This window comes from Photorhabdus sp. RM71S, assembly GCF_042879355.1.
Classification (GTDB): Bacteria; Pseudomonadota; Gammaproteobacteria; order Enterobacterales; family Enterobacteriaceae; genus Photorhabdus; species Photorhabdus kayaii.
In genome coordinates this window covers 1-57,671 of the sequence record NZ_JBHFKV010000024.1, presented here as the reverse complement: position 1 = coordinate 57,671, position 57,671 = coordinate 1, and the positions used below count along the sequence as shown (strand labels likewise).

General features: G+C 43.3%; 37 protein-coding genes and 3 pseudogenes (1 of these 40 running past the window's edge). 34 read left to right on the top strand and 6 right to left on the bottom strand.

What is annotated here, in order from left to right; translation table 11 throughout:
• The 13 genes and pseudogenes from ACGF5R_RS13820 to ACGF5R_RS13760 all read left to right on the top strand — a co-directional run.
• Positions 1 to 23 carry the final stretch of a hypothetical protein gene (locus ACGF5R_RS13820; protein WP_387691315.1) on the top strand. 622 nt of this gene lie to the left of the window's left edge, so the window shows 23 of its 645 coding nt (coding positions 623-645); the start codon falls outside the window, past its left edge; the stop codon is at positions 21 to 23.
• 10 nt (positions 24 to 33) lie between these two features.
• Complete coding sequence (locus tag ACGF5R_RS13815) at positions 34 to 459, top strand: hypothetical protein (protein ID WP_387691313.1); 426 nt, start codon at positions 34 to 36, stop codon at positions 457 to 459.
• A 49-nt stretch (positions 460 to 508) separates the two neighbouring features.
• A pseudogene (locus ACGF5R_RS13810) lies at positions 509 to 1,194 on the top strand (IS5 family transposase); the annotation flags it as partial.
• A gap of 1,112 nt (positions 1,195 to 2,306) precedes the next feature.
• A complete protein-coding gene (locus ACGF5R_RS13805) occupies positions 2,307 to 3,083 on the top strand; it encodes an SDR family oxidoreductase (RefSeq protein ID WP_262981229.1) in 777 nt (258 codons plus the stop codon).
• A gap of 2 nt (positions 3,084 to 3,085) precedes the next feature.
• Positions 3,086 to 3,799 carry a 4'-phosphopantetheinyl transferase superfamily protein gene (locus ACGF5R_RS13800; RefSeq protein WP_112878041.1) on the top strand — a complete coding sequence of 238 codons (714 nt, stop codon included), beginning with the start codon at positions 3,086 to 3,088 and terminating at the stop codon, positions 3,797 to 3,799.
• On the top strand, positions 3,792 to 4,607 hold the full coding sequence (locus tag ACGF5R_RS13795; protein ID WP_112878040.1) for a cyclase family protein: 816 nt from the start codon (positions 3,792 to 3,794) through the stop codon (positions 4,605 to 4,607). The genes ACGF5R_RS13800 and ACGF5R_RS13795 overlap by 8 nt, the downstream gene beginning before the upstream one ends.
• Before the next feature lie 738 nt (positions 4,608 to 5,345).
• On the top strand, positions 5,346 to 6,632 hold the full coding sequence (locus ACGF5R_RS13790; RefSeq protein WP_112878039.1) for a beta-ketoacyl-[acyl-carrier-protein] synthase family protein: 1,287 nt from the start codon (positions 5,346 to 5,348) through the stop codon (positions 6,630 to 6,632).
• On the top strand, positions 6,625 to 7,740 hold the full coding sequence (locus tag ACGF5R_RS13785; protein WP_112878038.1) for a beta-ketoacyl synthase N-terminal-like domain-containing protein: 1,116 nt from the start codon (positions 6,625 to 6,627) through the stop codon (positions 7,738 to 7,740). Before ACGF5R_RS13790 ends, ACGF5R_RS13785 begins: the two co-directional genes overlap by 8 nt.
• Positions 7,741 to 7,774: 34 nt before the next feature.
• A complete protein-coding gene (locus ACGF5R_RS13780; protein ID WP_112878037.1) occupies positions 7,775 to 8,023 on the top strand; it encodes an acyl carrier protein in 249 nt (82 codons plus the stop codon).
• A gap of 23 nt (positions 8,024 to 8,046) precedes the next feature.
• Entirely contained in the window at positions 8,047 to 9,594 is a 1,548-nt protein-coding gene (locus ACGF5R_RS13775) for a class I adenylate-forming enzyme family protein (RefSeq protein WP_387691311.1), read from the top strand.
• A complete protein-coding gene (locus tag ACGF5R_RS13770) occupies positions 9,594 to 11,036 on the top strand; it encodes an SRPBCC family protein (protein WP_262981226.1) in 1,443 nt (480 codons plus the stop codon). The genes ACGF5R_RS13775 and ACGF5R_RS13770 overlap by 1 nt, the downstream gene beginning before the upstream one ends.
• 19 nt (positions 11,037 to 11,055) lie before the next feature.
• Positions 11,056 to 12,210 (top strand): alpha/beta hydrolase family protein, encoded by a 1,155-nt coding sequence (locus ACGF5R_RS13765; RefSeq protein WP_387691308.1) that lies wholly within the window; start codon positions 11,056 to 11,058, stop codon positions 12,208 to 12,210.
• A gap of 1,280 nt (positions 12,211 to 13,490) precedes the next feature.
• Positions 13,491 to 14,192 carry a helix-turn-helix transcriptional regulator gene (locus ACGF5R_RS13760; RefSeq protein WP_387691306.1) on the top strand — a complete coding sequence of 234 codons (702 nt, stop codon included), beginning with the start codon at positions 13,491 to 13,493 and terminating at the stop codon, positions 14,190 to 14,192.
• Positions 14,193 to 14,699: 507 nt separating this feature from the next.
• On the opposite strand, the gene ACGF5R_RS13755 is transcribed toward ACGF5R_RS13760, so the two are convergent.
• The gene (locus ACGF5R_RS13755; protein ID WP_387691304.1) at positions 14,700 to 15,038 is read right to left on the bottom strand and encodes a hypothetical protein; all 339 of its coding nucleotides are present in this window, start codon (positions 15,036 to 15,038) and stop codon (positions 14,700 to 14,702) included.
• A gap of 742 nt (positions 15,039 to 15,780) precedes the next feature.
• Positions 15,781 to 18,684: an RHS repeat-associated core domain-containing protein gene (locus tag ACGF5R_RS13750; protein WP_387691302.1), complete on the bottom strand. Its 2,904-nt coding sequence runs from the start codon at positions 18,682 to 18,684 to the stop codon at positions 15,781 to 15,783.
• 2,294 nt (positions 18,685 to 20,978) lie between these two features.
• Here ACGF5R_RS13750 and ACGF5R_RS13745 point away from each other — a divergent pair.
• From ACGF5R_RS13745 to tccC, 13 genes and pseudogenes are all read left to right on the top strand, one after another.
• Positions 20,979 to 22,109, top strand: a complete 1,131-nt coding sequence (locus ACGF5R_RS13745) for an acyl-protein synthase (protein WP_387691300.1) — start codon at positions 20,979 to 20,981, stop codon at positions 22,107 to 22,109.
• Position 22,110: 1 nt separating this feature from the next.
• Entirely contained in the window at positions 22,111 to 24,516 is a 2,406-nt protein-coding gene (locus ACGF5R_RS13740) for an acyl-CoA reductase (protein ID WP_387691298.1), read from the top strand.
• A gap of 29 nt (positions 24,517 to 24,545) precedes the next feature.
• Positions 24,546 to 25,817, top strand: coding sequence for a phenylacetate--CoA ligase family protein (locus tag ACGF5R_RS13735; RefSeq protein ID WP_387691296.1), 1,272 nt, complete (start codon positions 24,546 to 24,548; stop codon positions 25,815 to 25,817).
• Positions 25,818 to 25,819: 2 nt separating this feature from the next.
• Complete coding sequence (locus ACGF5R_RS13730; protein WP_387691294.1) at positions 25,820 to 26,737, top strand: GNAT family N-acetyltransferase; 918 nt, start codon at positions 25,820 to 25,822, stop codon at positions 26,735 to 26,737.
• A 343-nt stretch (positions 26,738 to 27,080) separates the two neighbouring features.
• Positions 27,081 to 28,539: pseudogene (locus ACGF5R_RS13725) on the top strand (S-type pyocin domain-containing protein).
• Positions 28,539 to 29,006 (top strand): DUF6392 family protein, encoded by a 468-nt coding sequence (locus tag ACGF5R_RS13720; protein WP_387691292.1) that lies wholly within the window; start codon positions 28,539 to 28,541, stop codon positions 29,004 to 29,006. The pseudogene ACGF5R_RS13725 and the gene ACGF5R_RS13720 overlap by 1 nt, the downstream one beginning before the upstream one ends.
• Before the next feature lie 108 nt (positions 29,007 to 29,114).
• Positions 29,115 to 29,582: a DUF6392 family protein gene (locus tag ACGF5R_RS13715; protein WP_387691291.1), complete on the top strand. Its 468-nt coding sequence runs from the start codon at positions 29,115 to 29,117 to the stop codon at positions 29,580 to 29,582.
• Between the two features lie 108 nt (positions 29,583 to 29,690).
• Positions 29,691 to 29,783, top strand: a pseudogene (locus tag ACGF5R_RS13710) (DUF6392 family protein); the annotation flags it as partial.
• A 131-nt stretch (positions 29,784 to 29,914) separates the two neighbouring features.
• A complete protein-coding gene (abiEi, locus tag ACGF5R_RS13705; protein WP_112878024.1) occupies positions 29,915 to 30,448 on the top strand; it encodes a type IV toxin-antitoxin system AbiEi family antitoxin in 534 nt (177 codons plus the stop codon).
• A complete protein-coding gene (locus tag ACGF5R_RS13700; protein ID WP_112878023.1) occupies positions 30,441 to 31,361 on the top strand; it encodes a nucleotidyl transferase AbiEii/AbiGii toxin family protein in 921 nt (306 codons plus the stop codon). Before abiEi ends, ACGF5R_RS13700 begins: the two co-directional genes overlap by 8 nt.
• A 527-nt stretch (positions 31,362 to 31,888) precedes the next feature.
• Entirely contained in the window at positions 31,889 to 34,786 is a 2,898-nt protein-coding gene (gene tccA, locus ACGF5R_RS13695; RefSeq protein WP_387691289.1) for an insecticidal toxin complex protein TccA, read from the top strand.
• Between the two features lie 88 nt (positions 34,787 to 34,874).
• Positions 34,875 to 39,566 (top strand): insecticidal toxin complex protein TccB, encoded by a 4,692-nt coding sequence (tccB, locus tag ACGF5R_RS13690; protein ID WP_387691288.1) that lies wholly within the window; start codon positions 34,875 to 34,877, stop codon positions 39,564 to 39,566.
• 133 nt (positions 39,567 to 39,699) lie between these two features.
• Positions 39,700 to 42,831 carry an insecticidal toxin complex protein TccC gene (tccC, locus tag ACGF5R_RS13685; protein WP_387691286.1) on the top strand — a complete coding sequence of 1,044 codons (3,132 nt, stop codon included), beginning with the start codon at positions 39,700 to 39,702 and terminating at the stop codon, positions 42,829 to 42,831.
• Positions 42,832 to 42,965: 134 nt separating this feature from the next.
• Here the strand turns inward: tccC and ACGF5R_RS13680 are convergent, their stop codons facing one another.
• The 4 genes from ACGF5R_RS13680 to ACGF5R_RS13665 all read right to left on the bottom strand — a co-directional run bounded on the left by ACGF5R_RS13680 (position 42,966) and on the right by ACGF5R_RS13665 (position 44,335).
• On the bottom strand, positions 42,966 to 43,292 hold the full coding sequence (locus ACGF5R_RS13680; protein ID WP_112878019.1) for a type II toxin-antitoxin system RelE/ParE family toxin: 327 nt from the start codon (positions 43,290 to 43,292) through the stop codon (positions 42,966 to 42,968).
• A gap of 1 nt (position 43,293) precedes the next feature.
• On the bottom strand, positions 43,294 to 43,560 hold the full coding sequence (locus ACGF5R_RS13675; RefSeq protein WP_112878018.1) for a type II toxin-antitoxin system ParD family antitoxin: 267 nt from the start codon (positions 43,558 to 43,560) through the stop codon (positions 43,294 to 43,296).
• Positions 43,561 to 43,654: 94 nt separating this feature from the next.
• Positions 43,655 to 43,786 carry a hypothetical protein gene (locus ACGF5R_RS13670; RefSeq protein WP_255566983.1) on the bottom strand — a complete coding sequence of 44 codons (132 nt, stop codon included), beginning with the start codon at positions 43,784 to 43,786 and terminating at the stop codon, positions 43,655 to 43,657.
• A gap of 147 nt (positions 43,787 to 43,933) precedes the next feature.
• Positions 43,934 to 44,335, bottom strand: coding sequence for a hypothetical protein (locus ACGF5R_RS13665; RefSeq protein WP_262980457.1), 402 nt, complete (start codon positions 44,333 to 44,335; stop codon positions 43,934 to 43,936).
• Between the two features lie 242 nt (positions 44,336 to 44,577).
• On the opposite strand from ACGF5R_RS13665, the gene ACGF5R_RS13660 reads away from it, so the two are divergent.
• From ACGF5R_RS13660 to tssH, 8 genes are read left to right on the top strand one after another with little or no spacing between them, the layout of a single operon-like run.
• Complete coding sequence (locus ACGF5R_RS13660; RefSeq protein ID WP_387691284.1) at positions 44,578 to 47,082, top strand: type VI secretion system Vgr family protein; 2,505 nt, start codon at positions 44,578 to 44,580, stop codon at positions 47,080 to 47,082.
• A 21-nt stretch (positions 47,083 to 47,103) separates the two neighbouring features.
• Positions 47,104 to 49,653, top strand: coding sequence for a DUF2169 domain-containing protein (locus ACGF5R_RS13655; RefSeq protein ID WP_387691283.1), 2,550 nt, complete (start codon positions 47,104 to 47,106; stop codon positions 49,651 to 49,653).
• A complete protein-coding gene (locus ACGF5R_RS13650; RefSeq protein WP_158537772.1) occupies positions 49,650 to 50,708 on the top strand; it encodes a pentapeptide repeat-containing protein in 1,059 nt (352 codons plus the stop codon). The genes ACGF5R_RS13655 and ACGF5R_RS13650 overlap by 4 nt, the downstream gene beginning before the upstream one ends.
• A gap of 29 nt (positions 50,709 to 50,737) precedes the next feature.
• Positions 50,738 to 51,373: a DUF3540 domain-containing protein gene (locus ACGF5R_RS13645; protein ID WP_112878014.1), complete on the top strand. Its 636-nt coding sequence runs from the start codon at positions 50,738 to 50,740 to the stop codon at positions 51,371 to 51,373.
• A 3-nt stretch (positions 51,374 to 51,376) separates the two neighbouring features.
• Positions 51,377 to 51,898, top strand: a complete 522-nt coding sequence (tssE, locus tag ACGF5R_RS13640) for a type VI secretion system baseplate subunit TssE (protein ID WP_387691282.1) — start codon at positions 51,377 to 51,379, stop codon at positions 51,896 to 51,898.
• A 3-nt stretch (positions 51,899 to 51,901) separates the two neighbouring features.
• The gene (gene tssF, locus ACGF5R_RS13635; RefSeq protein WP_387691280.1) at positions 51,902 to 53,770 is read left to right on the top strand and encodes a type VI secretion system baseplate subunit TssF; all 1,869 of its coding nucleotides are present in this window, start codon (positions 51,902 to 51,904) and stop codon (positions 53,768 to 53,770) included.
• Positions 53,767 to 54,852 carry a type VI secretion system baseplate subunit TssG gene (gene tssG, locus ACGF5R_RS13630; protein ID WP_112878011.1) on the top strand — a complete coding sequence of 362 codons (1,086 nt, stop codon included), beginning with the start codon at positions 53,767 to 53,769 and terminating at the stop codon, positions 54,850 to 54,852. Before tssF ends, tssG begins: the two co-directional genes overlap by 4 nt.
• Before the next feature lie 46 nt (positions 54,853 to 54,898).
• The gene (tssH, locus tag ACGF5R_RS13625) at positions 54,899 to 57,532 is read left to right on the top strand and encodes a type VI secretion system ATPase TssH (protein ID WP_112878010.1); all 2,634 of its coding nucleotides are present in this window, start codon (positions 54,899 to 54,901) and stop codon (positions 57,530 to 57,532) included.
• The last annotated feature ends 139 nt before the right edge of the window (positions 57,533 to 57,671 follow it).

The window sequence follows — 57,671 nt, the reverse complement described above, 5'->3', positions numbered from 1 at the left end:
GAGCCGCTGAGGGGGGATATTGATCGCGGCTTTATGCGCGACGGTGAGGGGCGCGAGATCGATTTTCGTCATACCGTAATCTTAATGATCTCTAATTTGGGCAGTGATCAACTGATGGCGTTATTGGCACAACAGCCTGATGCTCCGAACGCCGCATTGCATGAGCTGTTACATCCGATGTTTCGCGCCCGTCAGCTTCAGGCGAGTAAAACCGTGCTGCCGGGCCATGCCCATTACCGGCTTGAAGTCCGGCGCTGCACTCCCTTGCAGGCTATGGGAGTTTTTGTTCGCCACCCGAAGGTGATCCTTGCAGGCGATAGGAGCATCAAGATAACAAGAAAGGTATTAACAATTACGTCAGAAGCGGTCAAACTTTTGCCTTATGCGACCCTTCATTTTTCACTGAGTACATCCAACCAATTCGAACACCTATCATACCTATTACACTTAATATGTTAACTCAGCAATTCATCTTTAGTTTCTGTGAAACGTGATTTTATTTTCATAAGATTTACCCGAACGTTATGGTTCCTGGAAGACCGTCTATAACCGCTTTAATCGGTGGTCAAAATCAGGAATAATTAATCTCATTTTCAATAAGTTATTGTCAATACTGGATGAGCAAGATTTAGTTGATTGGTCAGCCATATCACTGGATGGCAGTAACATTCGTGCGGCACATTGTGCGGCTGGCGCCCAAAAAAACATCCCGATATCACCGGAGACCATGGCCTAGGTCGCTCTCAGGGGGGTTATGGTTCCAAAATCCATCTGGCGGTCGATGGAAAAGGACACCCACTGAATGTGGTACTCAGTGCCGGTCAATGTCACGAAAGTCAATATGCAATACGCCTGCTGGATGGTCTGGGTATTCAGCGTAAAAACGGTTTTATGAAACGGCGTTCAAAAGCGGTGATTGCTGATAAAGGTTACGCCAGCCACTCATTACGCAACCGGTTAAAACGTCAGGGAATAAAAGTGATAATTCCCTATAAATCAAACGAAAAAGCCCGAACAGATGGACGGGTTAAATTCGACCATGAAACCTATCGAAGAAGAAATGTTGTAGAAAGAGGTTTAGGTCGACTCAAAGAGTATCGTCGCATTGGCACACGTTATGAAAAAACCGCAAGAAACTGTATAGCTATGGTGAAATTAGGCTGTATCCGTTTATTTCTTAAGACGATTATTTAATTGAGGGACACTGCCTAGTATATTTTCTGTTTTTTTCACTGTCATTCATCGCCTTAGCAGCTTCCATAATACTGTAATTTTGGTCAAGGAGTGACTGGGCAGATTCCCGTTTGAATTCAGGGATAAAACTTCTTTTCATCATGTCACCTGTTTGATTGTTGAAGTGAAAATATCACCTTTATTACGGTGACCAAAATTACTGTGCCACATCAGTATGGTGACTGTCTTTGTAGATAAAATAATAAAATCCGCGTGAATATAATAAATATCCGGTAAGGATTTTTATTAATAAGCGAATTATTTGTTATAAAATTAAGATCTAAGCTATGCTTATAAAGAATGTTGGTAAATTATGATCTATATATTTGATTCCTTTTAATAACGTTGTTGGAATATATTTCTTGATTATATTCAATATAACCAAAAGTTATATTCTATAGAGGAATCAGACATACATTAAACTGTCACATAAGCCAGCTGGTGATTAACTTTGGCATATCACTGGTTTTAAACGGTTTGACATACTGATGGTAAGAGCACGTGCTTGGAATATGTCTCGTCGCCAACAATCGGGTTAATTAGGCGTATAAGTTTGTTTGGGTAATGGGTGATGAAAGCTTTCAGGTTTCTCTATGTTGTACTTTGCCCCTCCTATTCTATTGTCATTCTATGAAAATATAACCTAACGGTTAATCCATAACATCATGGTTTTCAACCTTTTTTAAATACGGTGATTATTGCTGAACATTTATTTTATTCTCTGATTAGCCAGAAAATATGAATTTGTATAGTGAAATTATAAAGTAATCTGGTATTATAATTTTTTGCAAATGTAACACCGGTATATTATTGATTTTTACGTGAAGCGGTTAATATTTTTCGTAAATGCTGACAAAAACTGTCACTAGTTTATGAATAATGCTTGTTAGGGGTAATCGTGTTTTTCCGTGAATAGCAATAATATATACCCTATGGATTTCAAGATGCATTGCGACGGCAAGGGAGTGAATCCCCGGGAGCATAGGTAACTATGTGACTGGGGTGAGCGAGTGCAGCCAACAAAGAGGCAACTTGGAAGATAACGGGTATAAATAACGATAGGAATAGTTCAGATGAAATATGCCTTTATTACCGGCGCGACAGGAGATATTGGTTTCGCAATTACAGAAAGATTATCTGAGGATGGTTTTGAACCAATATTATTATCGCGTACTCCTGAGCGTCTTGATAGTGCAATTGGCAAGTTACGCAATAAATATGGTAGTCAATTTGCAAAGAAAATAGTTTGTGATGTCTCTAATCATGAAGATGTTAAAAAAGCGTTTGACCAACTGGAGCTTGAAGATAATAAGCTGACAGTACTTGTGAATTGCGCTGGAATTTCTGGTGGAGGTATTACTGCTGAAATAAGCCCACAAACTTGGCAAAATGTCATAAATGTTAATTTAAATGGCACTTATTTTGTTATACATGAAGTTTTGACAAGAAAATTAATGTTATCTGGCGGCAGAATTATCAATATTGCCTCAACCGGTGGGAAACAAGGTGTTATTCATGGTGCGCCTTATTCTGCTTCTAAGCATGGTGTTGTCGGCCTGACTAAATCCCTGGGGCTTGAATTAGCACGCAATGGTTCAGGTGTTACGGTTAACGCAGTTTGTCCTGGGTTTGTTGAGAGTGAAATGGCGGAACGTGTTAGAGAACATTACGCCAGAATTTGGGGCACTGATGTAGCAGAGGCGAAAAGAAGGGTAGAAGAGCGTGTTCCTATCGGAAGATATGTTGAACCTAATGAAGTGGCTGAAATGGTTGCTTATCTTGCATCCCCTCTCGCCGGGGCTGTAACCGCTCAAGCACTTAATGTGTGTGGTGGGTTAGGTAATTACTAATTATGGGCGGTATTTCTTTATCATCTGATTTTTTTGATCTTTGGATTATAAAAATCGACGATATTGATTTAGTGTCTATTGAACAGTTAATTCACCGTTCTGATATAGTTCGCCATAATCAAATTTGTTTAGCGGATAGAAGAAAAAAATTTATATTTAGACGGGCTGCATTACGTTATGTTTTAAGTCAATATTTATCTGATTATGAAATCATAACGAATGATAATGGTAAACCTTATATATCCACGGAGCAAGACTTCAAATATTATTTTTCACTGAGCGCTTCAGGAAACTATTGTGCCATCGGTTTTAGCTCAAGTGAAATAGGTGTTGATATTGAAGTCACTCCTTCTAAGATAAAATTTTCTGAAATTATTGAACGTTTTATTAAGGATAGGGAGTTGGAATATATGAAAGGTGTAATGTTAAAGCAACGATTAGGAGTTAGTCCCGGATTTCAGAATTATTATCATTTAATGACATTATACTATTGGGTTAGACTTGAAGCATATATTAAATTATTTGCTTCGACTTTACATGAGAAATTATTGGCTAATAACCCTGATTCTGTTAAAGATATGAAAGAATTAGAGGCGAACACGTTATTGATTCATCATCAGCAATTTGTTTGTGCCTTATCTCAAAAGAAGGTAATTTCTACACCAAATATCAAGGAAATAAACTATTCCGACATTATAAGGAACAAAGATGAGTAATATTATTGACTTAAGTGTTCCTATAGACTGTGATTTTTGGGAACCTGAGAAAGTAACCAGGGGAATCGTTGATCATAAAGAAGGAGCCAATAAATTAGGTGAGAGTTATTTGTATTTCCATACCAGTTCATGGTGGAAAAGAGCCTTTGTAAAACTGTTTAAACGTAAAAAGTTGATCATTGATCACAATGATTTTCCTGATGGTATGGGATTATCACTGATGTATTATCAATTGACCACGCATACCGGAACGCATATTGATGCTCCTTATCATTATGGGTGGCATGAAGGGCAAGATCAGCCAGCAACAATTACTGATATTCCTTTGGATTGGTTTTATAGTCATGGTGTGTTACTCGATTTTAGTCATGATAATCAATCAATTGATAAGCAATCTGTAGAAAGTCAATTAAAAAAAATTAATTATAAAATAAAAGAAAATGATATTGTCCTTATCAATACCGGAGCTGATAAACTTATGGGGGCAAAATCCTATTTTACTCACTATAGAGCGATTGAAAGTAGCGCTGTTCAATGGTTAGTAGAGCAAGGGGTAAAGATTATTGGGACAGATGCATTTAGCTTTGATCGGCCATTTATAGAGATGATTAACGACTATAAGAAAACTGGGAATAAAGATTGCTTATGGCCATCTCATTTTATCGGACGGGATTATCCTTACTTACAGATAGAACGGCTTTGTAATTTAACCAGTATTCCTAAACCTTATGGGTTTAAAGTGTGCTGCTTTCCAATAAAATTAGAGAAAGCAGATGCTTCATGGAGTCGAGTGGTTGCAATATTATAATAATATATAACTATATGATAGGACGGGGAAATATGAGCAGAAAAGAGACTTCAAGATCATACAATTAAATCTAATGTCCAATATGCCTGAGCATGTCTTAGATATTTAAAAGAAGGTGCTTAAGGTATGAGTTGTGTATTGCATGATTTATTTGTATCGAATCCACAAAGATACAGCTCAGTGTAAATTAATGACTAGAGGTAGAGTAGATACGCCGTTTGATCGAAAATTCCCATGATCAAGGCGATATATAAGATATAAGTTAGCAAAAGATATATTATCTTGGCTATGTTGTTTGGTTATATTGTACTGTACTGTGAGCGGGTATGTCGGCTCTATGATAATAAATTTGTCATCTCCTTTCTGGATGATTTTTAAGAATAAATTGAGATATTAATAAAAAGCTTAATTATTCTATCCATGTGCAGAGCGAAGGGAGTTAACTTAGTTTGGTTTAGACTGGAGTATTCATATTATTCTTGCAGCTTAAATAGATGAAAGAACAGTGAAGAACCAAATAAGTATTTAAATAGAGTGATGATTTGGTGCTTATTTTAAAGAATTTTGGTTAGGAGATGAAAATCAAATATATATGACAAATATGATTTTATAGATAAATAAAGTAGTTTAATATCATTACTTACAGATAATGATTTTCTTAAATGAAAATGGGTAACTTTTATATTAATAAAACTTGCCTGAGTAAATGTTTATTCTATTTCTATCGAGATAATTATTGTGATAATAAATAACAGAAATGAATCTCAACCACGTAGAGTTGTGGTGACAGGGCTAGGTGTTGTTGCACCGACAGGTGTTGGCGTTAATGAATTTTGGAACAATATTCATAACGGGAAATCGGGAGTGAGTAAATATGAGTGGGGAAGAGAAAAATTTGGCTTTAAAAGCGGAGCAATAGGACAAGTTTACGGTAGTGATGGCAATAACAAAGAATTTGTTCTGAAAAGTGAGCGTAAATATCTTCAGTTTGCGCTAGAAGCCTCTGAGATGGCAATGCAAGATGCAAACTTAAAACCCTCAGACATTGATGGCCGGCGTTTTGGTGTTGCGATAGCAACAGCGATTGCCGATGCTGCGGGAATGGAAGAGTGTTTACTCAGGATCACTAAAGGGGGCAAAGAGAATATTCACCCTGATTTAATTAAATCAGAAGATTATGACAGCTTTGATTTCAGCTCTGCCGCAACTTCTGTTGCGAAAAAATATGGTGCGTCTATGTCCGTCAGTAACATATCAACCGGATGCGCGGCAGGACTTGATGCATTGGGCATTGCGATGGAGCATATCCGTTATGGCAGAGCGGATATTATGCTGGCTGGCGCAAGTGAAGCGCCACTTTGTCCACTCTCTATCGGCTCTTTTGAAGCTTTAGGGGCACTATCATCAAGAGAGTTGGAAAATCAGCAAGCAGCGACTTGCCCTTTTTCCCTTGAGCGGGATGGATTTGTGATTGCTGAGGGGTGTGGAATATTAATTTTAGAGTCTTATGAACACGCTAAGCAGCGTGGAGCACATATCTATGCTGAATTAGCAGGGTATGCATCCGTCAATAATGCTTATCATATGACTGACTTACCCGCGGATGGAATGGCAATGGCACGATGTATTGATATGGCGTTGAAGGATGCCCAGATATCGCCATCAACGGTAAATTATATTAGTGCTCATGGTAGCTCTACAGCGCAAAATGATATTAACGAATCAAATGCGATTAAGTTTGTTCTGGGAGAAAGTGCATTTGATATTCCAATTAACTCATTAAAGTCAATGACAGGTCATGCTTTAGCTGCCGCTAATGCGATAGAGTCTGTAGCATTATGTCTTGAAATAGAAAAGCAGTATGTTCACCCAACAATTAATTATCAAACGCCGGATCCTAATTGCGATTTAGATTATATTCCTAATCAAGGTTGCTCATATCCAATTAAGACCGCGTTAAAATTATCAAGTGGTTTTTCTGGTATTCACAGTGTTATTGTTATGAGGGCAGTAGACAATGCGTAAAAGAGTTGTCGTTACCGGTGTTGGTGCGATACATCCTGATGGCGATGATGTCACCGCTATAAAATCAAAAGTCATTCAGAAGTTATTGGGCCAAGAATCGAAAAATAATACGACCGCAAGTTCTGTAATAAGAACATTGAGTGATTTCGATGGCGCGAAATATATCAATAACCGCTTAAGACGTAAAATTGATGAATTTTCGGTTTATGGTATCGTCGCCGTTGAAATGGCATTAAAAGCGAGTAGATTGGATGTAGATAAGCTTGATCCTAATCGCGTTGGAATATATGTCGGAAACTGTTTTGGTGGATGGCAACATATTGAGGATGAAGTTAAAGCGCTCCATATTGAAGGCATAAAGGGAATGGGACCTTATGTTGCCACGGCATGGTTCCCTGCGGCACTTCAAGGGCAATTGTCACTGCTTTATGGTTTTAGTGCGCAATCTAAGACGTTTTCTACCTCCGATGTGGCAGGGATGCAAGCAATAGGCTATGCGGCGGAAGCAATTTCTAATGGTGTTGCGGAAGTGATGTTATGTGGTGCGTCGGAACATCTTTCCAGCCCATTAGTTAAAAATTTACTGGAGAAAACGTCAAACCAGAAACACTCTGAGGTTTTTGGCGAAAAACGGCCAGGAGATTTTTCGGAGGGCGCGGCATTTCTGGTGCTGGAAGAGAGACAACACGCTTTAGAGCGTGGTGCTTCGATATTGTGTGAATTAACTGGTTTTGTTGATTATTTTGCACCTGATAAAAATACAAGAAATAATACCTTAGAATATACCGCTGAACTATTCAACCATAATGAGAATGCTGTGTTTATTATGGATGGAATATATGATGATGAAAAAGAAATAACGAGTAAGGCTTTCTCAAATAAAGAGATAAAAACATCATTTATAAATCTGAGGCCTTATTTGAATAATCAATTTTCAGTTAGTGGCGTGATTGATTCAGTCCTGGCGTCATCATTCTTGTCAGAAAGTCATGGGGATGGGGAACAACAATCTAATAAAATTAATGAGTTTTCAAATGCTAACCAAATAATAATTCAGCGTTTCAGTAACCAAGGTCATGTATGTGCGTTGAGTTTTTCAGCTATTTAATCTCTAAAATATGTAATTACGCGAGGAAAAATATATGAATAATAATCCAGAAGTAAAAATAAAAACGATTTTGTCTCTTTTTCTTAACATTAATATTGATGATTTCAATATGGATGTAAACCTTGCTGATGCCTATGATATGGATTCCACGGAATTAGCTGATTTGGCAAAAGAGATTGAGAAAGAGTTCGGTATTTCCGTGACGAAAAGTCAATTCAGTCATTGGGAAACAGGAAGAGCGGTTCTTGATTTCGTCTCATCAAGTTTAAATGATAAAAATTAACTGCTAATTAAAGGGAAACAGAAATGAAACTAATCTCTATGTTGTTACATTCAGGGCGTGATAACTTACATCATGATTGTATTATCACTAAGGATTATCACTATACAAGAAAAGAGGTAATATCTTCTGTTTCCCATTTAATTGATGATTTACTTAGTCGAGGAGTTAAAAAAGGTAATAAAGTCATTGTTATATTTGAACATGATGAATTAGGTATTTTCTTTTTAGCTGCGGCTAGTGCTATGGGGCTGCATTTATTAATGCCCTATAATTTATCATCAGCGACAATCGATGAATGGATTAATTTTACCAATGAAGTGAAATACGATTTTGTGGTTTACCTTAAAAAAGATAAACATTTTGTTGGAAGATTAAAAGAAAACAACATTAATGTGATTGATATTTCAGATCATAAGATCCGGGTCAGTGATGGTATCGCGGAAACTCCAATGATAACTTATTCTCCGCAATCTATTGCTAACTTTATTGTCCTGTTCACCAGTGGAAGTACAGGTAAACCGAAAGCCATTAGTATTTCAGAATCATTAGTATGTCGACGAATTTATTCGGTGACAGAGAAATTAAAGTTTACTCAAGATGCTAAAATATTCATGTCAGGTTTGTTGAATAATACAACGGGAGTGATTTTTTCTTTCGGTTCATTATTACATCAATCAACACTTTTTATACCGGAAGACAGAAATGTAGAGAGATGGCCTGATTATCTTGCTCGCAATAAAATAACTCATATTATGTTACGCCCAGAATCGATGAAGTTATTCGTTAAATCAACCGCAGAACATAATATCGATCTCTCTGACTTACAGGTTGTTGCTTATGGTGCCGCAGCTATGCCGCCTAGCGTACTGGAGAAAGGGCGTCAATTAATTGGCTGTGAATGGATGCAGGGATATGGGTTAAGTGAAACTTATGGTCCTTTCTGTTGGGTAGATGAGCAAGATCATCTTGATAAAAGATATCTCAATTCAATTTATTGTGTTGGCAAAATTGATAATACATTGGAGGTAGCGGTTAAACCTATTATAGGCTCATCTGATAATATTGGAGAAATTATAATAAGGGGTGAAAGTATTATGGAAGGATATTATGACGTCCTTTCTGGAGAAATAACGCCTCCTGATGAGTGGTTTTCCACCGGTGATCTCGGTTATATAGATGAAGAGGGGTATTTAATTTTAAAAGGACGTAAGCAAAATACTTTTATGAGTGCTAACGGACATAGAATTTATCCTGAAGAAGTTGAATCTATTTTATCCCGGATACCCAATGTGAATGTGGCTACGGTTGTTGGTTTTTCTTTCCATGAAAATGGTGTTGCTATTGATCAACCGGTTGCCTGTATGAGTGGCGAGATATCGAAGAAATCATTACCTGAAATTGAAGATATTATTTCATCATTTTTAAGTCGTAAATTAAGTCGGGAAAAGTGGCCGGACTGGTTCTATGTTACTGATGAATACTTTCCAAAGAGCCATAATGATAAGATATTGAAAGCAGAGTTAATTAAGTCAATCGATCCTAAAAAACTATTTACATTGAGGAATCAATAATGAATTATGTAGAATCACATTCAATTATTTGTAATGCTCAGGTAGAAAATGTATATCAAATCATTTTAAATTCTGACAAATGGCCGGAAATATTTGAGCCTTGCCAGGAAGTAAAAGCTCTCTTTAGGGATAACGAGGGTGAAAAAATAGAGGTCAAAGCTTTACTTAACGATATTTTAATGCAATGGGAATCAAATCGTAAATTTTATCCAGAAACATTCAGTATAAAATCAAAACTGAATCCCCCAATGACATTAGTTAAAGAAATGGAAACGTCATGGCGCGTGGTTAAAATCAATTCTCAGCAATGTGTGCTGTTGTTGGAGCATTTATATGATCTTGAGTCTGAAATAGCCGGGTTAATTGATGGTGTTGAAACAATAGAGCAGGCGCACCAATTTATTAGTAAAGCTATTGATACTAATTCAGTTAAAGAGCTCAATAATATAAAAAATATCGTCGAATCAACAGAGGGCGTGGGAAAAGTATTAAAAGGAACGATTACTCACTCAGTCGTATGTGAGGCGCCGGCACAGCAGGTTTATACTTTGGTTAAAGATGTCTCTTGTTGGACAGATATTTTTTCATTCTGTGATGGTGCAGAAGTTTTAAAGAGATCAGGTAACGAAGAATTGGTTGAAATCAAAGCAAAACAAAATAATAAAGCAGTAAGTTGGCAAACGCAGCGATATTATTTTGATGCTATTTACCGGATTGATTATGTTATGCCTACACCGATGCCATTATTAAAAACAATGAATGGCAGATGGCAAATCATTCCTATTAATGATCAACGCTGTATTCTAACAGTACAAAGGAACTGGGGTTTATTGGAAGATGTCAGTGGTATCGTTGATGGTGTTGATAATCATGACCAGGCTAATTCCTTTATTATCTCATTTATCAATGATAATACTCGAATGGAGATGGATAGTATAAAAAGCCAGGTAGAAAGTCATAAAAAATCAAATTTATTAACTTTTACTGCGGGATATTATATTCCTCACCAGGTTGATGATGTTTATAAGATCTTTTTAAATATCGATGACTGGAGCAAGATATTACCGCATTGTGATTCAGTAAAAGTTATTTATAATGATGATAAACATCAAGAATTTAATATGGAAGTATCAACACCAAATGGAAATGAGACTTTCCGTAGTATACGATTCTGTGATGCGGATAATTTATTGATTGAATATTTTCAACCAGAGCCGCCTTTAGTATTAAAGTCCCATAGTGGCTCATGGCGTATATTAAGTAAAGGAAGTGGTTCGTTCATTGTTTCTAGTCATGATGTTGAGTTAAATCATGATTTATGTGCAGTTAAATTTGGTACGGAAGATAAAGTGAAACAACAAGAGATAGTAAAAAATGCTATTTCAGAAAATAGTGAGAAAATGGTTTTTGCTTGCAAAGAGTGGTTAGACACTCGTATTTAGTAAATCAAAGGAAAATAAGATGAATAATAAAAATAAACCCAATAGAATTTCGCCAGAACTTCTTGCTACTTGTGGTTATTTTATGCCAAGACTATTTTTCCTAAATTCTCAATATGCTCCCCAAGTTCATTGGGGAGATGTTGTTGCGGCATTGAGTCATTTTCCGGTGGGAAACTTAGACTTATCCTCTGAAGAGTTTTGGTATGAATGGATGATTAATTGGTCAAAAGTGGGTGATAGCTATATTAATATCGCTAACTCGGCTAAGAGTGAAGTCAGTCATGTTCGTGCTTTGAGGAGTGCCGCTGCCTGTTATCATTGGGCAGAATTTATGTATTTTAGTGATAGGAGTAGAAAGATACAGCTCAGAGAGTATATTCGTTCATGTTTTTTATCTAGTATAAAATATAGTGATTTGCTGGTTGAGCACCAATATATTGTCGTCGATAAATTTCATATGCCGTTCTTCCTTATATTCCCTAAAGGGTATAAAGAAGAAGAGAATCATCCTTTGCCTTGTGTTATTTTATCCAATGGATTGGATTCAATGACTGAAATTGAAATATTATCTTTGGCCGAGTTTTTCTTAGGGAAAAATATGGCGGTAGCTATATTTGATGGACCAGGACAGGGAATAAATCTTGGAAAATCGCCAATAGCTATCGATATGGAATTATATATTAGTTCTATAGTTAAATTATTAGAAGATGATACCAGAATTAATAGTGATCTTCTTTGTTTCTTAGGAATTAGTTTTGGTGGTTATTTTGCTCTACGCGTTGCGCAAAGAATTGGCGATAAATTTTGTTGTATCGTCAATTTATCCGGTGGGCCTGAAATAGCAGAGTTTGATAAGTTGCCAAGAAGGCTTAAAGAAGATTTCCAGTTTGCATTTATGCAAGATAATAGTCGTATGCAGTCTATTTTTGACGAAATTAAATTGGATATCTCTTTACCTTGTAAAACCAAGGTTTTTACTGTTCATGGTGAGTTAGATGATATATTTCCGATCGATAAAGTGAAAAAATTAGATCAATTATGGGGTGATAATCATAAGTTATTATGTTATGAATCAGAGGCTCATGTTTGCTTAAATAAAATAAACGAATATATGATACAAGTTTCAGATTGGGTTAGTGAACAATTTTGGCTAAATGGCTATAAAAAAGGCTAACTTGAAAGATAACAGGTATAACTGCCTATTCCATTAGAACTCATTATTGTGGACTATTATTTTGTAAGTTAATAGTGAATGTAGACAGCATGCAAGAATCATTGTGTATATATAGTATATGAGAATGAGTTGCATTTCTTCTTATTTGAGATGTACTAACATGTATTTAAAAGTTAACATTTTTTTTTAAGTATTGTCTTGGTTCACTCTTTTTATAAAAAATGGGAAATGAAATAGTCTAATGGGATGGGCGTTAAATAGGGTTAAAGTATGAACATCAGGCTGTGAATAACTGTTCTTATATAGAGTTATAAAAATTTTCACAGATTCATTAGATTATCCAGATGATTATTATTGACAGAAAAAATAATTATCAAATCTAAAACATAAAGTTATTAACCAACTGAGGTATTGTTATGGGTAAATATTGGTTTTGCCTTTATCTTTAGTAAACACAATAGTGTGCTTATGTTATATTATCGGTTGATATTAATAATCTGATATTAAAAATAAATTAAAGATAAGCTAAGGATTATTTATCTTGTCTAAAGAAATTTATTTTTTCAACAGAAGTTAAGGTTAGACCTATTTGGGTATGCCTTTTAGTTCCGCTGCTCTTTTACATTAGTAATAAAATCAAAACATCTTCCCAGGCATTACGAAGCGATATGTCAGAATAATAAGGCCATACTTTTTCTGCTGAGGTATTAACTGGCAATATGAGAATTGACTTTAATATTTGTGTTTTCTTATATCATTAATACATAGTAAGTTTACTTATGATAAGTTATCTTGTTGAGTGTGAATTTTATTTTTTGTATTAATTAACAGTATATTAAACTTTTAAATATTTGCGCTATGTATGATGTTAGACACTTACTTCAACCTTGTTTCGGCGTAATGCATCGAACATTTATTCTTGACAGATTTTGGTAATTATGTAAGACGGCAATAATATTTTCGTCAATCCTGACAATTGAGGGCTATATTAAATATAGGATTTCGAGTTGATGGTTTTATAGAGAAATCTCGCCATTGTTCCATGATAGATAATTAAGAATAAATAGCTATACCCTATGGATTTCAAGATGCATCGCGACGGCAAGGGAGCGAATCCCCGGGAGCATAGTGAACTATGCGATCGGGGTGAGAGAGCGAAGCCAACAAAGAGGCAACTTGAAAGATAACGGGTATATATTGGGTAACTGGCTAGTAACTCAATACTATTTATTCAGTAAAGCCTTTCCTATTTGATTTTTATTAAAATGAGGAGTACGGAAATGTCAAGAACCGAAAGACTTATAGTATTATTGCAATACTTGAGACAAAGAAGGTATCCTGTCAGTGGTAAATTACTCGCTAGTGATTTAAATGTAAGCTTGCGCACGCTTTATCGAGATATTGCTTTATTAAATAGTCAGGGGGCAAATATAGAGGGTGAACCCGGTTTGGGCTATATATTACGGCCCGGATTCATGTTACCTCCTTTAATGTTTACGATGGATGAAATTGATGCCTTAGTTTTGGGCAATAAGTGGGTTATTGAACAGAATGATGTTGTTTTGGCTAAGTCTGCTCATAGCTTTATATCTAAGATTGCCGCAGTATTGCCTGAAGAACAGCGTGATCAACTATATTATTCGCCAATGTTTGTAAAAACAGAAGGTTACAGCAAAGTTACAAATAATAACTTAATGTTATCTGATATCAGAAGAGCGATATACCATAAATCAAAAATAGTGATAACTTTTCTTGATTTAAATAATACATATACTGTGAAGACGACCTGTCCACTGTCGGTCTTTTTCAATAATGAATTCTTTTTAGTTTCTTGGTGTGAATTCAGTCATAATTTTCTTAAGTTACAAGTAGGAAAAATAGAGAAACTGGAAGTATTGTCTGAAAGATATATACAAGATAGAATATTATTACTAAAAAAATGGAGTGAGAAAGAGGGATTGTCTGATAATAATTTACCCTAAATAAATGATTACGGATGAGTAATTTATATGGGTATTTATCCTATACATGTTTAATTGTTCTTTCTATTAAGTATATAGTTGCAAATATAGAGTAAATTCTGATGATTATCTGGACTTTCTGCTGAGGGTTCGAAAAGTTTAGTGATTTTATTGGGTTTGCTAAAATTCGGTTTTGTTTGCTAAAAATTAGGGGCGAGCCCCTTAAAGGATCGAGTGGACAAGAACGATTATTAGGAAAAATCCGCCCTAGAGTGCCGATTGTGAATGGTAGGATAAATCACTTAATTTGGTAATCTGGGGCAACGAACAACATAGGCGAGCTTGTGATTGAGGATAATAAAGTTCAAGAATTTTCCCAGGGTAAGATTTTAATTCGATTAAACAAAGATCGTGATGCCATCACGATCTTTGTTTTGTCGACTTGCGAGCTTGTCTTTATGTAAGAGTGCTATCGATATTTTCCACATGATGCATTTTTCTTACATAAATAATGAAGTGGAAGAAAAGCTACCATTTCCATGCATCCGGGCTGGTGCCAGTGGGTAATACACTAATGCCAAAATCGCTAATCACAACAGCGACATAGATATCATCGTCATAACAATTTAATTGATATCTTCTCCCTTTTGCCGTCCATTGCCAATAATCATTTTTCCAACTTTCTGGATAGAATTCTTGGATAAGTGAAGCGGTTGCTGGATGTAACCCATCAACATTGAGAGTGCTCGTATTTCCAGAACTGCTCCAAATCACATCACCGATTAAGTTTTCATTGGTAAGATTAATAACGAAAAAATAATGATTATTAATTCCAAGCATTTCACCTTTTTCTTCAGTTTCTCTCATCTTCAACTCCTGGTTAATGGATAAAATGGATGATTATTATAGAAATAACAATAGTTTCTCTGATATTTCTATTTTTATTGTGATAAATGCAATAGCCTAACTAATAATTACCATAGGAATATAACCATAATAAATATATTTTTATTTGATATTGTTTTGTTTGGATGATTTTTATTGATCTGTTAGTTACAGTATTTTATTACTATTCTGGATGGTTTGTTGCCTATGAAATAATTGCATTTATGAATAGTAATCATAAATTATATATACCCTATGGATTTCAAGATGCATCGCGGCGGCAAGGGAGCGAATCCCCGGGAGCATAGAGAACTATGTGACCGGGGTGAGTGAGTGCAGCCAACAAAGAGGCAACTTGAAAGATGACGGGTATATAATGTATTTTTATATTAGCGTAAAAATACAGAATATAAAGTATATCATCATGAATGTTTTACATGAATATTAAGTGAAGGTTAATTGTACATTGGAAAATGGTTTGACTTGATGGTGTTGAAATTCATGAAGTCACTGTTGATTTGTCAGCCATCGGTTGTTCGAAATTTACATTGAAAATATCGAATAAATAAAAGATTCTATCTCTCTTTTTTTATATTTTTTAACAGTTTGTTATCTTGTTTTTTTATTCATGGCAAACATGGTAGGAATGGCATAATCAATATGTCTACGCCTGATCCTGTAATGGGAAAGAATATTTTTAATATTCTTTCCCTGGATGAAGTTATTACGCTACAGAGTATCTACGTGTCATTCTTCTGTAATTTTCTACTCTTCCTGTCATGACATTTTCTATGCCAGACAATATTCCAGAACAATTATGACAAGCAGGGAAATCTTGATTTGTTGCACCAACGAGTCGTTGTGTGAATATGTAGGTCTGACTCAAATGACTTGATATATTTCCTCCATTTTTAGAAAATTCAGTGACCATATAATTTAAGGCTTGTACTTCAGCATGCAGGCCCGCAATACCGGCCATTTTAGGTAAAATGTTTTTGTTTTCCTTAATATGTGCTTTGATCCTCTGTTCAACTAGTGGGTGTAATGCAGAGCCTGATTCTTTATACGCTTTTTGTATACCCGCGATAAATTCTTTTTCATTAGTAACACGATAGCTACCAAGATCCATATTTGGCCTCCAACGTTTGGAGGTTTGAAGTTTATTGGGGTGGTACTGTTCGAAACCGGGCTTCGCTTTTTCGCTGATAAGTTGCACACCAGGGAAGGTATTTTTTGCACCTAAGCTACCACTCAGATTTAAAAATTTATCTTTATAGGTAGTATCATGCATAATACCTGCATGGGCCGCATATCCTTTTAGTTTTGCGTTGGTGTATGTCATTTTTTGGGATTCTTTTATTCTCTGTTTTTGTTTCTGTTTTACTTCATTTGGTGTTTTCGCATCTTGCTCTTGCTGTTTCATTTCCTCTATTTTTTGCTCATTTCTTTCTGTTTCTTTTAATATTTCACCTGTGCTTTTGGTGAAATATTTGTATCTCTGCTCAACTCTTGGATTTTGTTTATACAAAAGTGGTGAAATATCAGGTTTGTTTTGCGCAATGGCTAGATCAAGCCAGTCTAAACTTGAGAGCCCCATATTATCTGCAAGCGTAACTGGGTTATTCATCACCATACAATAGAGATTTAATCCATCGATAGTACCGGCCGGGTCCGCACTTAGCCATCTTCCCACCCACGGCTGATAATACCGATAGCCGTAATAATACAGTCCGGTAGCATCCCGCTCTTTACCAGAATACCGGATCGTTTTGTAACTGGCTTCTGTCTGGTTTCTTGCGGCCCATAGCGCTGTACCGCCAAATGGATAGTACTCTTCTTGACTGATAATTTGCCCATCACTATCTAGTTCAAGCTGACTGGAGCCAATTAGATTGTCATAACTGTAACGTACCTGATTATTGTTGATATTTTCCGGTTTGCCGCTCTCCCAGTGTAGAACCCGCACTTGTGCGCGACCGGCTTCGCCCACTGTAATAATCTGCAACTCTTCCGTTGTGGTAGCACCGTTTTGGGTTGTACGTAGTTCTAATCCTGACAAGTAAACGACTCGTTGTTGCCGGAGGATATTCTGCGTTTGCTGTTCACTGACTTTTAACAGCCGCATCCCGTCGTTGCCATAGCGATACCACTCTATGTCGCTGCCACTGTCGGTGTGGTTATCCCGTTTTACCGGTGTCATCTGTTGTAGTTCACCTCGTGCATTCCAGTTTAGGTTTTGTCCCGGTAGTAATGTCTCCTGATGACCACCTGCCTGAAACAACGCATCCACTTTGGTCGGGTCAGTGGTTAAGGTATTCAGTACCGCACGGTTGCTGCGGTTCGAGACGGTTATGTCTGTGGTGTAGTTGTTTTGGCTCGCGGGTGAGCTATGCCGGATTTGGGTCAGGTTGCCACCAAGGTCATAGGCATAAGTACGGGTGTAATTGGTATAAGTGTTGTTATCGGAAGGTAGTGCTGTAGAGGGGAGATTCTGATTCTGCTGGCCGATATTCGCCATTTCGCGCCCTGTTGCGCTAATAAGCTGATACAGGGAATCGTAGGTATAGATATTCTCTGGCACCATTTTCTGATTGCGCCAGAAGCGGGTCGCTTCTGCATCGTTACGGAGACTGATTATGTTGCCAACCGGATCATATTCATAACGTAAGTCTTGCAAAGCCTTGCTATCGGTTGAACGACGGGTTGTGATACTCATCAGTCGCTGGGTTTCCGGCTCGTAAGTATATTCGGTGATGATACCGTTACCGTGCTCTTCGCGTAGTTTTTGTCCTGCGGCTGAATAGGTTAGGGATTTGATAATCACCTGCTCACTCTGGCCTTTCACGGTTAGCCGACTGCCTTTCAATTGTCCAGCCACATTATAGGCCAGATGCTGGATGTTTCCTTTGGCATCGGTTTGTGTCAATAGAGCACCGGTAGCATCCGTTTTGTTTTCGGTGGTGTATACATCACTACTTAATTTCTTATCCCAGATCTTTTTATCATCCCCGAACCAATCTGCTTCTTGACCATCAACCAGTAGCTGACGGGATTGTGATAAAGCCGCTCCGGTCAGGGAAACTCGATTCAGTTGGGTCGCTCCTGCTGTATCGTAGTGATGTACACACTGACCAGCAAGATTTTGGTCTTTTTCTGCCGATGTGTTTCCAGCCCAGATGAGACGTTCGGGGATATGGGATGCCCTTTCCTCTGGCTCTTGTTCGGTTACGGATAACAGACGACCGGGCAGAGAGTTGTCTTCATATTGTCGGGTCTGCTTGACACCCGTTGCAGTTACAGTCAGGACAAGACGGTTTTCAATATCATGAAAAGTGACAGTATTACCCGCATCGACACTCTCTGTACGTAGGACGTTGCCCGTTAAATCATACTGCCAGAGAAAATTGGGTTTTACCGAGTTATCTTTCTGCCAGGCGTCATACAGGCGTGGGTCAATACTTTGGCGTAGGTGTCCGAGAGCATCATACTGATGACGGGTAATACGGACGTCAGCATTCTCTTCTGCGGTAGCTCGGTGATAACGGATTTCACGGACATCCAGCCCACGGTTATCGTGAACAGTGATAGTGGGGGTATGTTGATAAGTTTTGGGGTTAAAGTTGTTCATAACTTACCTCTTTAGTTGTGTGGAATAAATTTTTGTCTGTTTAGCAGCGGATGAATGCTAAGTTCAGCTTCTCCATGTCATGAGGGTAATCTTTCTTCTGAGATACCAACGATATGCAGGGGGTCAGGAGATAAGCAGGAATAATCTCATTCAGAAGTATGCTGCTCAAAGGTGCTGCTGCAACCGAATAACGGTAACAAGTATAGGCAGACGAGTACAAGTATCGTAAAAAACAGCGCCAGGATCTTTTGCTATTGCTCATAGCTGTTTTTTCTGCCAATAGGTTAATTTGCCAAAAAGGAGAAATAATCTATCCTTATTTAACATATAGTTGCGTACCGGGAAATATTAGTTGGAAGTACGGTTATCTGTTATAAGGGTGAGTTATTTTATTGGTTAAATAATTTTTGATATTTATCTATATATGAAATTTGGATTGGTTAGTCTGGCGTCAATTAATGACGCCAGACTGATCGGGTGTATCGAATTTTCGTGTCAGGTAGACATTATAATGAGGATCACTGACTTAAACTTCATCTTATGTGTCATGATGGAATAAATCCATTGTGTCTATACGGTATCGTAAGATACTTTCTGAATTGAATATTCTAATGCAATAAAACATAATTTATTAAATTTACTGATAATATTGGCCTACCAAATGATTTTATTGGATGATCTAACTTTTCTAAAGCGATATACGATTTTAATTTTCAATTCAATTAAACTGAATAATGTCTGTAGTATAGGTCTTATATTGTTTTGAATGTTTTTACAATGTAATTTTTCATTAAGATATCATTGTGTAAAATATAAATTGTCATAATCATTATACCCAATGGATTTCAAGATGCATCGTGACGGCAAGGGAGTAAATCCCCGGGAGCATAGCAAACTATGTGACTGGGGTGAGCGAGTGCAGACAACAAAGAGGCAACTTGAAAGATAACGGGTATATCTGGTTGTCGATTAAACTCATTAAATAAAAGCCATTTAAAATAATATGGAATTTATATTGCATTTATAAAATAATAAATTTGGTAAATAATGTAATTATTACACGAGTTAATGTAAAATAATGAAATGCATTATAGATTAATTAGTTTTCTATTGTTATTTTTACAATATAAATAATATTATATTGTAATCCTTGATTAAATTGTAAAATAAAGAATGGATATTGTAAGTTATAAATACAAATATTATATTTTTAGTATTATAGATTGGTATTTCATATAAAATTAAGTGTTATATTTTGTATATTTTAGATATTTACAAAATAAAAACTTTTTGTTTTTTATTGAAATATCATTATATATAATGTTGCTTATTAGCAATTCTTATTTTGGTTGTTATTGAAATATTTTATTCTTCCCAGGAGTTATAATGGTTAACAAAGAAATATTAACATGAATGATTAGTAAAATAGGTAAAGTAATTATATAAAAGAAAATTTCTATCATGTGTATAGAAATATGTTTTTTATTTTTAATTTTTTGATGGATTTTTATGTTGATAAAAAAATTGATTGGTATTAGTAATATCAGAAATTGCTTACTTTTAGGTATTGTAAATATCGATAATATAAATGTAGGCCGTTAATTTTTTTCTTATTATGCTGTAAATAATTCTGAAAATTGCTCATCATTGAATAGAAATAGATCATGTGATTTTTTACCCGAAATAGTTTTCTCGTTGAAAATAATAAGTTTACTCCTTTGAATTTGATGGTTTTATTTTGGGTTTAGAGATCTTCCCTATTGGACAAATTGACCGAGAATAAAGAAATAACATTGTTGATTATCATGATAAATATTAATTACGTAAATATCGTGGAGATCTCAGTATTCTATTTTTTTAAATGTTAAATATTGACTATATACCCTATGGATTTCAAGATGCATCGCGACGGCAAGGGAGCGAGTCCCCGGGAGCATAGATAACTATGTGACCGGGATGAGTGAGTGCAGCCAACAAAGAGGCAACTTGAAAGATGACGGGTATAAATAATGATGTCTAAATTCGTCGATAAGGTTATTAAATATAAATTGGTTATTACATTAGCGTTTATTAAATCATAATTGTTGTGTTTTTATTGTTTTTCTTACAAGGAATTAACAAAATTAAATGTTAGTTTTATCAGAGCGGTGACCTGTTTTTATTTGGTTAAGGAGTTGTATTCAACATGTCATTATTTTTTTTCGGCGGAATTTATTTGCCGGAGGTTGAAACAACGTACCTATTATTTTAGGGGCAGTAAATGCCCTTTTTTCTTTAATTTCTGGAGACGACTTTTGACCTCTCTTGCTTATGTTGACGCCCTTTGTGCGCTTGATCATCCTTATCGGGTCGATAGCGTTTGCGACCAATTATTTGATGCTGCCATGCGTGAGTTGACTCTGTACCACTGTGAAAATACTCCCGGTTATTCTCAGTGGTTGAAGGCTAACGATCTGGAAGTGGAAAGATTGGAGAAACTGGATGATTGGTCGCGTTTGCCGCCTATTTTCGCTAATTATTTCAAACGCCAGTTGTTGCTCAGTACCGCTGGTAGGAATGCATTGGAGTTGACCTCTTCGGGGACAACCGGACAAAAGAGCCGTATGCGTTACGATGTACGTAGTATGCGTGCAGCTCAAAATATGGTTGAACGGATTTTTGAGTATTACGGTTGGAATACGCCGCAGCAGCCTTGCAATTACTTACTGCTAAGTTATGAGCCTGCCGGCACGGTTACTTTGGGAACCGCGTATACCGATCAGTATCTGTGTAAGTATGCACCGATAAACCAAGCCTGTTATGCATTGCGCCACAATGGAAAAAGCAATGAGTTTGATCCTTTTGGTGTGATCCGATCCTTACAAGAATTTGCGGCACAAGGGCTGCCGGTGCGTATCTTGGGCTTTCCGGCATTCTTGTGGTTCACACTGGAGCGGATACAGGAAATGGGGTTGCCGCCGGTGCAGTTGCATCCTGAGTCACTGGTGTTTTTAGGTGGAGGTTGGAAAACGCACGCGGATAAAGCTATTCCAAAATCCTTACTGTATCAGCGTTTGGGGGAACAACTGGGTATTCCTGACGAGCGGTGCCGGGATGGTTACGGTTCGGTGGAGCATCCAGTGCCTTATGTTGAGTGCCGAAATCACCATTTTCATGTGCCGGTCTATGCCCGAACCTATATCCGCGATACAGCTAACATGGCGGTTCAACCCTATGGTAAGCCAGGTTTTCTGCATTTGGTATCACCTTATATCACTTCCAGCCCGGCACACAGTATTGTGGTGAGCGATTTGGCGGTGCTGCATCCGGCCGCTGAATGTGGTTGTGAATTAGCTACCGATTGGTTTGAGTTATTAGGTCGTGCCGGTACCAGTAAAAGCCGCAGTTGTGCGATTGCCGCTTCTGAGTTGATAAAGGAATCCTAAAATGTATTTAGTGAATGGTAAGGTTGTCTCTGACTTGGAGCCCGCTAGCGTATTGGCGGAACTTAAAGGTAATTTGGCTGAGACGCTGGCTTGTCCCCCAAGTGTACAACAGGTATTGGCGTGTGCTGAGCGCTTCGTTGATGATCTCGATACTGTTGCTGTTAAGCTTGCGCTGGATACAGCCACTATCACCGCGTTACGTCACTTCTGTCATCGCGATTCTTTAGAGGCAAAGTTGCGGCACGAACTGGGAGAACAACCCTTTTCTCTGCGTCGCTTTGACTATACACAACCCCGTTTTGAAACTTGGCAACCGTTGGGATTGGTGGTGCATATTACGCCAGCCAACGCGCCTTTGCTGCCATTTATGGCAGTGTTAGAGAGCTTGCTAGTGGGTAATGTCAACTGGTTACGTCCTAGTAGCAGTGACCACGGCCTTAATGCGCAGATACTGGCTGAATTCCTACGTCATGACCTGAGCGGCACGTTGGCACCTTATATATCCGTGTTGCCTTTGCCGTCTGATCAATTATCAGAATTACTGGCCTGTGCTGATGCAGTATCAGCCTGGGGCAGTAATAGCGCCCTGACCGCTATCCGTAGCCAACTACGGCCCGGTTGCCGTTGGATAGATTGGGGACATCGTATCAGTTTTGCTTATTTGGAGCCGATGGCTGCCAGTGATGCTGATTACGATGCATTGGCTGATGATGTTTGCCGTTTTGACCAACAAGCGTGTTCCAGCCCACAGTGTTTGTTGGTAGATAGTGCTGACGAGAACGTTTTACGGGAAGTCGTTGGTGCTGTGGCTGCCGCACTGGCACGACGTGCGCCAATGTGGCCAGCCTTACAGACAGACATACAGGAAGCGGCGGAAATCAGCAGTCAGATGGCATTCTTACAGTTAGATCACACTTTTGCTGACCTGTGTGGCTCGATAGAAAAGGGCAATGGTTGGCGAGTAGCTTGGATACAGCGTCAAGAGCTTGCGCCATCACCTTTGTACCGTACTTTGCAAGTCCGTCCGGCGCCACGTGCACAATTGGTTGAGGTTTTGTTGCCGTGGCGCGCCTATTTGCAAAGTTGTGCTTTGATCGCGAGAGAAAAAGAGTTGCCGATGCTGAGTCGCCAGTTGTTGGCCGCCGGTGTTAGCCGGATATGTCAGGCAGGTACGATGCATGATGGCTATGAGGGTGAACCTCATGATGGTGTTTATGCATTGACTCGGCTGGCGCGACGTGTCTCCGTTAGTTTGAAACCTGAACAACTGCCAGGCCATGTCACGTTAGATAAATGGTCGGCCAATCCGCCGGAACTGGCAGGGATTCCAGTGATGGATAAAGCAAAGTTTCAGAGCGGCGGTATGACGGCAAAAGCACAGGTGTTTTTCCGTAGCGGTGGCAGTAGTGGTGAGCCAAAGTTGGCGGGTTTCAGCCATCGAGATTATCACAGTCAAATGCAGGCTGCGGCAGATGGCTTATTTGCTGCTGGCTTGGAGCCATCCCAAGACCGGGTAATGAATTTGTTTTATGGCAGTAACTTATATGGCGGTTTGATGAGTTTCTTCACTGTGCTGGATAAATTATCTGTGCCGCATTACCCGATGGGGGGGCCAATAAACGATGATTTTAGCCAAATCAGGCACTTTATTGTCACTCAGGGAATCAATACGCTGGCGGGAATGTCAAGCACTATCCACCGATTGTTTGAATGTGAAGAGGCTGCGTTGCGCGCCTATGGTGGGATACGCAAAATTTTTACCGGTGGTGAGCATATTGGTGAAGAGCGACGTCGGTTTCTGTCCAGTTTTGGTGTACAGATAATTCAATCGGCGATTTACGGTTCCGTGGATGCCGGTCCGTTAGGCCATGCTTGTGCTTGTTGCCAAGAAGGGGAGTTCCATCTGTTATCTGATATTCAATGGCTGGAAATCTTGGCTCTTGATAGTGATCAGCCTGTTCCGACAGGGGAAAGCGGTCGACTGGTGTTTACCCCTCTGGCACGGGAAGGGCAGGTGGTCCAGCGTTATGATATAGGTGACTTAGGTTATTGGCTCCCTGGTCTCTGCGCCTGCGGATTACCAACGCCGCGGTTTAAACTGGAAGGCCGTCATGGTGCGTTATTACGGGTAGGTTCTATTTTTCTGAACCCAACAGAATTATCTGCCGGGCTACCGTTTCCGGTGCAGTGGCTGGTAGGGAACAACTCCAGTGGTTGTGATTATGTCCATATATTAGCCGACGGAGATGTTGATCAGGTACGTGTGCATCTGCTGCAACATAAGATGATGAACCAGGTTGTTAGTGGTGGCTTACTTCAATTGGAAGTTATCCCTACACCTGCTGGACAGTTCCATCGTCACCCGCAAAGTGGCAAAACGCCGCTGGTGCTGGATAGCCGATTCTGAGACCAATAATACTACTTTTTGGGTAAATCATGACATTATCACTACACGATCTGGTTGAATACGCCCGCAATCATGCGCCTTTTTTTAAAGATCTTTATCGTGATCTGCCGCGATCTGGTTGGGCGCTAACTGATCTGCCATTGATCAATCCTGCTGACTATTGGCAGCAATCGCAATCGCTGGAAAACTGGCCGGTGTTAACCGGCCCTGTTAACGGTGGTCATGTGTTTAAAACCGGCGGCTCTACCAGTGATGGTCGGATGTCGGTGTTCAGTTGTAGCGAATGGCGTGCTTTTGTACGCGCATTTGGTCAAGGGCTTGCACAGCAATTACAGCCTGGTGACCGTGTTGCTAATCTGTTTGTGGCTGGTGATTTGTATACCAGTTTATTATTTATTCACGGCGCCTTGTCCTATTCGCCGGTGCCGGTGGTGGAATATCCGTTTACCTGGTCAGTTGATGATCGGGCACTGGCCGATGCGATTGTCAGCTTGGGGATTAATGTTCTGGCCGGGGTGACGGTGCAACTATTACGTTTTGCCAGTACCTTGCAGCAGTGCGGTCAGTCTATGCCCGGCATTGATCGTCTGTTGTACGGCGGTGAAAGCCTGTTTCCAGAGCAATTGACACTGTTGAGTCACGTATTTCCTAATGCGCGTATTGGTTCAGTTGGTTGCGCCAGCGTTGATGCGGGTCTCATTGGGGCGGCGTCTCCCGATTGCTATTACGGCGAACATCGGGTTTTTGATACGGAAACCATTGTTGAAATCATTGACGAAGCTAATGGTCAGCCGATTACGGCGCCTGGCCAAAATGGCCTATTGGTTGTGACCAACTTGCAACGGAGTCTGATGCCGGTTATCCGCTATCCTACTGGTGACATGGCCTGTTGGTGTGAAGCGTCAGACCAGCCGCGCCGCAAATTCGCTTTGCAGGGGCGAGCGGGTAGCGCTCACCGAGTTCGGGTGTACTCACTGTCCATTTTTCCTGACCATATTGCGCGTTTACTGCAACAGCAAGAGGGCATACTGGCTTGGCAGTTATTGCTGAGCCGTCAGGGCGGCATAGATAAGATAGAACTCTTGTTAGCTGGCGATTCATCACTGGCGCCATCTACAACATCAGTACATCAGACATTGTTGGCGGCGCAACCCGCTATAGCAGAGTTATGTGATCAGGGATTACTGCATATGGAGGTCACTTACTGCGCTTTGGAAAATATGGTCACTCATCCACGCTCCGGTAAGCTGATGCGGGTAGTTGATCATCGTGGTTATGGTGCTGAAGAGAAGGCAGCGTGAGCATGAATCCAGAAATACCATTAATTAGATTATTTCGGGAAGAGGATTCTACCGGTGTTAGTGCGTTATTTCGGGTTGTTTACGGCGAAGATTATGTCTACCCGGAAGTCTATTTACCCACCATGCTTGGCCGCTATAACGCGGCAAAACGGTGGTATTCCGCCGTTGCGGTACAAAATGGACAAGTGTTGGGGCATGCGGCGCTGTGGCGGGATGAACGCTGCTCATTAAGCGCTGAACTGGCGTTGATTGCGGTACATCCACAGGCGCGTGGGCAGGGTATTGCTACCGCTCTTGGGCGATATTTGTGTGATCAGGCCAAAGAAATAGGGTTAAGCATACTCACGATTAAGCAAGTGTCGTCACATAACTACAGTCAGCGTCTGGCCCAAAATCTGGGGTTTCACACTACGGGATTGTTACCGGACTATGTAACATCACCATTTGATCAGGCGCGACCGGAAAGCATCGTACTGGGTTGTTTACCTTTACAAAGTTGGCCGTTTCCAGAGTTACATTGGCCTTCCGGTTGGCAAAGGTGGTTGACATCGGTGACCCAAGTGTTTGGTCAAGAGCCTCTGCAACCAGAGGCGTTGGCTGATGCAGATATCCGTATAACCAATCATGGACGTCGGTTGGAAGTGTGGATAGAAAAGCAGACAACCGAGCGGGTAAAAGAGGTGGCGGAGTTACCGGCACACAAACTGGTCTATGTGAAACTGCCGGTAGGAGAAGGGACTCTTCAGGCAATAGAAATTTTGCAGCAGGCGGGATTTGCCTGTACAGGATTTGTGCCTGGTCATCATCACCATTGGGAAGCTTTACTGGTTCGTGGACATAGCAGGAAAGAGTTAGCCTTAAATTGTCAGTTTGCTCGCAGTTTGCACCAACAAAGCATGTTTGCTTGTGCAAGCGCATAGCCTTTCTGTGATTATCAGAGGTAATCTGGTAAAGCCCATCAAAGCTTGAATAGTTTTGCAGATGATTGACAAAGTGTTGGTCTTTTGGTCAGCACTTTGAACGGATATTCAATTTATTCGTGATTCTCATAATTGTTAATTAATTGTGTAAAGTTGTTGTAATTCATGGTGAATTGCGGGCGTTAATCCACCACATTTATCTAAATTTCAGAATATTCCTATATATTTTTAATTAAAATTCATTGCACTATTGAACGCTTATTAATCTATAAGTGGCAATAACATGATGATGATTTCAATTAGAGCCACTCTTCATAAGGTGAATCAATGGAGAAGTGAATAGATGGCAATAGGATATTTCCTGCTCGTTGGTGATAAAACAACTTGCGGCGGTCAGATTATTACCGGTGACCACACCATGACATTCAATGGGCGAGCATATAGTGATGCAGAGTTTCTCCTCGCCGACAAAGGAAGCGGGTAGTATTCAGCCAAAGCCGCCTGTAACGCCGACACCTCCGCCGCCGATACCGGTATTTACGAAGTCCTGCCAGCGGGGTAAAGGGTGTACCGATGCTGGAACTGAACCTGAACCGGCAGATAATTTTGGCAGAATGGCGATATATCAGGTGCCGTCATCTCCTACTCCAGTCACGGCGCAAGAGCCTGAACCACCTCCGCAGGACAAGAAACACCCGCCAGAACCGGATAAGCCGCAGGATAAAAAATAACCGTGGTATAAGCGGTGGTTTCGTAGTGGGAAAGATAATGCCGAAGCGGCTGCTACCGCTGTGGCCGCCACTGCCCGTAGCGCGGTAGCAGATGGCGAGACACTGGTGATGCGTTACATTGGTGGTGGCGCTATCAGTGCTGGACGCTGGCTGGCGGCACCGAATCCGGTAACGGTTGGGTTAATGGGGCTGTTTTATTCACCGTCTTTAAATCAGGGGGAAGAGGATTACTTAGATCCGTATCGCCTGAGACAGATAGCGGAACAGTACGGTAAAGCACCAACTCGTGTACGTTTTCGCTGGATCAGAGATGAAAAAAGCGGCAGGATGACGGTTCAGGGCTATCACGTCAGCCCGGAAGGCGGCCTGGATAAAGTGCCGGTTCGCATGATGACGCTGAATCGGACCACCGGTAATTACGAGTTCTGGGAGCCGGGAGAAACCCGGCCGACAATTTTATGGACGCCGAACGAGCAGGAGTTTCAGGTTCCAGCGCATACCGGGAATGAAGAACAGCCGTTTATTCCGTCGCAAATAACCGTGTTGCCGATCCCGGATTAAAGTAGGCAGCGATATTGAATCGTTGCCGATGCCGGAAGAGAAGGATTTCCGCGATTATATTCTGGTATTCCCCATTCCGAATATGCCGCCGGTGTATGTGTATTTGAGTAAACCGCCGGTGAAATTGTTTGAAGTGGATTTGTATAGAAATTTTGCGGGCAGGCTAAGAAATGGAACACATGCGGATCATATGCCTTCGGCTGCGGCTGTTAAGGCTTATTTGAAAAGATTAAATCCGAGGCTTACTGAAGGTCAGTTAGCAGATATGCAAAAGATGTTGCGGCTATTATCATCCCAGCGGAAATTCATCAGAAGTTCAGTGCAACTTATGGGGGGCGAAATAACCCGTCTCAAATAGAACAGGATGCAAAGGATCTAAGAATCGCAGTAGATCGTGATTTTAATACAATAAAGCCGGTGTTGAAGGACTATGGTGCAACAGAGGAGCAGCTTGAAAAAGCCAGATCGAAGATGCATAAACTAAATCAAAAACGGGGGTTGTATAAATAATGACTGTCAACGTTGAAGCCCTAATTAATAGTTTGGGGAAAACTTATCAGGAAATTTTTGATGAAGGATTAATTCCTTATAAAACTAAGCCATCAGGTTTCTCTGGTGATGAAGTGGTATGTCTGGATATGGTAAGAGAGGGAGTTTTTCTGGCGTTTTATCGCGAGGGAAAGCGTTTAAAAGAAATTACATTGACTCTATTTGATGAAAAGAAACCCTTATATCAATTTCCGAATGAGTTACCATCTCCTTTAGTGTCTCAAATGTCACGACAGTGGGTTCATGAGCAGTTTGGGGAGCCTGAAAAATCACAGCCTCCAGAGGTAATAATGAAGCGTCAATTTGGATGGGCTGATTTATACACTGTTTTGGATTTTCGCATACCAACCAGTATGCAGGTTGATTACGATCTGCTGGAACAAGTGAAATCAATTGCATTCTTACCCACATCAGAAGTCCGTTGGTAATCAATAATATATGGGAGGTTATTTTTGAAAACCAATTCATTTGCGAGCAGCTTGGAAAGTTAAGTCTCAGATGAATTGGCTGAATCAAGAGCTGAGGTGATATAAATAATGACTATCAACGTTGAAGTCCTAATTAATAGTTTAGGTAAAACTTATCAGGAAATTTTTGATGAAGGGCTAATTCCTTATAAGACAAAACCGACAGGTTTTCCCGGAGATTCTGATATATCTCTTGATATGGTTAAAGAAGGGATTTTCTTATCATTTTTGCGGGAAAATAAAATACTTACTGAGATAACGTTGACTTTAATTGATCACAAACGACCTAATTTTATATTTCCTAATGAATTGCCTTCCCCTTTGATACTGCTGATGTCTAGGCAATGGATTCATGAACATTTTGGTGAGCCAGAAAAATTACTTCCGCCAAGGAAAAGGTTAACGAGAGAAATTGGCTGGACTGAGTTATATACCTTATTGGATTTTCGTATTCCAACTAGTATGCAAGTTGATTATGATTTGCTGGAGCGGGTCAGATTGGTGACTTTTTTACCCACATCAGAAGTCCGTTGGTAATCAACAATAGATGGACGGTTATCTTCGAAAGCCAATTCATTTGCGAGCAGTTTGGAAAGTTAAGTCTCAGATGAATTGGCTAAATCAAGAGCTGAGGTTATATAAATAATGACTATCAACGTTGAAGCCCTAATTAATAGTTTGGGGAAAACTTATCAGAAAATTTTTGATGAAGGATTAATCCTTTATAAAACCAAACCCGCTCTGTCTTTACTGATTTATGTTAACACATAACTCCCTTTAAAGGGGTTTATGTGTGTAGATATAATTGCTACAATATACATCTATACACAAAACTCCCTTTAAAGGGGGTTTAATGTGGAGATGGAGAGTTGGATAAGGTCACTGCAATTAAAACATTAGACGAATTAGGTAAGATGGGTAAAAACATCTTTCTTTTGCGGGACTTGGAAGTCATTTTTGCTGATGAAACGTTACGAACATTGAAGAAATCCATTGACCGTCTTATCAAAGCGGGGTTATTGGTGCGCATCACCAAAGGGATTTATGCAAATGCTCGCATGAGCTTGGGAGCGTATCCGTTGGAAAGTATCGCAATCAATATCAGGCGTGGAGAATATAACTACATCAGCCTTGAGTCTGCGCTGTCCCAGTATGGAGTTATCTCGCAAATCCCTATTGATAGACTCACGATCATGTCAACAGGCAGATCAGGGGAGTTTGAGACTCCCTGGGGGGTCATTGAGATTACGCACACGAACAGGAGGCCAAGCGAAATTCTGAAAGGAACGCTGGAAAGCCGGGGGCCGATGCGTATCGCTAAAAAAGAAACAGCTCTTCGTGATTTAAGGCGAGTAGGCAGAAACACACATCTGATCCAACAGGAGGAATTGGAATATGCCTGATAAAGCTGATTTTAATATTATTGTCGATGAAATCGTTACTCAGGATGGGCTTGCCAACATCAGGCCCGTGGTTGAGAAAGAACTGCTGCACTATGACATTTTATATTGCTTGGCTAAAGATGGTTTACTGAAGACCTTGACTTTTCAGGGGGAAACGTCGCTAAGGCTATGCTATGGCTCTAACCGGTTCAGTGAGGATTTAGACTTTGCTGGTGGCCGAAACTTTTGTTCGGCAGACTTGAACAGGATTAAAGAGAGCGTCGAAAAGTATCTGGGGGAACGTTACGGTCTTGAGGTTACGGTAAAGGAGCCGAACGAACTCAGAAAAGAACCTGAGTATGCCGATGTGAAAATCGATAAATGGCAAGTTTCCGTCACTACAGCACCAGAGCGGAAGGATTTGCCAAAACAGCGTATCAAGATTGAGATTGCAAACATTCCGGCGTATACCAAGAATCCGCGCCCATTAACACGCAATTACTCTGTTTTACCTGATGGCTACTCAGAAACAATCGTATCGGTGGAAGAGTTAACTGAGATCATGGCTGATAAGCTGGTTTCATTCCCCGCAACAACCAAACATATTCGTCATCGTGACATGTGGGATTTGGTCTGGTTGAAACAGCAGGGGGTTGCCCCTGATGTCAGCCTGATCGAACGCAAGCTGTCGGATTATCATTTAACTGAATTTGCTGATTTGCTCCAGGCACGACTGGACTCTATTCAAGCGCTCATCGCCTCAGGCACATTCCAGGAAGAAATGAAACGCTTTATCCCTGCGCCAGTTTACAGCAGGACTATAGGGAAGGCTGATTTCATGCGCTACCTCGAAAACACACTGAAAGAACTACTCATTACAGTGCAAAAAGGGTTGTATGCAGAGGAAAACAACGACATTCCTTTTAAGATGTAAGGATTTTAGACATAAAAAAAGCCAGTTACAGCTCTGGCTGAGCCTGTAATTTGATTTATTCACTTCTCATTACCTTTCAATAGAATATTTTGTTTAGAAAAATAATAAAAACACATCAAGAATATTCATCACATTGATATAAAAGACTATTCTCCTGCTATTATCTCAGTCATGTATTAATATTCCAGCACACTGGTATTACCTTATTAAAAGTGCGTTCTTACAAACTATTATTAATGATTTTGTAAATTAATCATAAATATAAGTAAATATTTACTCTAAATAATTATATAAAGGTAAAGTTATTTTATTGTCTGTATTTTATTTTTTAATGTAAGCAAGTTTTGTGATTTATTATATTTTTCCTCACACATCATCACTGTGTATAGCGCCTTTAGAAGGCAGGAGGACCTGATGTTCTAAAGGCACATGTTTGATCTGGTCCCTCTCTTATACATAACGATGGTGATTATTTTTTTGCGCGAAAAAACCTGTTTCTCATGATAAACCTCAATTCAGGAGTCCGTATGAATCAACTCGCCAGTCCCCTGATTTCCCGCACCGAAGAGATCCACAACTTACCCGGTAAATTGACCGGCCTTGGTTATACCTCAGTGTTTGATGTGGTACGTATGCCGCGTGAGCGTTTTATTCGTGAGCATCGTGCTGATCTAGGGCGCAGTGCTGAAAAAATGTATGACCTGGCAGTGGGCTATGCTCATCAGGTGTTACATCATTTTCGCCGTAATTCTCTTAGTGAAGCTGTTCAGTTTAGCTTGAGAAGTCCGTTCTCTGTATCAGGCCCGGATTACGCCAATCAGTTTCTGGATGCAAACACGGGCTGGAAAGATAAAGCACCGAGTGGTTCGCCGGAAGCGAATGATGCGCCGGTAGCTTATCTGACTCATATTTATCAATTGGCCCTTGAACAGGAAAAGAGTGGCGCCAGTGCCATTATGAATACGCTGGTGGAGCGCCGACCCGATATCGGGGCTTTGTTAATTAATGATAAAGCGATCAATGAGGTTGTACCGCAATTACAATTGGTTAATGAAATTCTGTCCAAAGCCATTCAGAAGAAACTGAGCTTGGCTGATTTGGAAGCGGTAAATGCCAAACTCTCCACCACCCGTTACCCGAATAATCTGCCGTATCATTATGGTCATCAGCAGATTCAGACAGCTCAGTCGGTATTGGGTACCACGTTGCAGGATATCACCTTGCCGCAGATGCTGGATCTGCCGCAAAACTTCTGGGCTACAGCAAAAGGAAAATTGAGCGATACGACTGCCAGTGCTTTGACCCGACTGCAAATCATGGCGAGTCAGCTTTCGCCGGAACAACAGAAAATCATTACAGAAACCGTTGGTCAGGATTTCTATCAGCTAAATTATGGTGACAGCTCGCTTACGAAGAACAGTTTCAGCGATATGACTATACTGACTGGCCGAACAAGTTTGACTGTACCCCAGGTAGAACTGATGTTGTGTTCAACTGTCGGGGGTTCTACGGTGGTTAAGTCTGATAATGTGAGTTCTAGTGACACGACAGCGACGCCATTTGCTTACGGCACCCGCTTTATTCATGCCGGTAAGCCGGAGGCGATTACCTTGAGTCGCAGTGGCGCGGAGGCGCATTTTGCTCTGACGGTTAACAATCTAACCGATGACAAGTTGGACCGTATCAACCGCATCGTGCGCCTACAAAAATGGCTGAATCTGCCCTATGAAGATATTGACCTGTTGGTGACTTCTGCTATGGATGCGGAAGCGGGAAATAGTGCGCTGTTGATGAACGACAATACGCTGCGTGTGTTGGGAGTGTTCAAACATTATCAGGCGAAATACGGTGTTAGCGCCAAACAATTTGCTGGTTGGCTGCGTGTGGTGACCCCGTTTGCCATTACACCGGCAACTCCGTTCTTAGATCAGGTGTTTAACTCCGTCGGCGCCTTTGATACGCCGTTTGTAATAGATAATCAGGATTTTGTCTATACATTGACCACCGGGGGAGATGGGGCGCGTGTTAAGCATATTAGCACTGCACTGGGCCTTAATCATCGTCAGTTCCTGTTATTGGCGGATAATATTGCTCGCCAGCAGGGAAATGTCACGCAAAGCACGCTCAACTGTAATCTGTTTGTGGTGTCGGCGTTCTACCGTCTGGCTAATCTGGCGCGTACATTGGGGATAGATCCAGAGGCTTTCTGTGCCTTGGCTGATCGATTAGATGCAGGTACAGGCATCGTCTGGCAGCAATTGGCAGGAAAACCTACTATCACTGCACCGCAAAAGGATTCCCCGTTGGTGGCGGATATTCTGAGTTTGCTGCAAGCGCTAAGTGCGATCGCTCAATGGCAACAACAGCACGATTTACCCGTTGAAACCTTACTTTTACTGTTGAGCAACAACTCTACCTTCACTGCTCAGGGCACTGACGATCAATTGAATTTTATCCGTCAAGTATGGCAGAACCTGGGCAGTACATTTGTGGATGCCTCGTTGTTATCCCGCAGTGGTGCGCCATTAGTTGATACCAATGGTCAGGCTATTGACTGGTTTGCTCTGCTCTTGGCAGGTAATAGCCCGCTTATTGATAAGGTTGGTCTGGTGACCGATGCAGGTCTGGAAAGTGTTATAGCAACTGTGGTCAATGCACAAAGTTTGTCTGATGCAGATAAAAAGCTGGCAATCACCACTCTGAAAAATACGTTGAATCAAGCACAGCGAACTCAGCAAGGCGTGGCCGTCAGTCTGTTGGCGCAGACTCTGAATGTGAGTCAATCATTGCCCGCATTGTTGCTGCGTTGGAGTGGAAAAACTGTCTATCAGTGGTTGAGTGCGACTTGGGCATTGAAAGATATCGTTAAAACCGCCGCCGATATTCCCGCTGACTATCTGCGTCAATTACGTGAAGTGGTACGCCGCTCCTTGTTAACCCAGCAATTCACGTTGAGTCCTGCAATGGTGCAAACCTTGTTGGACTATCCAGCCTGGTTTGGTGCTTCCGCAGAAACAGTGACCGATATTAGTTTGTGGATGCTCTATACCCTGAGCCGTTATAGCGATTTATTGCTCCAAGTGGGTAAAGCTGGTGGTACAGAAGATGATGTACTGGCCTACCTGCGCACGGCTAATGCTACCACGCAGTTTAGCCAAGCTGATGCTGCACAAACGTTAGCAACTCTGTTGGGTTGGGAGGCTAACGAACTGCAAGCCGCTTGGGCGGTATTAGGCGGGATTGCTAAAACCACTCCGCAACTGGATACGCTTCTGCGTCTGCAGCAGGCACAGAACCAGACGGGTCTTGGTGTTACACAGCAACAGCAAGGCTATCTTCTGAGTCGTGGCAGTGATTATACCCTTTGGCAAAGCACCGGTCAGGCGCTGGTAGCTGGTGTATTCCATGTCAAGGGTAGTAACTGAGTACGTTCACTATCTGAGTGGATTTGATTTTTCCGTACGGCCCCAATGAGGCTGTTTCTAAACCGCCATTTAAGTAAGGCAGATAATTATGTTATCGACAATGGAAAAACAACTGAATGAATCCCAGCGTGATGCGTTGGTGACTGGCTATATGAATTTTGTGGCACCAACGCTGAAAGGCGTCAGTGGTCAGCCAGTGACGGTGGAAGACTTGTACGAATATTTGCTAATTGACCCGGAAGTGGCTGATGAGGTTGAGACGAGTCGGGTAGCACAAGCGATTGCCAGCATACAGCAATATATGACTCGTCTGGTCAATGGTTCTGAACCGGGGCGCCAAGCAATGGAACCCTCTACCGCTAACGAATGGCGTGATAATGATAACCAATATGCCATCTGGGCTGCGGGGGCTGAGGTTCGAAATTACGCCGAGAACTACATTTCTCCCATCACCCGGCAGGAAAAAAGCCATTATTTCTCGGAGCTGGAAACGACTTTAAACCAGAACCGACTCGATCCGGACCGGGTGCAAGATGCTGTTCTGGCGTACCTCAATGAGTTTGAAGCAGTGAGTAATCTGTATGTGCTCAGTGGTTATATTAATCAGGATAAATTTGATCAAGCCATTTATTACTTTATTGGTCGCACTACCACTAAACCGTATCGCTACTACTGGCGTCAGATGGATTTAAGTAAAAATCGTCAAGATCCGGCGGGAAATCCAGTAACGCCAAATTGTTGGAATGATTGGCAGGAAATCACCTTGCCGCTGTCTGGTGATACGGTGCTGGAACATACTGTTCGCCCAGTATTTTATAACGACCGACTGTATGTAGCTTGGGTTGAGCGTGACCCAGCGGTACAGAAAGAGAAAGACGCTAATGGCAAAGATATCAGTAACACCCATGCTTACAGCATAAAGTTTGGCTATAAACGCTATGATGATACTTGGACGGCACCAAATACTACCACGCTGATGACGCAGCAAACAGGTGAAAGTTCAGAAACACAGCGATCCAGCCTGTTGATTGATGAATCGAATATGGCATTACGACAGGTTAATCTGCTGGCTACTACCGATTTTAGTATTGACCCGACAGAGGAAACTGACAGTAACCCGTATGGTCGCCTGATGTTGGGGGTGTTTGTGCGTAATTTTACGGGGACTCCATATCAAAACCGTCCTGCTGTGTATGGTTATCTCTATTGTGACTCAGCCTTTAATCGCCATAGTCTCAAGCCGTTAAGTAAAAACTTTTTGTTCAGTACTTACCGTGATGAAACAAATGATCAGAATTGCCTGCAATTTGCGGTATACGATAAAAAGTATGTGATTACTAAGGTTATTACTGGTTCAACAGAAGATCCTGAAAATACGGGTTGGGTAGGTAAAGTTGATGACTTGAAGCAGGGTACTACCGGTGCCTATGTGGATATCGATCAAGATGGTCTGACACTCCATATCCAAACCACAACTAATGGGGATTTTATTAACCGCCATACGTTTGGGAGTGCTGACAGAGAGAACAATTCTACGTCTGGTTATGGCTTTTCATGGACAGGGGATGAGGGTTTTTACCTGGATTACGATGATGAAGACTATTACAGCTTCCATAATGCAGTAATCACCTATTATCCCCAGGGTTATGGTGGAGGGTCTACTCCTAATGGAACATGGGATATAAACCAGCCCGTTAATGATGCATGGAATTCCATATTCCTGCTTTATGGGCACCATTCTGTTACTGTGAAAAATGGCGGTATCGCTTGGGTAGGGGATGATCCTAGCAGTTATAACCTGTATATTCCGGATGGTACTCGTTTGGGGGATTGGGCCGGTGCAATAAATTATGCTATTAGTACTGATACCTTGATTGCCTTTTTCGCAGGTGCTGGTCATCTCACTTATATAAAAAACTTCAAGAAAATCGCCGATAACCGCAAATTCTATCAGGAAATCAATGCTGAGACGGCGGATGGGCGCAATCTGTTTAAACGCTACAGTGATCAAACTTTCAAACTTGCCAGCGGTGCGACCTATTCTACAACCTATACCCTGTCCGAAGCGGATTTCTCCACTGATCCGAATAAAAACTACCTACAGGTTTGTTTGAATGTCGTGTGGGATCATTATGACCGCCCATCAGGGAAAAAAGGGGCCTATTCCTGGGTCAGTAAGTGGTTCAATGTCTATGTCGCATTACAGGATAGCAAAGCGCCAGATGCCATTCCGCGATTGATTTCCCGTTACGATAGTAAACGTGGTTTGGTGCAATATCTGGATTTCTTGACCTCATCTTTACCCGCGAAAACCCGTCTTAATACCACCTTTGTGCGTACCTTAATTGAAAAGGCAAATTTAGGGTTGGATAGTTTGTTGGATTATACCTTGCAGGCAGATCCTTCTCTGGAAGCTGATTTAGTGACTGACGGCAAAAGTGAACCAATGGACTTTAACGGTTCAAATGGCCTCTATTTCTGGGAGTTATTCTTTCACCTGCCGTTTTTGGTTGCTACACGTTTTGCCAACGAACAGCAATTTTCGCCGGCACAAAAGAGTTTGCATTACATCTTTGACCCGGCGATGAAAAACAAGCCACACAATGCCCCGGCTTACTGGAATGTACGCCCGTTGGTTGAAGGACACAGCGATCTTTCTCGTTATTTGGGCGACTCTATAGACCCAGACACTCAGGCTTATGCCCATCCGGTGATATACCAGAAAGCGGTGTTTATCGCCTATGCCAGCAACTTGATTGCTCAGGGAGACATGTGGTACCGCCAATTGACTCGTGACGGTCTGACTCAGGCCCGTGTCTATTACAATCTGGCCGCTGAATTGCTAGGGCCTCGGCCGGATGTGTCGCTGAGTAGCACTTGGACACCACAAACCCTCGATACCTTGGCTGCCGGGCAAAAAACGGTTTTACGTGATTTTGAGCACCAGTTGGCTAACAGTAATACCGTTTTACCTGCATTGCCGGGCCGCAATGTGAGCTACTTGAAACTGGCAGATAATGGTTACTTTAATGAACCTCTCAATGTTCTGATGTTGTCCCACTGGGATACGTTGGATGCACGGCTATACAATCTGCGTCATAACCTGACCGTTGATGGCAAGCCGCTTTCGCTGCCGCTGTATGCTGCACCTGCTGATCCAGTTGCGTTGCTGGCTCAGCGTGCTCAGTCCGGTACCCTGACGAATGGTGTTAGTGGTGCCGTGTTAACAGTGCCACCGTACCGTTTCAGCGCTATGTTACCGCGGGCTTACAGCGCTGTGGGTACGTTGACCGGTTTTGGTCAGAACCTGCTTAGCTTGTTGGAACGTAGCGAACGGGCCGGTCAAGAAGAGTTGGCGCAACAGCAACTGTTGGATATGTCCAGCTATGCCATCACGTTACAACAACAGGCGTTGGATGGATTGGCGGCGGATCGTCTGGCGCTGCAAGCCAGTCAGGCAACGGCGCAACAACGTCATGACCACTATTACACCTTGTATCAGAACAACATCTCCAGCGCGGAACAACTGGTGATGGACACTCAAACGTCAGCACAATCCCTGATTTCTTCTTCCACCGGTGTACAAACTGCCAGTGGGGCACTGAAAGTGATCCCGAATATCTTTGGCTTGGCTGATGGTGGCTCGCGCTATGAAGGGGTAACAGAAGCGATTGCCATCGGGCTGATGGCTGCCGGACAAGCCACCAGCGTGGTGGCCGATCGTCTGGCAACCACGGAGAATTACCGCCGACGCCGTGAAGAGTGGCAAATCCAGTACCAACAGGCACAGTCTGAGGTCGACGCATTACAGAAACAGTTAGATGCGTTGGCAATGCGCGAGAAAGCAGCTCAGACTTCCCTGCAACAGGCGAAGGCACAGCAGGTACAAATTCGAACCATGTTGACTTACTTAACTACTCGTTTCACCCAAGCGACTCTGTACCAGTGGCTGAGTGGTCAATTATCCGCGTTGTATTATCAAGCGTATGATGCCGTGGTTGCTCTCTGCCTTTCTGCTCAGGCGTGCTGGCAGTATGAATTGGGGGACTATGCCACCACTTTTATCCAGACCGGTACCTGGAACGACCATTACCGTGGTTTGCAAGTGGGAGAAACTCTGCAACTCAATTTGCACCAAATGGAAGCGGCGTATTTGGCTCGTCACGAACGCCGTCTTAATGTGATCCGTACTGTGTCGCTCAAAAACTTATTGGGTGATGATGGTTTCAATAAGTTAAAAACCGAAGGCAAAGTTGATTTTACATTAGGCGAAAAGCTATTTGACAACGACTATCCGGGGCACTATTTGCGCCAGATTAAAACCGTGTCAGTGACGTTGCCGACGTTGATCGGGCCGTATCAAAACGTGAAGGCAACGCTCACTCAGACCAGCAGCAGTACATTGTTAGCAGCAGATATCAATGGTGTTAAACGTCTCAATGATCCGACAGGTAAAGAGGGTGATGCGACGCATATTGTCACCAATCTGCGGGCCAGCCAGCAGGTGGCGCTCTCTTCTGGCATTAATGATGCCGGTAGCTTTGAGTTGCGTTTGGAAGATGAGCGCTATCTATCATTTGAGGGGACTGGAGCAGTTTCCAAATGGACGCTCAACTTCCCGCGTTCTGTGGATGAACATATTGATGGCAACACATTGAAGGCGGATGACACTCAGGCGTCACTGTTGGCGAATATGGATGATGTACTGGTGCAGGTACATTATACCGCCTGCGACGGCGGCGTCAGCTTCGCTAGCCAAGTCAAGAAAACACTCTTTTAAATTAACTTTTAACTAAGACTTCCCACTCTGGTAGCCAGAGTGGGAGAGGATCTGTCATACCTAAAATCAATCTTGCTATCTTTCTCCATTTCATTGGAAGGGAAGCTTTAAAACAAAATAAAAGGAATATGATATGAGTACGTTTGATACTGCTCTTTATACTCAAACCCCAACAGTCAGTGTGTTAGATAATCGCGGCCTGTCCATTCGTGATATTGGTTTCCACCGTGTTGTGGCAGGCGGGGACACTGACACCCGCGTCACCCGTTACCAGTATAATGCCCGTGGACACCTGAACCACAGTATTGATCCACGCTTGTATGATGCAAAGCTGGCTGATAATTCAGTAAAGCCTAATTTTGTCTGGCTGCATGATCTGGCTGGTAATGCTTTGCGGATAGAGAGTGTCGATGCTGGCCGTACTGTTGCATTAAATGATATTGAAGGTCGTCCGGTAATGACGATGAATGCGACAGGTGTTCGTCAAACTCGTCGCTATGAAGGCAACACGTTGCCCGGTCGCTTGTTATCTGTGAGCGAACAAGTTTCCGACCAAGAGACTTCTCAAGTGACAGAGCGCTTTATCTGGGCTGAGAATACAACAGAGGAGAAAGAGTATAACCTCTCCGGTCTGTGTATACGCCACTACGACACGGCGGGAGTGACCCGGTTGATAAGTCAGTCACTGGCTGGTGCTATTTTATCCCAATCTCACCAATTGCTGGCTGAGGGGCGGGAGGTGAACTGGAGCGGTGACGATGAAACTGTCTGGCAGCGGATGCTGGCAAATGAGGTCTATACGACACAAAGTACAACTAATGCCATAGGGGTTTTGCTGACCCAAACCGATGCGAAAGGCAATATTCAGCGTCTGGCTTATGATATTGCTGGTCAGTTAAAAGGGAGTTGGTTAACGGTGAAAGGCCAGAGTGAACAGGTGATTGTTAAGTCCCTGAGCTGGTCAGCCGCAGGTCATAAGTTGCGTGAAGAGCATGGTAACGGCGTGATTACGGAGTACAGTTATGAACCGGAAACTCAACGTCTGATTGGTATTACCACCCGACGCGCCGAAGAGAGTCAATCAGGGGCGAGAGTATTGCAGGATCTACGCTATGAATATGATCCGGTGGGGAATGTCGTCAGTATCCATAATGATGCCGAAGCTACCCGCTTTTGGCGCAATCAGAAAGTGGAGCCTGAGAACCACTATGTTTATGATTCTCTGTATCAGCTTATTAGTGCGACAGGGCGTGAAATGGCCAATATCGGCCAGCAAAGCAACCAACTTCCCTCACCCGTAATACCTGTTCCTACCGACAACAACACCTATACCAATTACCTTCGTACCTATACTTATGACCGTGGCGGTAATTTGGTCCAAATCCGACACAGTTCACCTGCGACTCAAAATAGTTACACCACAGATATGACCATTTCAAGCCGCAGTAACCGGGCGGTATTGAGTACATTAACGACAGATCCAACCCAGGTGGATGCGCTATTTGATTCAGGCGGTCATCAGAAGACGTTAATGCCAGGGCAAAATCTGGATTGGAATATTCGTGGTGAATTGCAACGAGTCACACCGGTGAGCCGTGAAAATAGCAGTGACAGTGAATGGTATCGTTATAGCAGTGATGGAATGCGGCTGTTAAAAGTGAGTGAACAGCAGACGGGTAACAGTACTCAAGTACAACGGGTGACTTATCTACCGGGATTAGAGCTACGCATAACTGGAGTTGCAGATAAAACAACTCAAAATTTGCAGGTGATTACAGTAGGTGAAGCGGGTCGCGCACAGGTAAGGGTATTGCACTGGGAAAGTGGTAAGCCGGCAGATATCGATAACAATCAGGTGCGCTACAGTTACGATAATCTTCTTGGCTCCAGCCAGCTTGAACTGGATAGTGAAGGGCAAATTCTCAGTCAGGAAGAGTATTATCCGTACGGCGGCACTGCGGTATGGGCAGCGAAAAATCAGACAGAAGCCAGCTACAAATTTATTCGTTACTCCGGTAAAGAGCGGGATGCCACTGGATTGTATTATTACGGCTATCGCTATTATCAGCCTTGGGTGGGCCGATGGTTGAGTGCTGATCCAGCAGGAACTGTGGATGGGCTGAATTTGTACCGGATGGTGAGGAATAACCCAATCACATTAACTGACCATGATGGGTTAGCACCGTCTCCGAACCGAAATCGGAATACATTTTGGTTTGCTTCATTTCTGTTCCGTAAACCCGATGAGGGGATGTCTGCGTCAATGAGACGGGGACAAAAAATTGGCAGAGCCATTGCCGGCGGGATTGCGATTGGGGGTCTTGCGGCTGCCATTGCCAGTACGGCTGGCGCGGCTATCCCTGTCATTCTGGGGGTTGCGGCCATAGGTGCTGGGATTGGTGCGTTGATGGGATATAACGTGGGTAGCTTGCTGGAAAAAGGCGGGGCATTACTCGCTCGACTCGTACAGGGGAAATCGACGTTAGTACAGTCAGCGGCTGGCGCGGCTGCCGGCGCGAGTTCAGCTGCGGCTTATGGTGCGCGGGCACAAGGTGTTGGTGTTGCATCAGCCGCCGGGGCGGTAACGGGTGCTGTGGGATCATGGATAAATAATGCTGACCGTGGGATAGGTGGCGCTATTGGGGCCGGGAGTGCCGTAGGCACCATTGATACCATGCTGGGGACTTCCTCCACTCTTACACATGAAATCGGGGCAGCGGCTGGTGGGGCGGCTGGTGGGATGATCACTGGTACGCAAGGAAGTACTCGGGCAGGGATCCATGCCGGTATTGGCACTTATTATGGCTCTTGGATTGGTTTTGGTTTAGATGTCGCCAGTAACCCCGCCGGACATTTAGCGAATTACGCAGTGGGTTATGCCGCTGGTTTGGGGGCGGAAATGGCTATCAACAGAGTAATAGGTGGCGGATTTTTAGGTAGGTTCTTAGGCCGGGCTGTCAGCCCATATGCCGCTGGTTTAGCCAGACAATTAGTGCATTTCAGTGTAGCCAGACCTGTCTTTGAGCCGATATTTAGTGTTCTCGGCGGGCTTGCTGGTGGCATTGGAACAGGCCTGCACAGAGTGATGGGAGGAGACAGTTGGATTTCCAGAGGGCTAGGTGCTATCGGCAGTGGTATCGATAATATTGCTGGTATGATTGGTAATCAGATCAGAGGTAGGGTCCTGACCACAACAGGGATCGCTAATGCGATAGACTATGGAACCAGTGCTGTGGGAGCCGCACGACGGGTTTTCTCTTTATAATAGTCAACATTGTTGTAGTAAACATCGCTAGATATCTTCGCCCAATATTGGGCGAAGATATCAGGGCCGGGAGCAGCCACTTTATTACCTCAACCATTAATCGCTGCTTTTGAGATTATAAGGTCATCACAGATCTATATGTCAGATTCTGAATCGCTTTGCAGAAAAGTTTCGTAATCCTGACCGCCGTAGAAGATGCCAATAATAGAAACTAATTCAACATCGCTATCAACATCAAAAGCAATCACGGTTCGTTTCTTGTAATTGGTAATCCGTAAGCCGGAACAAATATCATCACGTTGAGTCCCGCGATGAGGAAAAGCTTGCAAACTCTCGCAGAAAGCGATAATACCGTCTGTATAACGTGTTGCAGTGTCTGGGGAGGCAGTAACAGCCATATAGTGGTAAAGTGTCACCAATTGCTCTGAGGACTCTGGTGAAAAGACAACACGATAGCTCACTTTAATTCTGCTTGCGTTCAGTAGCTAATCTTGCTCGTACTTGGTTAACAGTCAGTGCTCGTGCCGGATCCGCTTTCATGGAATCGTACGCAGGGACGACTTGTTCGCGTAACCAGCTTTCAACCGCACGATCACGGGCCATTAACGCACGCAGGCCATCCCGAATAACTTCACTTTCCGTGGCATATTCTCCCGTCATGACCTTAGTTTTTACGATATCAGCCATTTCATTTGGCAATGTGATACTGAATTGTTGTGTAGTTCGCATGGCATACCTACAGTTAGGTGTGTAGGATTTAATCCTACTCTGAAAATAAATATATGTCCAAAAAATAGACTCATAAAACAAAAAATTTTGGGGCCTATCTAGGTTGCAGATCGGCAATCATTTGCAACAGTTCTGGGCGATCAGGATGTACATTGCGCTCAATATTAACTTGGTGGGGCAAAGTTCTACGACGCATCGGATAAATAGTGCGGTATATACCCATCATCTTTCAAGTTGCCTCTTTGTTGGCGGCACTCACTCACCCCGGTCACATCGTTATCTATGCTCCCGGGGATTCGCTCCCTTGCCGTCGCGATCCATCTTGAAATCCATAGGGTATAGTTGATTTTCTTAATGAGTGACTGATTATTCTTTAATTTTTTAATGCGTTTATAATGCTCGTAGCTTGTTCTTTATCTTCTACCCCCATTCTGAATGAAGGATTTAAAGAAGTTTGAATAGTCGCTGTGACAAGATGAGTACCTTTAAATGATATTGTCATTTGGGTACCGATGTTTTTATTGATTAAAGCATCAAAGTGAGCAAAGCATTGTTTATCATTTTTTATCGTTATTTCTATCTGGTCATTCCCCTCTTCGTCTGGCCCTAAATAATCGATTTTATCGGTACAAGCGTGAGTTAAGATAAAATTGCCACCGGATGAAAAGGCAAATTTCAATCCCTCTTCTGCTTGTGTTTGTCTGTTTGGGTTATTTTTACCGGAGCACCCGGTTATTACAGAGAGAAGTAATATAATAACAAACAAAATTTTCATGATTCCAACCCTGTTATATTGAATAATTACCTGAAATATACGCTATACCCGTCATCTTTCAAGCTGCCTCTTTGTTGGCTGCACTCGTTCTTTGAATTTCGTATCATCTGTTGCTCCATTTTACTTAACCATCATCAATTTCATGTTATCACCTGATGTTCTGCTTAGATCTGTAAGGTTTATGATCGTCTAAGAAGGTCAGCGTGAGTGTTGCTCCCTGACAGTGAGACGTGGAGAAGATTATGATGAGTCATACATCCGATTATCGTACAGATGTCCGCATTGTGGCGCATATACCACTTAATAAGTCTGACAGCGATAAATTGCATTTCAGAAAATTAATTGGTAGCGAATCGTTGTCGCAACTGTATCAGTTTAAAGTGGAGTTTCTTTGTCCACGTAATGATCTCGATATGAAGTCATTGTTGGGTAAAAGTATGGCTTTGGAGATCCCACTAATACAGGGTGGTTCCCGTTTCCTACATGGTGATATTACCCGTATTGAATATGTCGGACATCATTTACAGGAAGAAAACGATAAGTTATATATTTTCACGTTGCATCCTTCGCTCTGGTATTTGACACAAAACCGTGACTGCCGTATTTGGCAGGGGCAGAGTGTGCCGGATATTATTGCCAGCCTGTTGGCAGAATATCATATTAATATAGAGAATCGTCTCCGTAGCCATTATCGTCAATGGGAATATTGTGTCCAATATCAGGAAAGTACTTTTGATTTTATCAGTCGATTAATGGAACATGAAGGCATCTACTATTATTTCAGCCATCATGAAAAAGGACATACTTTAATTCTGGCTGACTCGCCAAATGCCCATCAGCCATTTAATGATGATTATGTCCAAATCCCCTATTTAGCAACACGACCCGGTGTGGTTGATCACCAGGAAGGTATTATGTGCTGGCGCACAGCACAGGAAATTACGCCACGAGTTTATACGTTGGATGATTACGATTTCCGTAAACCACGGGCGCATTTATTAGAAGTATGCAGTAATCCAGCATCATGTGCGGTTAATAAAGCGGATGTTTTTGAATGGCCGGGGCGTTATATCGACAATCAACATGGTCAATTTTATGCACAAATCCGCCAACAGGGATTTGAAGCGCGGCAACAACAGATGTACGGCAAGGCAACGGCGTGCGGATTAGCGCCGGGATGCACTTTTACTTTACAAAACAGCCCTTGTCCGCCTGATGCACAGCCCTTTCTGGTGACGCATGCGGAATATGAATTATATGACTGTACGCTGTATGACGAATTGGATGGGAGTTGTTGGGACCAAGGACCGTTCCGAGCCGCATTTCACGCAATACCCGCTAATGTTATTTGGCGTCCACAACGGGCAACGCCTTGGCCGAAAACCTATGGTCCACAAACGGCGGAAGTTGCCGGTCCAGTGGGAGAAAGCATCTGGACCGATAAATATGGTCGCGTCAAATTGAAATTCCGTTGGGACAGATATAGCCAGCCGGATGATAGAAGTTCTTGTTGGGTGCGGGTTTCCAGCAGTTGGGCTGGTTGGAAATATGGCAGCTTACAAATTCCACGTATTGGTGAAGAGGTAGTGGTTGATTTTATCAACGGCGACCCGGATCGCCCATTGGTGACTGGGCGGGTTTACAATGAAGAGTGCATGCCGCCTTGGCAGTTGCCCAACGATGCCACCCGAATGGGGTTTATGAGCCGCAGTAAGAAAGGCGGGGTAGAAAATGCCAGTTTTCTGTTCCTCGAAGATGCGCCGGGACGTGAATCATTCACCATGCACGCCGAACGCGACATGAATATCTCCGTTGAGCACGATAAAAATATCACCGTTGATGGTGTCTTAGCTCAGGAGATAAAAGGCGAAACTCATCTCAAGCATCATGGTGTATGTCATACCCTGAAAATGATGCCGGATATACAAACTTTCCGATTGGGGAAAACCGCGATTGTCGGCTCTGGTGGACGCGCAGATTTTATTGCGGGTGGCAGGTATGAACGTATTCAAGGTAAATCAGAAACGCAGGTCAGCCAGAGTATTAACCAGCACGCGGGAGAAGATATCAGCCATCATGCCTTGGGTAATATTCTGTTCGATGCCGGCAAGCAGATCATCTATGGCGACAGCCTATATCTCAACCGAGAAAGCAACGATCCCAATAATCAGGCGCAGCAGAAGCTGATGACATTGCAGACATTAACCCCTGAAGAAATGGCGGATCAGCAAGCATCAAAGCAGCAGCAACAGCAGAAAATCCCGACCTCAGTAATTTATAAGAGAGGTGTCAGTGTCGAGATCAACGGTGTTGATCAGCAGCGTGTGGATAAAGATCAGAAAGTCGAGATCAATGGGGCGGTCACTCGAAGTATTGAGGGTAGCTGGCAAGAGCATGTTAAAGATAACCTGAAAATTCAGGCAGATGCGGATGCTTATCTTAATTGTGGCGGCAAGGTGTGCATTGAAACCAAAGATATGGTGCACAAGATTGAGGGGCACATAGAAACCCATGCCGGCAATACTTTAACCGTCTGTGGCACGACGGAAAATGTCAATATGCTCAACTATACCAACTCTTCCGTTGCCATGAAAAACGAGGGGGTGGTGATGTCGAATAATATGCTGAACATCGGTAATACCACGCTGCATATGTCAACCAATACTCTCAACCTTAGTTTGGGGCAGATAAATATCAATGCTGTGGCACTGAATCTGAGCCTCAGCGGTTTAACTATTTTTATCTGACATACCAAGACGGGAGAATGGATGATGAAAATCATGAAACCTCTGCGACTGGGTGTTTTGCACCGCCCGTGGCGTTGGCAACAGCAGAACTATCTGGGGGTGGCGGTGATGGCGCTGACGGATATGAGTGATTCGCCGCAAATCAGACCAGAGCCGGAACTGTGGCAATTGGTGGCTCAAGAGTTACAAAGTACCGGTGGGGTGTTGGATCTCTCTATTCCTAAACCCTGTGCAGAATTCTTTGCTACAGGTTATGCCTGGACAAATCATCAACCACAAAAAGAGGCCTGTATAGCGAAAATTCAGGTTGCCGATAAAGAAAAAAGCCTGATGGTATTTGGTGATCGCTACTGGCAGAACGGGCATCCTTCATCGCCACAGCCGTTCGAGAAGATGCACCTCGATTGGCAAAATGCCTTTGGCGGTCACTGTACCGCAGAAAACCCGTTGGGTAAGGGAGATGAACCTGTTACTCGTGAAGGGGTATTGTGGCATCCATTACCTAATGTTGAACTTCCTGATCAACTGCTACATTCACAGCATCAGCGTGTGCAGCCTGCCAGTTTTGCACCCCTCGATTTTAGCTGGCCGCAACGTAGCCGGCTGATGGGAAAAAAATACGATAAGCAGTGGCTGGCGCATGAATTCCCCGGTTTTGCCCGCGATACAGATTGGCACTTGTTCAATATGGCCGGATCGGATCAATGGCTGGATGGGCAACCCGTTTTACCGGCAGGCGCCACTTGGCGTATCTGGAATATGCATCCCACTTGGGCCGTACAACAGGGAAAGTTACCTTGCTGGCGGACGCGTTGTTTTATCACTCGTCAGCGTGGTGAGGAAATGCGCCTTGAGGAGATCCATTTACGTGCTACCACGGTGTGGTTTATTCCTCATTTGGAACGTATGGCGCTCATTTGGCACGGCGCTTGTCCAATTAATGAAGATGATGCAGCGGATGTGCATCAAATGCTGGTGGCGATGGAGTTGGCACAGGCTGAGCGGCCGGTTGCTCATTACCAACAGGTGATGGCGCAACGGGCAGAGAAAGAGAAGGGGGCGCTTTTTACCCTGCGAGAACAGGATTTGATGGATGAAAGCCTGATTGCGCCTTGGATAGATAATGACGTACAGGTTACCCCCAGCGCGCTGGCAGAGACGATGACAAGGCGTGAAACTTATTTGCGTCGGCGGCATCAGGCGAGAAGTGAGAAGCAAGAGCAGGATATTAATCAACTGCTTGCAGAATTGCCTCAGAAAGAGGGAAAAGCGCTCACTGCCGATAAGTTACCGGAGCTGGTTGCCAGCTTGGAACGACAGGCAGAACGGATACAACAGCGGGTTCAGAAAAAAAGTGCTGCATATGCAGCGGCTGAACGTGCCAGTGCTCCAGCGGTTGGTCCTGCAAGTTACTACCGTATGCTGGACTTGTTGCATAAACAGTCACAGAAAAAACCGGAATGTCAGACACCAGAGGCGTTGAAATGTACGCAGCGCAGTTTACATCAGATGTATTTGCTATCTGCGGATACGCGTCCGCCGGCAGGCAGATTACAGGGTGAACAGGCTGAGGTGTTACGCCGCCATGTGATGGCTTGCATGGCAACAAAACGCGATCTCAGTGGGATGGATCTAACGGGTGCCGATCTTTCTGGTTTGGATCTGCGGCGAGCTAATCTACAGCATACTCTGTTGGAAAATGCCAATCTGGATAACTGCTGTTTAGATGAGGCTGATCTGAGTGAAGCTATGCTGGCTTATGCTTCATTGAATAACACTTCGCTAAATGCGGCTTGTCTGAATAATGCTTCCCTGACCGGAGCGAAGTGCCACAACGGTTATTTTATCGGCGCACGCCTTGGCGGTGTGTTGTTGGAACAGGCTGAACTGGTCATGTGTGATTTTTCCCAGGCCGCTCTAAGTGATATTACGTTACGTCAGTGTACGTTGCATCATTGTCGTTTCCCTCAGGCGCGGTTGAAAAACTGCCTGTTTATGGATCTCATACCGGAAGCGCTGGATTTTAGCCATGCCTATTTGACGTGTGTGACGGTCATCAATGGCGGCTTTACCGCAGTTCGTTTCAACCATGCGGTGATGGAAAGTTGTACTTTTCTAAACAGCGCGTTAGATCATGCTCAGTACCAGCATGCCCATTTAGACAGTTGTGTGTTTACGGGTAAAACGCATATTCGTGCTGGTCTGTTTCAGCATGCGCGGCTGACCAGTTGTAATTTTCGTCTTATTCTGCTTGAAGCGGCTGACTTTTCAGAGGCAGTACTACAAAACTGTGATTTCAGCGAAGCGGATCTCAGTTTTGCGCAAATGCGCGCCGTCAATGGCAGTCATTCACTGTTTATTCGTACTCTATTGACTAATAGTTATTTGCAGGGCGCTAATCTGATGGGCGCATTACTGCAAAAATCCCATTTAGCGGGCGCGGATTTGCGTCGCGCCAATCTGTTTCGTGCCGATATTTCTCAATCCAGTGTTGATGTGAATACGCAATTGCAGGGAGCTTTGCTTGATCAGTGCAAAACCCTGCCATGTGCCGGAGGCAAATTGATATGAAAACCTTAACGCCGGAACAATTGAGTGCGCTGATTTCCCAAGGGGAAATCATTCAGGATGTATCTCTGACGAGTGAGTTGCTGGCAGAGAGGGATCTGGCTGGTATGGTGTTTGTTAATGTTACCTTTGAAGGAACTGAGTTCCGTTGTTGCAGACTTGATGAGACCGTGTTTCAGCAGTGTCAGTTATCATATACCTCTTTTCAGGGGATGACGCTGAAAGGGTGTTCATTTCAGCAATGTAATTTGTCGCAAGTCTGCTTTGATCGCACTCATCTGGATAACTGTATATTTCACGATTGCCAACTGGAACAGTTCTCTTTGCAAGATGCTGCACTAAATTCTACCTATTTCATCTCTTGCCAGCTTAATCATGCACGTTTTGTCAATAGCACACTTGATAAAGTCACTTTGTACGATAGTGATATGCATAACGGTACTGTACATAATTGCCATTGTCAGAGTTTGACTTTGTTCGGTATGGATCTACGCAGTGTGACCTTTACAGGCAGCCGGTTTGAACGAGGGGTGTTTGCCCATTGTGATCTGCGCGAAGGGCAGTTTCGGGGACTCACCTTTCTGGCTTGCCAATTTACTGATAATCCGTTGGATCGTGCCGATTTCCGGCAGGCGATACTGACGCAAAGCTGCTTTAAAGGCGCATCACTGCGTGGCGCCTGTTTAGATGAAATAGAGGCCGAAGGGGCGCTATTTATTGAAAGTGATTTACGTGAAGCGCAGTGCCGGCAGGCAAAAATCAATCACGGCCAGTTTATTGCGGCCTGTCTACATCAAGCTGATTTCTCCCACAGCATGTTAGTTCAAAGTCAATGGCGCTATGCGCAAGCGGATAGCTGCTCTTTTGTCGCCTGCGATTTGAGTTATGCCGATTTCAGTTGGGCGGATATCAGTCATGCGGATCTGCGCCAGGCGCGTTTTAAGCGCACATTGATGCATCGGGCCTGTCAGCAGGGCAGTCGCTTCTCCGATCGTCGGGGGATTTTGGCGCGAGATGAGGCACTGTTTGCGGCAGAAACATGGAATGCGCGTGGTTAGCGCTTAACGGGATATCGGGATTTTTATTTATGAACGCAACGCAAAAATCATTTCCATTGGAGATTAATCTTCCTCAACAGGCTGTCGGGCAAGTTGTTAATACCTTGCCAACAGGGGAAGTGGTCGTGGAGTATCAGCAGCGTGGCTGGCAATGTGGTGTCGCCATCAGTTGTTTGTTAATACCGCAAATCGGTGATGAGGTGCTGATTCATGGTGATGATAACCATCGGCTATGGGTGCTGGCGGTGTTAAGTCGGGCTGATGAACAGCAACCAGTGACGCTCACTGTTCCGGGAGATTTGCATATTGCTCCGCAAGGCGAATTGATGTTCCACAGTGCTGAACAGATCACAATTGATAGTCAATCTGTGCAGATTAGTGCGCAACAGAGTGATTGCCATATCACCCATATGCGTTACAGCGGTGATGAGTTGACGGCTTGGGTCAATGTGGCCTGTCTGCTTGGCCAGCGTGTGGAGGCATTGTGGAAAACCGTGGTTCAAATCAGCCAGCGCGTATTGCGTAAGGTCGAACAGGCAGAACATGTACGTGTTGGGCAACTGGATTGCCAGGCCCGCGATTATGTACGTTTACATGCACGTAATACCATCATTACGTCGCAGGCAGTGACGAAAGTGGATTCTGAACAGATTCATATGGGCTAAATGATGAGCAGAATACCAGAGAAAAACGCCGGGGTATGCCGTTCTCCTGCAATCTATGGCGCTCCTATGTTACTTGAGCGTCTGACTGAGAATGGCAATGATGGGGAACAGGTATCGTTTGGCAATAGCGCTCAACAGCTTCGCCTTTCGGTACTGCATAATTTGCAGGCTCTGCTTAACTGCGATCACTACTCTTCTGGAGCCGATCTTTCATCTTGGCCGCATGTTAGTACCAGTACGTTAAATTTTGGCATCCGGGCGCTGGCCGGAAAGTTTATTTCTCAGGTGAACTGGGAAAGTATTGAGTACGCGATACGTGAAGCCATTATCCATTTTGAACCGCGCATTATTCCGCTGGAATTAATCATCACGGGAATGCGGGGTGATCAGCAACTGAATGCTCACAATATTCTCTGTTTTGAAATCCGGGGACATCTGTTGGGTTTTTCTCGCCCATTAGCCTTCACTTTCAGTAGCCATGTTGATCTGGAAAACGGGCATTTTGAGCTGGTGGATGGAGGATAAATCATGCATGAAAAATTACTGGAGTATTACAACCGCGAGTTGGCATGGCTACGTGAAATGGGAGATGAATTTGCCCGTTATTATCCTGGCATTGCCGGGCGGTTAGGGATGCAGGGCAATGACATTACCGATCCTTACGTTGAGCGTTTGCTGGAAGGCGTTGCTTTTTTGACTTCGCGTATTCAACTCAAGATGGATGCTGAATTTCCACGTTTCTCTGCCCAGTTGCTAGAAGCGCTTTATCCTAACTATCTTGCTGGCTTGCCTTCAATGGCAATTGTTGAATTACAACCAGATCCCACTAAGGGGGATTTGAGTAAAGGTTTTCTGGTGCCGCGAGGTTCATTGATGGAAAGTCAGGCACTGAAAAAGAAGGGGATCAGTTGCCGCTATCGTACCGCGCAGGATGTGACTTTGCAGCCGTTGCGTTTATTACAGGTGGAATTGGGGGGAGTATCCGCGGATGTTCCTCTTTCTGCTTTTGGTGGTGCTAAGGTGCAGGGCACTTTGCGTATTCAGCTATCGTGCTTTGACAATGTGTCATTGGGTGAATTGCAATGTGATGCGTTGATGTTCTACCTCAGTGGCGGTGATATTCCCGCTTTACAACTATTAGAGCTACTGATGGTGCATTGTCAGGGGGTATTGTGCCAAATCCCCGGCAATGCGGTACAACGGTTATTGTTGCCACCTCAGTCACTGAGTCATGAGGGGTTTACTGCCGAGCAGGCGTTGTTGCCCGTTGATTTGCGCAATGTCGACGCGTATCGTCTGTTGCAGGAATATTTTGCCTTTCCGGCCCGTTTCCAGTTTTTCAGCATCAGTGGCTTGCAGCCGTTGCTAGCGCAGGCCGGTAAACAACAGCGATTGGAAATTCAGATCCTGCTGGATGTACGTTCGCCACAGTTGGAAAAGGTGGTGGATGTTAGCCACTTGGCTCTACATTGTACCCCTGCTATCAATCTTTTTCCCCGTACCGCTGAACCGATGACGCTCAATGAACAACAGCATGAATACCATGTTGTGGTCGATAACATGCGTCCGCTTGATTATGAGGTTTTTTCTGTCACAGCATTACGCGGTATTGGTACTCAGCATGACAGCGATGAACGCTATATTTTCCATCCCCTTTATCGTACCCAATGTAGTGATGCGTTAGTTAATGCGGGGTATTTTTCTATCCGCCGTGAATCGCGCCTGTTGCCACAGCATGTGAATCGTTATGGCATGCGTTCTGATTATCTTGGCAGTGAGGTCTATCTCTCTTTGGCAGATGAGCATCATCCGCCTTGGCGCAGCGATTTGAAATATCTCAGTGCGGAAGTTCTGTGTACCAACCGTGATCTACCTTTATTACTGCAACGACAGGCGCAAGAGGGGCTGGTGATGCAGGATTCAGTTCCCGTTGCTGCTGTACGGTTGCGTAAAGGCCCTACTGAACCTCGTCCGGCATTGGCAGAGAGTAGTGCCTGCTGGCAGTTGATCAATCAATTACAGTTCAACTATTTCAGCTTGCAGAATTGCGCCACTGAACAAGGTGAAGCGGAATTACGGCGGTTATTACGTTTTCATGCCAGTCAGGCTGATGCGGTGATTGCTCAACAAATTAACGGCATCCGGAGTTGCCGCTTGCAAGCGCAGAATCGTCATATGGTTGGCACACCGCTATTTCGACGCGGGATTAGCGTGGAGTTGGAGATAGACGATCAGACATTTTCTGGCCGATCTCCTTGGCTAATAGGGAGCGTATTGGCACATCTATTTAGCCGTTTGGTGACAGTAAACAGTTTTGCGGAAACAACATTATCCAGTGTGCAACGGGGAGTTATCGGGTTCTGGTCGGCATGTGATGGAGTGAGGACATCGTTATGAAGATATTCGCCATACATGCCGACAATCAGATCGTACCGGCTGGAGAGAAAGCGCATGCTGCGTCATCTGCACTTGATGCGTATTTTTGGGCTGAAAGAGAAAAGAGGCCGTGGAATTTCGATCTGCTTCAGTTGTTGCGGCGGATTGATGCGCAGTCAGGTTCACCTTATCCACTGGGGCGTTCACCTTTACCGCGTGATGAACCCTTACGTTTGGGGCAACAGCCAGCATTATGCTTTGCGCCGGCAGAAATTGCGGCTATTGCACCTTATCCAAATGGCACTTGTTATCAGATTAATATCAATAACTTTGGCCTGTTTGGCCCGAATGGGCCTCTGCCTTTGCATGTCACCGAGTTTGCCTGGCAACGTCAGAAGCAACATAAAGATCATGCATTGAGTGCTTTTTTTAATCTGTTTCAGCACCGTCTGATCACTCTGTTTTGGCGTGCATGGGCGGATGCTCAACCTTGCCTCTCTTTTGATCGCAGTGATAACCGCCGCTTCGATTATTTTTTTGCCAGTTTGATCGGCCGGGGCCATTGCCTCCGGCACCAGCGGACACACCACTATATGGTGGGGCATCTGAACCGGCAGCTGCGTAACAAAGATGGCCTGTTGTGTCTGCTGCGTTACCACTTTGGCTTGCCGGTGACATTGCATGAAAACCAGTTTCATTGGTTGACGATAGACCGTGATGATCAGTTGCGGTTGCACAATGGTCATGCTGGTGCTCGGTTAGGCAGTACTACTCGTCTCGGTATTGCGGTGGCTGATGTGCAATATGCATTTTGTCTGGAACTTGGACCGCTCTCTTGGCCGGTATATCAGCGTTTCTTACCGGCTTCACGGTTTGCAACATCCTGTAGTGATGAGCTGCGGCAATTGTGTGACTGGGTTCGGTGTTATGTCGGCCTTGAATATGCCTGGAAGCTCAGAGTTACGCTGGATCATCAGCATTATCAAGGATGTTCGCTAGGAAGCGCTCAGTCTCTAGGGCAGAACTGTTGGTTAGGGCTGAATATCCACCATCATGATCGCAGTGATCTCTGTTTTAGCCCAGATAACCCTGCGCAGTCATAGCAGACTGTACTTGTTTTCTTTATCTACCAATATGGACGAGGATGTTATGTTGGATATCAATCGCCAATCACTGTTTAATAAACTGAATGCGCCGTTATTTCGAGCTTTGGACAGCGCCAGCACGTTTTGTAAATTGCGGGGCAATCCTTATGTGGAACTGGCGCACTGGTTGCATCAACTGATGCAGCAGGCAGCGGGTGATCTGCAACAGATCATGGGTTATTTTGCGCTGGATAAACAGCAAATGGCGCTGGACATTGTACAAACGCTGGATTCATTACCGCGTGGAGCCAGCTCGATTTCCGATCTCTCTACCCATATTGATGAAGCAGTGGAACAGGCTTGGGTATGTAGTTCTGTGACTTTTGCGGCAAGTGAGATCCGAGGGGCGCATCTATTGCTGGCATTGTTAACCACCTTTAATCTGCGCCAACATCTATTGGCGATTTCTGCTCAGTTTGCCCGGATTAATGCGGAGAGTCTGGCACAGGATTTTACCCGTATTCTGTGCGGCAGTACGGAAAATAGCCTACTGAAAACAGTGGCGGCAGAGAGTGGGGGAGAGCAGTTGGCATCCGACAGTGCGCTGCAATGTTATGCACAGGATATGACTGCATTGGCGCGTGCTGGACAAATTGATCCGGTTGTCGGGCGGGATAAAGAGATCCGCCAACTGATTGATATTCTGTTACGCCGTCGGCAAAACAATCCGTTGATTACCGGTGAGGCAGGGGTGGGTAAAACGGCGCTGGTAGAAGGGTTGGCGCTACGGATTGCATCGGGTGATTTACCACCGTCATTGTGCCATGTTCAGCTTTGGTCATTGGATATTGGCCGTTTAGAAGCAGGGGCGGGCCTGAAGGGAGAATTTGAAGCACGTTTGCAGGCGGTGATTAACGAGGTTCAACAAAGCCCAGTGCCCATTATTCTATTTATTGACGAGATTCACATGTTGATTGGCGCCGGTGGCGGGCAAGGGATAGGTGACGCGGCAAACCTGTTGAAACCGGCTCTGGCGCGTGGGCAGTTGCGCACTATTGGGGCGACCACTTGGGCAGAATACAAAAAGCACATTGAAAAAGATCCGGCGTTGACGCGACGTTTTCAGGTGTTGCAGGTTGCACAGCCGGACGAAGCATTAGCTTTACAGATGGTACGTAGCCTGTCCAGACAATTAGAACGACATCATGGCGTGTTATTGCTGGATGAAGCGTTAGAAGCCGCGGTATCGTTCTCTCATCGTTATATTCCGGCTCGCCAGTTGCCCGATAAAGCAATAGCCCTGCTTGACACCACTTGCGCACGGGTAGCGGTCAGTCAGCACAGCCCGCCGGCAGTATTGGAAGATTACCGCCGTCAGCTTGATGCACTTCAGATTGAATATGAGATTGTTTGCCGCGAACAGCAACTGGGTGGTGATGGCGATCATAGTGCACGTTTAGCACAGCTTGACGGCCAACGTCATGAATTGCAGGCAGAGGAGCAGCAAATCGCGCAGCGTTGGCAGGATGAAATGCGGCTGGCTCAGCAGATTATCAGCTTACGCCAGCAACTGATTGCTAATGATGAAGTATCGGCAGATGATGCGCAGCGTTTGGCTTGGCAAACACAATTACAAGATTGCCGACAACAATTGAGTTTATTGCAGGGGGAACAGCCATTAATTACGGTTGCAGTGGATGCCCACAGTGTTGCAGCCGTGGTTGCGGATTGGACTGGAATTCCTCTTGGCCGGATGGTGAAAAATGAGATCAGTATTGTCCAGAATTTGGAACATAGCTTGGAACAACGGGTTATTGGCCAGCAACATGCGTTAAGTATCATCAGTGAACGGGTACGTACGGCACGTGCACACTTGGGTGATCCCAATAAGCCGGTGGGGGTATTTCTGTTATGTGGCCCTTCTGGGGTAGGGAAAACCGAAACAGCGTTGGCATTGGCTGAAAATCTGTATGGTGGTGAGCAGAATCTGATCACTATCAACATGAGTGAGTTTCAGGAGCCACACAGTGTATCAACGTTGAAAGGGGCGCCGCCGGGATATGTCGGTTATGGTGAAGGTGGCGTGCTGACGGAGGCTGTTCGCCGACATCCATACAGTTTGGTGTTACTGGATGAGGTGGAAAAAGCACATCCTGATGTACATGAGCTGTTTTTTCAGGTGTTCGATAAAGGCTGGATGGAAGATGGAGAAGGTTGTCGCATTGATTTCCGCAATACGTTAATCATACTGACCTCGAATGTGGGTAGTCAGGAGGTTATCAGTGCCTGTACCCGGCAGGATGGTTTGCTGGATGTGGAAATGTTGACGCAGCAGTTACGTCAACCGCTGCTACGGATATTTCCTGCGGCTTTGCTTGGCCGTCTGACGGTCATTCCTTTCTTGTCATTGAGTGATGAAATGCTGGAAAAGATTGTACAATTGCAATTGACGCGGGTAGCCCAACGCCTGTGGGAAAATTATGGTATTAAAGCGCAATTTGATCGCCGAGTGACACAACAGATTATGGCTTGTTGTATGGAACAGGAATCTGGCGCTCGCAGGGTTGATTCTATTATTACTAATATTTTATTGCCGCAGATGAGTCGTAAATTGCTGACAGCAACGATGGAGAATCAACGTTATTCTCAATTGAAAGTTGCTTGGGAGAATGCGGCATTTCAGTGTTATTTTTGTTGAGATTGCCATATGTGCATAAAAACTTAAGCCTATATACCCAATGGATTTCAAGATGCATCGCGACGGCAAGGGAGTGAATCCCCGGGAGCATAGCAAACTATGTGACCGGGGTGAGCGAGTGCAGCCAACAAAGAGGCAA

What these genes read in the sequence shown, in the direction of transcription:
- ACGF5R_RS13815 (WP_387691313.1), top strand. Translation starts at nt 34, where the DNA reads ATGCGCGACGGTGAGGGGCGCGAGATCGATTTTCGTCATACCGTAATC.
- ACGF5R_RS13715 (WP_387691291.1), top strand. Translation starts at nt 29,115, where the DNA reads ATGACTATCAACGTTGAAGTCCTAATTAATAGTTTAGGTAAAACTTAT.
- ACGF5R_RS13665 (WP_262980457.1), bottom strand. Translation starts at nt 44,335, where the DNA reads ATGAAAATTTTGTTTGTTATTATATTACTTCTCTCTGTAATAACCGGG.
- ACGF5R_RS13720 (WP_387691292.1), top strand. Translation starts at nt 28,539, where the DNA reads ATGACTGTCAACGTTGAAGCCCTAATTAATAGTTTGGGGAAAACTTAT.
- ACGF5R_RS13740 (WP_387691298.1), top strand. Translation starts at nt 22,111, where the DNA reads ATGTATTTAGTGAATGGTAAGGTTGTCTCTGACTTGGAGCCCGCTAGC.
- ACGF5R_RS13730 (WP_387691294.1), top strand. Translation starts at nt 25,820, where the DNA reads ATGAATCCAGAAATACCATTAATTAGATTATTTCGGGAAGAGGATTCT.
- tccB (WP_387691288.1), top strand. Translation starts at nt 34,875, where the DNA reads ATGTTATCGACAATGGAAAAACAACTGAATGAATCCCAGCGTGATGCG.
- ACGF5R_RS13755 (WP_387691304.1), bottom strand. Translation starts at nt 15,038, where the DNA reads ATGAGAGAAACTGAAGAAAAAGGTGAAATGCTTGGAATTAATAATCAT.
- tssH (WP_112878010.1), top strand. Translation starts at nt 54,899, where the DNA reads ATGTTGGATATCAATCGCCAATCACTGTTTAATAAACTGAATGCGCCG.
- ACGF5R_RS13795 (WP_112878040.1), top strand. Translation starts at nt 3,792, where the DNA reads ATGAGTAATATTATTGACTTAAGTGTTCCTATAGACTGTGATTTTTGG.
- ACGF5R_RS13775 (WP_387691311.1), top strand. Translation starts at nt 8,047, where the DNA reads ATGAAACTAATCTCTATGTTGTTACATTCAGGGCGTGATAACTTACAT.
- tssG (WP_112878011.1), top strand. Translation starts at nt 53,767, where the DNA reads ATGAAGATATTCGCCATACATGCCGACAATCAGATCGTACCGGCTGGA.
- tssE (WP_387691282.1), top strand. Translation starts at nt 51,377, where the DNA reads ATGAGCAGAATACCAGAGAAAAACGCCGGGGTATGCCGTTCTCCTGCA.
- tssF (WP_387691280.1), top strand. Translation starts at nt 51,902, where the DNA reads ATGCATGAAAAATTACTGGAGTATTACAACCGCGAGTTGGCATGGCTA.
- ACGF5R_RS13770 (WP_262981226.1), top strand. Translation starts at nt 9,594, where the DNA reads ATGAATTATGTAGAATCACATTCAATTATTTGTAATGCTCAGGTAGAA.
- ACGF5R_RS13700 (WP_112878023.1), top strand. Translation starts at nt 30,441, where the DNA reads ATGCCTGATAAAGCTGATTTTAATATTATTGTCGATGAAATCGTTACT.
- tccA (WP_387691289.1), top strand. Translation starts at nt 31,889, where the DNA reads ATGAATCAACTCGCCAGTCCCCTGATTTCCCGCACCGAAGAGATCCAC.
- ACGF5R_RS13655 (WP_387691283.1), top strand. Translation starts at nt 47,104, where the DNA reads ATGATGAAAATCATGAAACCTCTGCGACTGGGTGTTTTGCACCGCCCG.
- ACGF5R_RS13785 (WP_112878038.1), top strand. Translation starts at nt 6,625, where the DNA reads ATGCGTAAAAGAGTTGTCGTTACCGGTGTTGGTGCGATACATCCTGAT.
- ACGF5R_RS13735 (WP_387691296.1), top strand. Translation starts at nt 24,546, where the DNA reads ATGACATTATCACTACACGATCTGGTTGAATACGCCCGCAATCATGCG.
- ACGF5R_RS13750 (WP_387691302.1), bottom strand. Translation starts at nt 18,684, where the DNA reads ATGAACAACTTTAACCCCAAAACTTATCAACATACCCCCACTATCACT.
- ACGF5R_RS13645 (WP_112878014.1), top strand. Translation starts at nt 50,738, where the DNA reads ATGAACGCAACGCAAAAATCATTTCCATTGGAGATTAATCTTCCTCAA.
- ACGF5R_RS13780 (WP_112878037.1), top strand. Translation starts at nt 7,775, where the DNA reads ATGAATAATAATCCAGAAGTAAAAATAAAAACGATTTTGTCTCTTTTT.
- ACGF5R_RS13670 (WP_255566983.1), bottom strand. Translation starts at nt 43,786, where the DNA reads ATGATGGGTATATACCGCACTATTTATCCGATGCGTCGTAGAACTTTG.
- tccC (WP_387691286.1), top strand. Translation starts at nt 39,700, where the DNA reads ATGAGTACGTTTGATACTGCTCTTTATACTCAAACCCCAACAGTCAGT.
- ACGF5R_RS13800 (WP_112878041.1), top strand. Translation starts at nt 3,086, where the DNA reads ATGGGCGGTATTTCTTTATCATCTGATTTTTTTGATCTTTGGATTATA.
- ACGF5R_RS13765 (WP_387691308.1), top strand. Translation starts at nt 11,056, where the DNA reads ATGAATAATAAAAATAAACCCAATAGAATTTCGCCAGAACTTCTTGCT.
- ACGF5R_RS13760 (WP_387691306.1), top strand. Translation starts at nt 13,491, where the DNA reads ATGTCAAGAACCGAAAGACTTATAGTATTATTGCAATACTTGAGACAA.
- ACGF5R_RS13660 (WP_387691284.1), top strand. Translation starts at nt 44,578, where the DNA reads ATGATGAGTCATACATCCGATTATCGTACAGATGTCCGCATTGTGGCG.
- ACGF5R_RS13675 (WP_112878018.1), bottom strand. Translation starts at nt 43,560, where the DNA reads ATGCGAACTACACAACAATTCAGTATCACATTGCCAAATGAAATGGCT.
- ACGF5R_RS13805 (WP_262981229.1), top strand. Translation starts at nt 2,307, where the DNA reads ATGAAATATGCCTTTATTACCGGCGCGACAGGAGATATTGGTTTCGCA.
- ACGF5R_RS13650 (WP_158537772.1), top strand. Translation starts at nt 49,650, where the DNA reads ATGAAAACCTTAACGCCGGAACAATTGAGTGCGCTGATTTCCCAAGGG.